Origin of the sequence: Kribbella sp. NPDC058245 (assembly GCF_042882005.1) — a bacterium.
Taxonomy (GTDB): Bacteria; Actinomycetota; Actinomycetes; order Propionibacteriales; family Kribbellaceae; genus Kribbella.
On the sequence record NZ_JBHVWY010000027.1, the window covers coordinates 1 to 57458 of the forward strand.

General features: G+C 67.7%; 51 protein-coding genes (1 of these 51 running past the window's edge). 22 read left to right on the forward strand and 29 right to left on the reverse strand.

Annotation, left to right across the window (positions count from 1 at the left end; genetic code table 11):
• Positions 1-1261 precede the first annotated feature (1261 nt).
• Positions 1262-2026: a sulfite exporter TauE/SafE family protein gene (locus ACFVWG_RS39745; RefSeq protein WP_391548696.1), complete on the reverse strand. Its 765-nt coding sequence runs from the start codon at positions 2024-2026 to the stop codon at positions 1262-1264.
• Entirely contained in the window at positions 2023-2724 is a 702-nt protein-coding gene (locus tag ACFVWG_RS39750) for a FadR/GntR family transcriptional regulator (protein WP_391548697.1), read from the reverse strand. Before ACFVWG_RS39750 ends, ACFVWG_RS39745 begins: the two co-directional genes overlap by 4 nt.
• Before the next feature lie 76 nt (positions 2725-2800).
• On the opposite strand from ACFVWG_RS39750, the gene ACFVWG_RS39755 reads away from it, so the two are divergent.
• The 3 genes from ACFVWG_RS39755 (at position 2801) to ACFVWG_RS39765 (ending at position 8527) form a co-directional block, all read left to right on the forward strand.
• The gene (locus tag ACFVWG_RS39755) at positions 2801-4051 is read left to right on the forward strand and encodes an SLC13 family permease (protein WP_391548698.1); all 1251 of its coding nucleotides are present in this window, start codon (positions 2801-2803) and stop codon (positions 4049-4051) included.
• 5 nt (positions 4052-4056) lie between these two features.
• Positions 4057-5442 (forward strand): carboxyl transferase domain-containing protein, encoded by a 1386-nt coding sequence (locus ACFVWG_RS39760; RefSeq protein WP_391548699.1) that lies wholly within the window; start codon positions 4057-4059, stop codon positions 5440-5442.
• A 106-nt stretch (positions 5443-5548) separates the two neighbouring features.
• Positions 5549-8527 (forward strand): BTAD domain-containing putative transcriptional regulator, encoded by a 2979-nt coding sequence (locus ACFVWG_RS39765; protein WP_391548700.1) that lies wholly within the window; start codon positions 5549-5551, stop codon positions 8525-8527.
• Here the strand turns inward: ACFVWG_RS39765 and ACFVWG_RS39770 are convergent.
• From ACFVWG_RS39770 to ACFVWG_RS39785, 4 genes are all read right to left on the reverse strand, one after another.
• Entirely contained in the window at positions 8517-9083 is a 567-nt protein-coding gene (locus tag ACFVWG_RS39770) for a DUF3105 domain-containing protein (protein WP_391548701.1), read from the reverse strand. The genes ACFVWG_RS39765 and ACFVWG_RS39770 overlap by 11 nt on opposite strands.
• A complete protein-coding gene (locus ACFVWG_RS39775; RefSeq protein WP_391548702.1) occupies positions 9080-10237 on the reverse strand; it encodes a hypothetical protein in 1158 nt (385 codons plus the stop codon). The genes ACFVWG_RS39770 and ACFVWG_RS39775 overlap by 4 nt, the downstream gene beginning before the upstream one ends.
• A complete protein-coding gene (locus ACFVWG_RS39780; protein ID WP_391548703.1) occupies positions 10234-11325 on the reverse strand; it encodes a HesA/MoeB/ThiF family protein in 1092 nt (363 codons plus the stop codon). The genes ACFVWG_RS39775 and ACFVWG_RS39780 overlap by 4 nt, the downstream gene beginning before the upstream one ends.
• Positions 11326-11631: 306 nt before the next feature.
• Positions 11632-12720, reverse strand: coding sequence for an aldo/keto reductase (locus tag ACFVWG_RS39785; protein WP_391548704.1), 1089 nt, complete (start codon positions 12718-12720; stop codon positions 11632-11634).
• Positions 12721-12831: 111 nt separating this feature from the next.
• Between ACFVWG_RS39785 and ACFVWG_RS39790 the strand changes: the two genes are divergently transcribed.
• The 8 genes from ACFVWG_RS39790 to ACFVWG_RS39825 all read left to right on the forward strand — a co-directional run bounded on the left by ACFVWG_RS39790 (position 12832) and on the right by ACFVWG_RS39825 (position 20567).
• Positions 12832-13716: an AraC family transcriptional regulator N-terminal domain-containing protein gene (locus ACFVWG_RS39790; protein WP_391548705.1), complete on the forward strand. Its 885-nt coding sequence runs from the start codon at positions 12832-12834 to the stop codon at positions 13714-13716.
• Between the two features lie 116 nt (positions 13717-13832).
• Positions 13833-14957 carry an inositol-3-phosphate synthase gene (locus ACFVWG_RS39795; RefSeq protein WP_391548706.1) on the forward strand — a complete coding sequence of 375 codons (1125 nt, stop codon included), beginning with the start codon at positions 13833-13835 and terminating at the stop codon, positions 14955-14957.
• On the forward strand, positions 14939-15832 hold the full coding sequence (locus ACFVWG_RS39800; RefSeq protein WP_391548707.1) for an SCO3242 family prenyltransferase: 894 nt from the start codon (positions 14939-14941) through the stop codon (positions 15830-15832). Before ACFVWG_RS39795 ends, ACFVWG_RS39800 begins: the two co-directional genes overlap by 19 nt.
• The gene (locus ACFVWG_RS39805; RefSeq protein ID WP_391548708.1) at positions 15829-16653 is read left to right on the forward strand and encodes a sugar phosphate isomerase/epimerase family protein; all 825 of its coding nucleotides are present in this window, start codon (positions 15829-15831) and stop codon (positions 16651-16653) included. The genes ACFVWG_RS39800 and ACFVWG_RS39805 overlap by 4 nt, the downstream gene beginning before the upstream one ends.
• Positions 16650-17201 (forward strand): EboA domain-containing protein, encoded by a 552-nt coding sequence (locus ACFVWG_RS39810; protein WP_391548709.1) that lies wholly within the window; start codon positions 16650-16652, stop codon positions 17199-17201. The genes ACFVWG_RS39805 and ACFVWG_RS39810 overlap by 4 nt, the downstream gene beginning before the upstream one ends.
• Before the next feature lie 8 nt (positions 17202-17209).
• Positions 17210-18061: a TatD family hydrolase gene (locus ACFVWG_RS39815; protein ID WP_391548710.1), complete on the forward strand. Its 852-nt coding sequence runs from the start codon at positions 17210-17212 to the stop codon at positions 18059-18061.
• Entirely contained in the window at positions 18058-19203 is a 1146-nt protein-coding gene (gene eboE / locus ACFVWG_RS39820) for a metabolite traffic protein EboE (protein WP_391548711.1), read from the forward strand. The genes ACFVWG_RS39815 and eboE overlap by 4 nt, the downstream gene beginning before the upstream one ends.
• Positions 19200-20567 (forward strand): alkaline phosphatase family protein, encoded by a 1368-nt coding sequence (locus ACFVWG_RS39825; RefSeq protein WP_391548712.1) that lies wholly within the window; start codon positions 19200-19202, stop codon positions 20565-20567. The genes eboE and ACFVWG_RS39825 overlap by 4 nt, the downstream gene beginning before the upstream one ends.
• 333 nt (positions 20568-20900) lie before the next feature.
• Here ACFVWG_RS39825 and ACFVWG_RS39830 read toward each other — a convergent pair whose 3' ends face one another.
• Together ACFVWG_RS39830 and ACFVWG_RS39835 are read right to left on the reverse strand one after the other, a co-directional pair.
• Positions 20901-21968: a hypothetical protein gene (locus ACFVWG_RS39830; RefSeq protein ID WP_391548713.1), complete on the reverse strand. Its 1068-nt coding sequence runs from the start codon at positions 21966-21968 to the stop codon at positions 20901-20903.
• Between the two features lie 194 nt (positions 21969-22162).
• On the reverse strand, positions 22163-23413 hold the full coding sequence (locus ACFVWG_RS39835; protein WP_391548714.1) for an FAD-binding oxidoreductase: 1251 nt from the start codon (positions 23411-23413) through the stop codon (positions 22163-22165).
• 102 nt (positions 23414-23515) lie between these two features.
• Here ACFVWG_RS39835 and ACFVWG_RS39840 point away from each other — a divergent pair, with 102 nt between their 5' ends.
• A complete protein-coding gene (locus ACFVWG_RS39840; RefSeq protein WP_391548715.1) occupies positions 23516-25639 on the forward strand; it encodes a GH92 family glycosyl hydrolase in 2124 nt (707 codons plus the stop codon).
• Here the strand turns inward: ACFVWG_RS39840 and ACFVWG_RS39845 are convergent.
• From ACFVWG_RS39845 to ACFVWG_RS39855, 3 genes are all read right to left on the reverse strand, one after another.
• A complete protein-coding gene (locus tag ACFVWG_RS39845) occupies positions 25590-26081 on the reverse strand; it encodes a HutD family protein (protein WP_391548716.1) in 492 nt (163 codons plus the stop codon). The two genes, ACFVWG_RS39840 and ACFVWG_RS39845, sit on opposite strands and share 50 nt — an antisense overlap.
• A gap of 29 nt (positions 26082-26110) precedes the next feature.
• Positions 26111-26422 carry a hypothetical protein gene (locus ACFVWG_RS39850; protein WP_391548717.1) on the reverse strand — a complete coding sequence of 104 codons (312 nt, stop codon included), beginning with the start codon at positions 26420-26422 and terminating at the stop codon, positions 26111-26113.
• A 132-nt stretch (positions 26423-26554) separates the two neighbouring features.
• Positions 26555-26998 carry a winged helix-turn-helix transcriptional regulator gene (locus ACFVWG_RS39855; RefSeq protein ID WP_391548718.1) on the reverse strand — a complete coding sequence of 148 codons (444 nt, stop codon included), beginning with the start codon at positions 26996-26998 and terminating at the stop codon, positions 26555-26557.
• A gap of 53 nt (positions 26999-27051) precedes the next feature.
• Here ACFVWG_RS39855 and ACFVWG_RS39860 point away from each other — a divergent pair, with 53 nt between their 5' ends.
• The 4 genes from ACFVWG_RS39860 to ACFVWG_RS39875 all read left to right on the forward strand — a co-directional run bounded on the left by ACFVWG_RS39860 (position 27052) and on the right by ACFVWG_RS39875 (position 30680).
• Positions 27052-27786: an alpha/beta hydrolase gene (locus ACFVWG_RS39860; RefSeq protein WP_391548719.1), complete on the forward strand. Its 735-nt coding sequence runs from the start codon at positions 27052-27054 to the stop codon at positions 27784-27786.
• An 8-nt stretch (positions 27787-27794) separates the two neighbouring features.
• Positions 27795-29180: an FAD-binding oxidoreductase gene (locus ACFVWG_RS39865; RefSeq protein WP_391548720.1), complete on the forward strand. Its 1386-nt coding sequence runs from the start codon at positions 27795-27797 to the stop codon at positions 29178-29180.
• 114 nt (positions 29181-29294) lie between these two features.
• Positions 29295-30074 (forward strand): SDR family NAD(P)-dependent oxidoreductase, encoded by a 780-nt coding sequence (locus tag ACFVWG_RS39870; protein WP_391548721.1) that lies wholly within the window; start codon positions 29295-29297, stop codon positions 30072-30074.
• A gap of 27 nt (positions 30075-30101) precedes the next feature.
• Entirely contained in the window at positions 30102-30680 is a 579-nt protein-coding gene (locus ACFVWG_RS39875) for a nicotinamidase (protein ID WP_391548722.1), read from the forward strand.
• Here ACFVWG_RS39875 and ACFVWG_RS39880 read toward each other — a convergent pair.
• From ACFVWG_RS39880 to ACFVWG_RS39905, 6 genes are all read right to left on the reverse strand, one after another.
• Entirely contained in the window at positions 30673-32205 is a 1533-nt protein-coding gene (locus tag ACFVWG_RS39880; RefSeq protein ID WP_391548723.1) for an AbgT family transporter, read from the reverse strand. The two genes, ACFVWG_RS39875 and ACFVWG_RS39880, sit on opposite strands and share 8 nt — an antisense overlap.
• On the reverse strand, positions 32202-33116 hold the full coding sequence (locus tag ACFVWG_RS39885; RefSeq protein ID WP_391548724.1) for an alpha/beta hydrolase family esterase: 915 nt from the start codon (positions 33114-33116) through the stop codon (positions 32202-32204). Before ACFVWG_RS39885 ends, ACFVWG_RS39880 begins: the two co-directional genes overlap by 4 nt.
• A 181-nt stretch (positions 33117-33297) precedes the next feature.
• Complete coding sequence (locus ACFVWG_RS39890; RefSeq protein WP_391548725.1) at positions 33298-34026, reverse strand: creatininase family protein; 729 nt, start codon at positions 34024-34026, stop codon at positions 33298-33300.
• 11 nt (positions 34027-34037) lie between these two features.
• Positions 34038-34733, reverse strand: a complete 696-nt coding sequence (locus ACFVWG_RS39895; protein ID WP_391548726.1) for a FadR/GntR family transcriptional regulator — start codon at positions 34731-34733, stop codon at positions 34038-34040.
• Positions 34734-34765: 32 nt separating this feature from the next.
• A complete protein-coding gene (locus tag ACFVWG_RS39900) occupies positions 34766-36271 on the reverse strand; it encodes a glycoside hydrolase family 20 protein (RefSeq protein WP_391548727.1) in 1506 nt (501 codons plus the stop codon).
• A gap of 10 nt (positions 36272-36281) precedes the next feature.
• Entirely contained in the window at positions 36282-37109 is an 828-nt protein-coding gene (locus ACFVWG_RS39905; protein WP_391548728.1) for an alpha/beta hydrolase family esterase, read from the reverse strand.
• Positions 37110-37196: 87 nt separating this feature from the next.
• On the opposite strand from ACFVWG_RS39905, the gene ACFVWG_RS39910 reads away from it, so the two are divergent.
• Positions 37197-37778, forward strand: coding sequence for a TetR/AcrR family transcriptional regulator (locus ACFVWG_RS39910; RefSeq protein ID WP_391548729.1), 582 nt, complete (start codon positions 37197-37199; stop codon positions 37776-37778).
• 683 nt (positions 37779-38461) lie between these two features.
• Here ACFVWG_RS39910 and ACFVWG_RS39915 read toward each other — a convergent pair.
• The 4 genes from ACFVWG_RS39915 to ACFVWG_RS39930 form a co-directional block, all read right to left on the reverse strand.
• The gene (locus ACFVWG_RS39915; RefSeq protein ID WP_391548730.1) at positions 38462-39877 is read right to left on the reverse strand and encodes a DUF222 domain-containing protein; all 1416 of its coding nucleotides are present in this window, start codon (positions 39875-39877) and stop codon (positions 38462-38464) included.
• Positions 39878-39995: 118 nt separating this feature from the next.
• On the reverse strand, positions 39996-41468 hold the full coding sequence (locus tag ACFVWG_RS39920) for a M1 family metallopeptidase (RefSeq protein ID WP_391548731.1): 1473 nt from the start codon (positions 41466-41468) through the stop codon (positions 39996-39998).
• A gap of 70 nt (positions 41469-41538) precedes the next feature.
• Entirely contained in the window at positions 41539-42189 is a 651-nt protein-coding gene (locus ACFVWG_RS39925; RefSeq protein ID WP_391548732.1) for a response regulator, read from the reverse strand.
• On the reverse strand, positions 42186-43295 hold the full coding sequence (locus tag ACFVWG_RS39930) for a sensor histidine kinase (RefSeq protein ID WP_391548733.1): 1110 nt from the start codon (positions 43293-43295) through the stop codon (positions 42186-42188). The genes ACFVWG_RS39925 and ACFVWG_RS39930 overlap by 4 nt, the downstream gene beginning before the upstream one ends.
• Positions 43296-43408: 113 nt before the next feature.
• Here ACFVWG_RS39930 and ACFVWG_RS39935 point away from each other — a divergent pair, with 113 nt between their 5' ends.
• A complete protein-coding gene (locus ACFVWG_RS39935) occupies positions 43409-43669 on the forward strand; it encodes a PLD nuclease N-terminal domain-containing protein (protein ID WP_391548734.1) in 261 nt (86 codons plus the stop codon).
• Positions 43670-43671: 2 nt separating this feature from the next.
• On the opposite strand, the gene ACFVWG_RS39940 is transcribed toward ACFVWG_RS39935, so the two are convergent.
• The 3 genes from ACFVWG_RS39940 to ACFVWG_RS39950 all read right to left on the reverse strand — a co-directional run bounded on the left by ACFVWG_RS39940 (position 43672) and on the right by ACFVWG_RS39950 (position 46931).
• A complete protein-coding gene (locus tag ACFVWG_RS39940) occupies positions 43672-44490 on the reverse strand; it encodes a hypothetical protein (RefSeq protein WP_391548735.1) in 819 nt (272 codons plus the stop codon).
• On the reverse strand, positions 44487-45002 hold the full coding sequence (locus ACFVWG_RS39945) for an RNA polymerase sigma factor (protein WP_391548736.1): 516 nt from the start codon (positions 45000-45002) through the stop codon (positions 44487-44489). The genes ACFVWG_RS39940 and ACFVWG_RS39945 overlap by 4 nt, the downstream gene beginning before the upstream one ends.
• A gap of 69 nt (positions 45003-45071) precedes the next feature.
• The gene (locus tag ACFVWG_RS39950) at positions 45072-46931 is read right to left on the reverse strand and encodes a bifunctional metallophosphatase/5'-nucleotidase (RefSeq protein WP_391548737.1); all 1860 of its coding nucleotides are present in this window, start codon (positions 46929-46931) and stop codon (positions 45072-45074) included.
• 197 nt (positions 46932-47128) lie between these two features.
• Between ACFVWG_RS39950 and ACFVWG_RS39955 the strand changes: the two genes are divergently transcribed.
• Positions 47129-47902, forward strand: coding sequence for a polysaccharide deacetylase family protein (locus ACFVWG_RS39955; RefSeq protein ID WP_391548738.1), 774 nt, complete (start codon positions 47129-47131; stop codon positions 47900-47902).
• A gap of 94 nt (positions 47903-47996) precedes the next feature.
• On the opposite strand, the gene ACFVWG_RS39960 is transcribed toward ACFVWG_RS39955, so the two are convergent.
• On the reverse strand, positions 47997-48614 hold the full coding sequence (locus ACFVWG_RS39960) for a hypothetical protein (RefSeq protein WP_391548739.1): 618 nt from the start codon (positions 48612-48614) through the stop codon (positions 47997-47999).
• Between the two features lie 37 nt (positions 48615-48651).
• Positions 48652-49848: a homogentisate 1,2-dioxygenase gene (locus ACFVWG_RS39965; RefSeq protein WP_391548740.1), complete on the reverse strand. Its 1197-nt coding sequence runs from the start codon at positions 49846-49848 to the stop codon at positions 48652-48654.
• Between the two features lie 72 nt (positions 49849-49920).
• Here ACFVWG_RS39965 and ACFVWG_RS39970 point away from each other — a divergent pair, with 72 nt between their 5' ends.
• On the forward strand, positions 49921-50766 hold the full coding sequence (locus ACFVWG_RS39970) for a hypothetical protein (RefSeq protein ID WP_391548741.1): 846 nt from the start codon (positions 49921-49923) through the stop codon (positions 50764-50766).
• Positions 50763-51899, forward strand: a complete 1137-nt coding sequence (fahA, locus tag ACFVWG_RS39975) for a fumarylacetoacetase (protein WP_391548742.1) — start codon at positions 50763-50765, stop codon at positions 51897-51899. Before ACFVWG_RS39970 ends, fahA begins: the two co-directional genes overlap by 4 nt.
• Here fahA and ACFVWG_RS39980 read toward each other — a convergent pair.
• The 3 genes from ACFVWG_RS39980 to ACFVWG_RS39990 are packed head-to-tail and all read right to left on the reverse strand — an operon-like array spanning position 51892 to position 56138.
• Positions 51892-53175, reverse strand: a complete 1284-nt coding sequence (locus ACFVWG_RS39980; protein WP_391548743.1) for a lanthionine synthetase C family protein — start codon at positions 53173-53175, stop codon at positions 51892-51894. The genes fahA and ACFVWG_RS39980 overlap by 8 nt on opposite strands.
• Entirely contained in the window at positions 53172-55946 is a 2775-nt protein-coding gene (locus ACFVWG_RS39985) for a lantibiotic dehydratase (protein ID WP_391548744.1), read from the reverse strand. Before ACFVWG_RS39985 ends, ACFVWG_RS39980 begins: the two co-directional genes overlap by 4 nt.
• Positions 55947-55964: 18 nt before the next feature.
• The gene (locus ACFVWG_RS39990; protein ID WP_391548745.1) at positions 55965-56138 is read right to left on the reverse strand and encodes a hypothetical protein; all 174 of its coding nucleotides are present in this window, start codon (positions 56136-56138) and stop codon (positions 55965-55967) included.
• A 194-nt stretch (positions 56139-56332) separates the two neighbouring features.
• On the opposite strand from ACFVWG_RS39990, the gene ACFVWG_RS39995 reads away from it, so the two are divergent.
• Positions 56333-57458 carry the start of an endo-alpha-N-acetylgalactosaminidase family protein gene (locus ACFVWG_RS39995; protein WP_391548746.1) on the forward strand. 2627 nt of this gene lie beyond the right edge of the window, so the window shows 1126 of its 3753 coding nt (coding positions 1-1126); its start codon is at positions 56333-56335; its stop codon lies beyond the right edge, outside the window.

Sequence of the window (57458 nt, forward strand, 5' to 3'; positions counted from 1 at the left end):
ACACTCCAACTGAAAACCCCAGCCCAAGCGCTGGCCGACCTGCTCGCCAACCCGGCAGCAGCATGAACCCGTTGCTTCCACCGATGGATTCCGCCACGGTTCTCCCCTGAAATTTTGAGGGGAGAACCGTCAACGTCAGGGGAGATCCCCTCATTTTCGGCTCTCCTGCTCGATGGGTGGTGACCCGGGGCTGCGGCCGCTCCGGCGCGGTTGCGTACACACCGACTGTTACTACGCTTACCAGCCGCCCTTTTCGGCACCTCCGTCACGCTGCAGCACGCCCGCTCCGTCCGCCTACCAACAGTCGGTCTGTACAGCCCGATCACCGAAGCGCCCTACTTTCGCCGCACCCAAAGCCCGTCACCCCCAGCAACTGCGAACCCGCCAGCGTCGTTCCCGGACCGCGACCACAACCCGCCGGCCAGCCAGCCAGCCAGCCAGCCAGCCAGCATCGGTTACCCGCGAGGCTTCTTTCCGACCGCAACCAAAGCCCGTCAGCCCTAGGCAACGTGTACCGCGGTCGCCGACCGGACCATCCCCCTCAGCCACCGCATTGCCCAGCCACCCCGTCTTTTGATCGGCCGCAACCAACCTCAGCCACAGCGCGACGTACCCGGCCGAGTCGCTCACCTGGCCCGCCGCGCCACCTCGACCGCCTCCGGCGGTCGACTGAAAGCTTCGCGTGCGCCCAGCAGATGGCTGAGGGGGATGGCGAGGTCGGCGACCGCGTTCTCCGTTGCCTGGGGCTGACGGGCTGTGGCTGAGGTACGTGATGCCCGGAGCTTGCGCTATCGGTGAGTTTTTCGGGTCCAGGCGACGAAAAACTCACCGACAACCGCACGCACCCCCCCACCCCGCGAACCCACGATCACCGGACCGCCACCCCAACCCCGTAAGCCACCTTGTGCACCCCTCAACCACACGACACCCGCCGAAATGGCTGAACCGTGCTCAAGGTCCGATGGCGGGGTCACTTTGTGCACCCCTCAACCACGCGAGGCCGGTCAAAGCGGTTGAGCCGTGCTCAAGGTCCGATGGCCGGGTCACCTTGTGCACCCCTCGACCACGCGAGGCCGGTCGGAGTGGTTGGGGCGTGCTCAAGGTCCGATGGCCGGGTCACCTTGTGCACCCTCGACCACGCGAGGCCGGTCGGAGTGGTTGGGGCGTGCCCAAGGTCGGGTGGCGGGGGCACTCAATGAGGGGAGAACCAGCAACTTGAGGGGAGATCCCCTCATTTTGCCGTCGCGCAATCACGGGTCGTCTAGGTCAGCATCAGTACGGCGGCGGTGATGCCGGCGAGGACGATGAGGGCGCGGAGGAGGCCGCCGGGGATGCGGCGGCCGATGTGGGAACCGACGTAGCCGCCGACGAGGGAGCCGGCGGCCAAGAGGGCAGCGGCGGTCCAGTTGATGTCGGTGATCACGACGAAGATGGCGCTGGCGACGACGTTTGCCGCGAGCAACGACAGGGTTTTGAGGCCGTTGACGACGCGGAGTTCGAGGTCCAGGCCGAGGGCGAGCACCGCCATCATCATCACTCCGGCACCAGCTCCGAAGTATCCGCCGTACACGCCGGTCAGAGCGGTGAAGACATAGGTTGCCGGGGACATCGACGTACGGAGACCGTGGGGGTGGTCGCTGCGGGCGCGCAGCCAGCGGGAGATTCGCGGCTGGACGCCGACGATCAGGCAGGTGAACAGGATCAGCCACGGTGCCGCGGTGGCGAACACGCCTGGCGGCAGGGCGAGCAGCAGTACGACGCCGCCGATCGAACCGACCGCGCAGATCGCCACGACCGCGATCGTGATCGGGCGTGGTACGTCGCGGATCTCGCGGCGGTAGCCGAACGAGCCGGACAACGCACCGGGCAGCAAGCCGATCGTGTTCGACACGTTCGCGACGACCGGCGGGATGCCCAGGGCAATCAAAACGGGGAAGCTCAGCAACGAAGCAACGCCGACGGTCGACGTGAGGATGCCCGCGCCGAACCCGGCACCGATCACCGCCAGGTGCTCGGCCCCACTCACTTGGTCTCCCTCAGGAGTGCGACATCGGAGACGAGCATGACGTGCTCGTGCATGGCGGCTGCCGCAGCTAGTGCGTCGCCGGCCTCGATGGCGTCGGCGATCTTGCGATGGCCGGCCAGCGAGTCCTTCGGACGGCCGGGCTGGGACAGAGACTCCAGGCGGGTCTCGCGAATCAAGCCCTGAATCGTCGCCATCATCTGCGCCAGCAACGACGACCGCGCCGCCGCGGTGACCGCGCCGTGGAACGCTTCATCCGCGTCCACTCCCCGACCGCCCGCCGCGATGTCCCGCTCCATCGCGGTCAACGCGGCCCTGATCGCGACCAGGTCGTCCTCGGTACGACGGCTTGCGGCGAGCGCGGCGAGTTTCGACTCGAGCGCATCGCGGGCGTCGATGATCTCGGGCAGCCGATCGGCGTGGGCCCGGATCGCCTCGATCACCGGTCCGGTCCGCGCGCGCTCGGTCAGCACCGTCCCGTCCCCGTGCCGGACCACGACCGCGCCGATCACCTCCAGCGCCACCAGCGCCTGACTCAGCGTCGCCCGGCTCACCCCCAGCCGCTGCGCCAGTTCGCGCTCCGGCGGCAGCCGATCTCCCGGCTGCAACTCGTTCTCACGGATCCACAGACTGATCTGATCGGCCACCTGTTCGTACAGGCGGGAGCGCGGCACCGGACGGGGAGGTGGCGGCAAGTCCATGGACCCCACTGTATTGACAGACGGCGCATTGGACTATTGGCTAGGCCACTCAGCCAATACTACTGTGAGGTAGCTCATGGGACCTGAGTGGATTGCGATCCTGGCGCTGATTGCGCTGTTCGTCGTGGGCACCATCTTGCCGATCAACATGGGCGCGCTCGCGTACGTCGCGGCGTGGCTGGTCGGCATGTACTCGCTGCACCTGAGCGAGAAGGAGATCCTGGCCGGCCTCAGCGGTGATCTCGTCCTCACCTTGATCGGCGTCACCTTCCTGTTCGCGATAGCGCGGAACAACGGCACCGTCGACTTGATAGTCGCGGGGGCTGTCCGAGCCGTCGGAGGTCGGGTCGCGCTGATCCCGTGGGTGATGTTCACAGTGACCGCCGTACTGACCGCGATCGGGGCCGTCAGTCCGGCGGCGTGCGCGATCATCGGGCCGATCGCGCTCGGCTTCGCGCAGAAGTACAAGATCAGCCCGCTGATGATGGGCATGCTCGTCGTCCACGGCGCGCAGGCCGGCGGCTTCTCGCCGATCAGCATCTACGGCACGATCACCAACTCGGTGATGGCCGACAACGGCCTCCCGAACAGCGAGCTGACCGTCTTCCTGTCCAGCCTGGCCGTCAACCTGGTGCTGGCCGCGATCCTGTTCGTGGTCCTCGGCGGACGCAGGCTGATGTCCCAGCGTGCCGATCAGATCGAGCCAAACGACTCCGACGAGAAGCACGGGGCGACCCGTGACCAGATCCTGACGCTCGTCGCGTTCCTCGGGGTCGCGGTCGTCGCGCTGGCCTTCGACAAGAACATCGGGTTCGTCGCGATCACCGCCGCGGTCATCCTGGCGATCCTCTCTCCGATCAAGAACAAGGACGCCGCCAAGCAGGTCGCCTGGCCGACCGTCCTGCTCGTCGCCGGTGTCAGCACGTACGCCGCGATCCTCACCGAAGCGGGTTCCCCGCAGTTCGTCGGCAAGTGGGCCGCCGGGCTCGGTGCGGCCGTCATCGGCGCACTAGTCCTCTGCTATGTCGGCGGCGTGGTCTCGGCGTTCGCCTCGTCGGCCGCGCTGCTGCCGGTGATCATCCCGATTGCGCTCCCGCTGATCGCCCACGGCCACCTGAGCGCCGGTCTGTTCGTCGCCGCCCTCGCCGTCTCGTCGACCATCGTCGACGTCAGTCCGTTCTCCACGAACGGCGCCCTGATGCTCGCGAACCGGCCGGACACGATCGCGGAACCCGTGTACTACAAGCAGATTCTGACCTACAGCGTGATCGTCGTGCTGGCCGGACCGCTGCTGGTCTGGGCCGCGTTGGTGGCTCCGGGATGGTGACGACGATGAGCACCGCACGGGGACTGATCGACACCTTCCTGGATGCCGGCTCCTTCGAGTCGTGGGACCAACCCGCCGTACAGGTGGCTGATCCGGAGTATCAGGAACAGTTGCGTAGGGCAACAGAAAGAGCCGGTACGGACGAAGCCGTACTGACCGGTCGTGGCAGCGTGCACGGACGGCCGGTCGTCGTCCTGGTGAGCGAGTTCGCGTTCCTGGCCGGGTCGATCGGGCGGGTCGCCGCGGATCGGATCACGGCCGCGATCCGCCGGGCGACCGCGGAGCGGCTGCCGATCGTGGCGTCGACCGCGTCCGGCGGGACCCGCGTGCAGGAAGGCGCGCCGGCGTTCGTCGAGATGATCTCGATCTCGACCGCGTTGATGGCGCACAAGGGTGCTGGGCTGCCGTATCTCGTGCATCTGCGGCATCCGACGACTGGCGGCGTGTTCGCCTCGTGGGGTTCACTCGGACATGTCACGGTGGCCGAACCTGGTGCCCTGACTGGGTTTCTCGGGCCAAAGGTGTTCGAGGCGCTGAACGGCCGCCCCTTCCCGGAAGGCGTTCAGACCGCGGAGAACTTGGCTGCGCACGGGGTGATCGATGGCGTGGTGGCGACGGCTGATTTGCCGGTGCTGCTCGACCGCGCACTCGCCGTACTGGTCGATCCGCCGGTTGCGCCGCGACTGGCCCGCCGTACTGGGTCGATCGATCCTGGTGATGCCTGGACGTCGGTGCTGCGCACGCGACGGCCGGAGCGCGCTGGCGTGCGCGACCTCCTCCGGTACGGCGCTACCGGTACCGTGCGGCTCACCGAACCGGACGCGAGTGTGCTGGTCGCGTTGACGCGGCTCGACGGGCAGCCGTGCGTCGTGGTCGGGCAAGATCGTTCGCAGTCCAAGCCGATGGGCCCGGCCGCCCTCCGGCAGGCGCGTCGCGGGATGAACCTCGCCGAGTCACTCGGTCTGCCGTTGGTGACGGTCATCGACACCCCCGGCGCGGAGCTCTCGCCCGCTGCCGAAGAAGGCGGACTGGCCGGTGAGATCGCGCAGTGCATCGCCACGTTGGCCACGCTGAAAGTTCCGACGCTCGCCATCCTGCTCGGCCAAGGCACCGGCGGTGGCGCCCTCGCGCTGCTGCCGGCCAAGACCGTCATCGCTCCCGAACACGCCTGGCTCGCGCCCCTTCCACCAGAAGGCGCCAGCCAGATCGTCCACCACGACCTCGATCACGCCGAGGCTTTGGCCAAGCAGCAGCGCATCACCGCGCTCGAGCTGCACCTGAGCCGGACGATTCACCAACTCATTCCGGAGAACGACGACGACACCGCCGCGGATCTGGCGATCGCCGTCGCCGCGGAGGCCGCCGTACAGCTCAGTCGATCGACGTCGTAGATCTCCGCAGCCAATTCCGATGGGCGTGCCTTCCACAGAGCGGATGCGCCTTGCAGCATCCTGCAGCCGCGTTGATGCTGCTCCCACCGCAAGGCAGACTGCTCTAGTGACCGGGCAGCTACGCATCGAGATCCTCGGACCGCTGCGCGTCCTCTGGCGGGACGAACCGATCGCAGTCGGCGCCCACCGCCTGCAGACCCTGCTGGCCGTTCTCGCCCTGCGCGCCAACCAGGTCTGTACGGCGGAAGACCTCCTCGACCTGGTCTGGGACGACAAGCCACCAGGCACCGGCCTGAAGGTCCTCCCGCCGTACATCTATCGCCTCCGCAAGGCCCTCCCCGCCGATGTCCTGCAGCACACCGCCAACGGCTACGTCCTCCGCCTCCCGCCCGGCGCCCTCGACATCGCCGACTTCGAGGCCGCCGCCGACCACGCGGTCAAGCTGCGCGACAGCGGCGACCTGGACGGAGCCGCCGCGGCCTACGCCCAAGCCCTCGACCTCTTCCGCGGCGAGCCGCTCCCTGGGCTCCCCGGCCAGTTCCTGGCCGCCCAACGCCGCCGCCTCACCGAACGCCGCAACAAGGTCTTCGCCGACCGCGTCGACGCCGACCTGGCCCGCGGCCACACCACCGACCTGATCGCCGAACTCGTCCCGGCCGTCGCCGCCCATTCCTTCGACGAACGCCTCGCCGGCCAACTCATGCAAGCCCTCACCGCCGACGGCCGCCAAGCCGAAGCGCTCGACCTCTACACCCGAACCCGCCAAACCCTCATCGACCAGCTAGGCATCGAACCCGGCCCCGCCCTCCGCGACCTGCACCAATCCATCCTCCGCAACGAGTCGGCGGCGACCAGCACCCGCGACGAACTCCCCTACGCCGGCGCCGCCTTCGTCGGCCGTGCCGCCGAGCTCGACCGGCTCACCAGCGCGCTCCAAAGCCCCAGTACGTCGGCGCCACCGGTCGTCGCCATCGACGGCATGGCCGGCGTCGGCAAGACCGCCCTCGCCGTCCGCACCGCTCGTCGGCTGGCCGCCCAGTATTCCGACGGAGTGTTGTTCGTCGACTTGCACGGCCACAGCTCCGACCACCCGCCACGCAACCCGAAGGCCGCTCTCGACCACTTGCTCGTCGGCGCCGGGGTCGGCAATCTGGCCATCCCGGCCGGCCTCGAGGAAGCACGCTCCCTGTGGCGTACGACGGTGGCCGGCCGGCGACTGCTGATCATCCTGGACAACGCTTCGAGCAGCAGCGCGGTCGAACCGCTGCTTCCGGGCTCACCGACCTGCGGAGTGCTGATCACCAGCAGGCAGCAGCTCACCGGTCTGGACGTTCGGGAACGACTGCACCTGGAGCTGCTCACGCCCGACGATGCAGCCGCCCTGCTGGCGGACCTGGTCGGCTCGGAGCGCGCCGGTCAGGATGTTGCGGCCAGCAACGGCCTGATCGAGCGGTGCGGCAGCCTCCCGCTGGCGCTTCGCATCGCCGGGGCCCGGATGCGGCATCGTCCGTCCTGGACCGTTGCCCACCTCAACGACCGCCTCGACCAGGTCGGCCGCAGATTGTCCGAGCTCGCCGTCGAAGGAATCGGCGTCAGCGCCGCCTTCGAGCTCTCCTACGGCCAGCTGGGCGCGGACCAGCAACTGTTGTTCCGCGTGCTCAGCCGGGTGCCGGGCCGCGACTTCGACCAGTACGGCACTGCTGCCCTCGTCGATCGGACGCCCGACGAAGCCTCCGATCTCGCCGAGTCACTCGTCGATGCCAACCTGCTGCTCCAGCCGACGCCCGGTCGCTACGAGTTCCACGACCTGATCCGCGAGTACGCCGGCCACCTCGCCCGCACCACGGACTCACCGGCGACGCTGACCGCAGCCTCCGACCGGTTGCTGGACTACTACCAACAGGCCTGTTTTCACCCCTTCTCGTGGCAGGAAGGTACGCACTACTTCGAGCCGGAGGCGCGATCGTCCCGCGCGCTGCCGGAGTTCGACAGCTGGGAGCAGGCGAAGGCCTGGGCCGATGGCGAGGTGGACAACTTCGCCGCAGCGGTCGAGTACTCGGCCGCGAGCGGCACCCACCGGCGTACCTGGCAGCTGGCGCTCGCAACCGTCTCCTACCTCGAACGTCGCGGCCGGATTCAGCACCAGGATCGCGTCCTCGAGCTGGCTCTCTCGGCCGCGGCCACGCTGTCCGACCACGAGGCCGAGGCGCGGGTCCTGCATGCGCACGGCCGCCTGATCCGTGCCCAGCGTGGCGGACGCCCTGCCGCGGAGCTTCTGCGCCGCGCGTTGGATCGGCTGCCGCCCGACGGCGACTTGCTGTTGCGCGCCGAGATCCTGAACGCTCTGGGAAAGGCGCTGCGGACCCTCGACCCTTATGGCGAGGGCTTGGCTGTGCTGGAGGAATCGACCCGGCTGGCCCGAGAGCTGAAGGAAGACCGCCTCCTGGCGTGGAATCTCTCCTCCCTCGGCATGCTGCACGGCAACGCATACAACTACGAGCCGGCAGTGGCTGCCTTCGAGGAATCCGTCGTCGCTTTCCGCCGCATCCCGGCCGGTGGCCTCTTCGCCGACACGCTCGCTGCCCTGAGCGTGATGTACCTCGCCGTCGACCGGGTCGACGAGGCCATCGCGACCGCCACAGCGGCGCACGAGCTCGCGCTCGAACTGAACAACATCTTCAGCCTCCCGTGGGCCTTGGGAGCGCTCGGCGCGGCCTACCGCGACAGCGGCCGTGACGTGGAACGCGCCGTCGAGCTGCATCGGCAGGCGCTGGTCGCGGCGGAGGCGACCGGCTCCATCATCACCGGCTGGACCATGCAGATGCACCTGGGCAACAGTTTGCTGGCGGCCGGTGACCTGGCCGGCGCACTGTCCTGGTTCGAGCCTGTTCTGGAGAGCGCGACAACAGCCGGGGACTACGTGTACATGATGGCCGGGCACGAAGGCGTCGCCGACCATGCCGTCGCGGCCGGTGATCCCCTCACCGCTATCGATCACCTCACGCAGGCGCTCGCCATGGCCGAGGAGCACATCCCGCCCCGCGTCCCCGGCCTCCGCGAAAAGCTGACCAAGCTCACGGAGTGAGGCAGTCGGTGGCGTTGTTGCGCCATTGGTGGTTGTAGCGGCCGGCGACTTTGGTGACGAAGTCTTCGATGCGGTTGTTGTCGACGGCATCCATCTTCTCCAGGCGTTGCCAGGCGGTGACGGCGATGCCGGTGGGGAGGTCGGGATAGGGGGCGACGATGACGTCGCGGGGGTGGCGGCGGCCGATGCGTTCCAGGCGGTCGATGTCGGCGGGCGGCGTACTGGCGGCGTACTGGAGGAGGACGTGGCCGTGTTCGAGGATGTGGACCTGGAGTTCGGGTGGAATGGGGGCTCGGTAGATGCCGGGGATGACGACTCGGGGTGAGTGCGGGCCGGAGGTTGGGGGCACGGTCTTGTACGGCCCGTGCGGGGCGTTCTGGTAGGCGAGGTGGCGGTTGCCTTCGAAGGGTTGGGGGGTGCCGGGGACTTCGTTGCAGGGAAGGGCTTTGCGGTCGTTGAACTGGCCCAGCAAGACACCGAAGGCGAAGCTGGACATGGTGAGGACGCTGAGGGTGGTGACGAGGATGCCGACGATCAGGCCGGTGCGCTTCTTCATGCTGCGGCCCTTCGGCGGTTGCGGATCCAGACGCCCAGCGGCAGGAAGACGTTGAGAGAGGTGAAGGCGAGCAGGACCAGGCCTTCGCACCAGTAGAGGCTGAAGGGCGGGGCCTGCAGCAGTACGCCGAACGCCCAGCCGAAGGTGACCTTTGCGCTGGGCAACAGGAAGTGAACGGCGAACCAGACCATCCAGATCAGCCCGGTGAGGTACAGCAGGCAATACCAGCGGGCTACGCGCAGATCGCGGTCGTGGGCCGTGGCCATCACCTGCTGCTCGGCCGGGGTGAGACGTCGTACCAGGCGCTTCAGAGAGAGGCGGGTGACCTTGTGCAGGTTGCCGCAGCCGGTGGCGGTGGCCATCACGAGGTACATGTCGGTGCGGAGGTAGGCCAGGGTTTGGAAGGCGAGTTTGGCGACCTGGCTGAGGACGACCATGGCGAGAATGCGGATGAGTGTCGGCGACAGGTCGATCCAGCCGCGGGACCACGCGTAGCGCGGTGCGACAGCGAAGAACAGGACCACGCTGTCGATCGCCATCCCGGCCAAGAACGGGCCGTAGCGTTTGGCCGGCGGGAGCGCCCACAGGCCGGACAGGTCGGTTTCGAGGACAGGGAAGATGCCGCGCCGCTCGAGGCGAAGCCGCGACGGTACGCCGACGGCCGCGCCCGCGAACGCGTGCCAGGTCTCGTGCAGGAAGGTCAGCGCGATGACGACCACGTTGGTGACCAGGAGGCTCGCCACGATGTCCGGGAAGACGAACGTGTCCTCGTACGTCGGCCGCAGCGACGGCTCGATCACGAACATCACCAGGGTCACGGCCAGGCAAGCGCCGTACAGGGTCCAGGCGATCGGACCGAAGAACGGGCGGACGAGCCTTGCCGGGATACGTGAGATCGACCAGTGCTCGGCGGTTTCAGTGGTGCGGGTGATTCCGGCCTCATGGAGGACCTCCAGGAAGTCGGCGGCGTCGATGGTCTCGCCGGTTTCGGCTTCGAGCTGCGCGGCCGCCTCCTCGGTGGTGCGGCCGGCGATGAAGAGCTCGACCAGGCGGGCGCCTAGCTCGGGTACGACGACGAAGTTGCCGCTGGCCGGATCGCCGACGACGTACTCGTCCTCGCCTTCTTTCCGTACGACGACATGGGCGAGGCTCATGTCCACCCGCAGGTCGCGCAGGTGGTGCCGGGGGTCGGGCGGACCGTGTAGTGGTAGGTCAGGTCGGTCAGGCTGAGGTGAAACATCAGGCCGCGTGTCGTCGTCGGGATGCCGCCGAGGTGGTAGACCGCGTCGAGCGCCGCGAGGTGGCCGGTCAGGTTGGCGGTCGGCGCGATCACCGCGTGGCCGGTGAACGGGAACAGATCTTCAGGCTCTTGGCCGTATTGGTCGCGCAGCCGATCGCGGACACTCGGCAGGCAGTCCGGGCAGCACGTCTCGCCCGGGACGAAGAGGCCGACGACGGCCATCGGACCGGCGTACTGGGCAAGCATCCAAGGGGTTCTGGTGCGGAGCGCCGCCTCATTGGTCCACTCGCGGATCGTGTGCATCGGCTGATCGGCGCAGAGGATCATCAGGTCGGCCTGGTCCATCAGGTACGCGACCGCATCGGCCGAATCGACCTTGAGCTCCTCGCCGGTGACGACGGCATGCTTGTTGATCTTGCTCAAACGCTCGAGTGCGACCGGGATCTTCGGCTTGCCGAGATCGTCCTCGGTGTAGAGCAGTTGGCGGGTGAGGTTGCCGGCCTCGATCACGTCGAAGTCGGCGCAGTGCACGGCTCCGACCCCGGCGGCGACGAGCGAGGCGGCGACTGCAGAACCAGTACCACCAAGACCCAGTACGACGACTTTGCTCGCCTTCAGCCGGGCCTGTACGTCGTACCGGGAGGGGCGCGGGGTGAGGTCGACCCAGGCGTAGTAGGTGAGCGCGCGGTCGTAGCGGTCGATCTCCTCCGCGCTCAGACTGTCGGGTGGCGGAGCGGCGGCGTCCTCGACGTACCCGGCATCGATGATCGCCTGCATCGCGTCCGCGATCTCTGGCGATGTGAGGTCGTTGCGTGCGGCAACTAAGGTCCCGATGATCTCAGAACGCGTACGGCTTCCGTCCATCAGGCCCAGCAGCTGCCAGACCATGCCGTCCTCGTCGTCGATCTCGGCGCCGATCCCCTGCTGCCGGCCGCCGACCGTCACCAGCGTGGGCGTCAGTCGCGTCGGTTTGTGAATGGGTTTCACCCGCGGCCTGTTCATGAGCCCCTCCCCAGATGCGCGAACCGGGACGTGGTTGGCCCACGCCCCGGTCCTGATCAGCTGACTAGCCGCAGAGTTCGTTGCGGCAGCCGGGGTCGGTCACGATGACCGCGGTGGTCTCCAGCTTCTCGAGCCGGCGCACCATGATCTTGCGCGGTTCCGGCTTGGTCTCGATCTTCTCCATGACGGTTTCCCCTCTTCGTCGGGCGGCAACTGCAAGGAAACGGCGGGCCCACCGCGAGCTCAGTAGACCATCGATTTCCGGCGCGACGGGATGGGGGGAATCCCCATGATTTCGGGCCCTTTTCAAACCCTCGAATGAGAATCGGTACCGGTCAGCGACGGCCAGACCGAATGCGCGACTCCGTCCACGGTGGCGCCGGCGAATTGCAGCATCGGGGCCAGTTCGGCATTGTTCTGGGCCGGGAAATTCAGCTGGGGTGTCGACACCTCGTCCAGCCGGGCGCGGGCGTCGGCCGGGAGTTCCAGCGTGACCGACTGCAGATTCGCGCGAAGCTGTTCGAGGTGGCGGGCGCCGAGGATCGTCGACGTCACTCCCGGTGTCCCGCGCACCCATGCGAGCGCCACCTCGGCGGGCGTCGTACCGAGCTCTTCTGCAATTGCGCGGACTGCGTCCAGGACCGGGTACGCCGACGTCGGCGGCCGGTTGCCTTGGCTCCGAATCGTGTCCTCGGGCTCGGCCGCCCCAGTGTGGAACTTGCCGGAGAGCCAGCCGCCCTTGAGCGGCGACCACGGCAGGACGCCGGCGCCGAGCGACCGCGCCATTGGCAGGAGCTCGCCTTCCGCGGTCCGCTCGAGCAGCGAGTACTCGGCCTGGATCGCGATCACCGGCGCCCAGCCGTGCGACCGGGCCAGCACGATCGCTTCAGCCGTGGCCCACGCCGGTACGTCGGAGAATCCGACGTATCGGATCTTGCCGGCGCTCACCAGGTCGTCGAGGGCGCGCAAGGTCTCCTCACGCGGAGTGGCCGGGTCGAAGTTGTGCAGCCAGTAGAGGTCCAGGTAGTCGGTGCGGAGGCGGCGCAGCGAGTCCTCGACCTGGTGCAGGATCGCCTTCCGGCCGGCGCCGCCGCCGTTCGGGTCGCCGGGGTGCAGGTTGACGAAGAACTTCGAGCCGAGGACCAGGCGGTCGCGCAGACCGGGGTGCGCGGTCAGCCAGTCGCCGATGATGACTTCGGAGTGGCCGTTGGTGTAGATGTTCGCGGTGTCGATCGAGTTGCCGCCGGCGTCGACGTACTCGTCGAGCATCCGCTCCGAGTCCGCGACCGAGGCACCCCAGCCGTGGTCCTCACCGAACGTCATGGTGCCCAGCGTGGCCGGGCTGATCCGCAGTCCCGAGCCCGGGACGGTGCGATAGGAATCCAAGGTGGTCATGTCTTCGAGTCTTCGTCCGGGACCCCGGTATCCGTAGCCGGATCCGCCCGATCTCTTGCCTGATCCGCTCCACTGCGGTCTTGATCGGGCAAGGCGAGGTTTACTGGAAGCGTGGACCCCTTGACCCTCTTGCGCGACCTCGTGCTGACGATGACCGGCGCTCCCGATCGGCGGATCGACGTCGACGGGATGACGCTCGTGCAGAACTCGCGGCCGACGATGTCGATGGGTTCGACCACGACGCCGACGGTCGCGTTCGTGCTGCAGGGAGCGAAGCAATCGACTGTCGGTGACCAGATCTACGAGTACCGGGCCGGTCAGTTCCTGATCGTGACGGTCGATCTGCCGATGATCGGTCGGGTCCTCGAGGCCTCGGACGAGACGCCGTTCGTCGGCTTCGGGATGCCCTTGCGGCCGGCGTTGATCGCGGAGCTGCTGCTCGAGGGTCCGGCCGAACTCCGCCGGTTGCCGGGGCGCGCCATACCGGGTCTGGCTGTCAGTACGGCGGATGAGCACTTGCTCGATGCGATCACCCGGTTGCTGCGACTGCATCGTCGGCCGGCGGACTATCAGGTGCTGGCGCCCGGGATCATCCGCGAGATTCATTGGTGGTTGCTGACGGGATCGCAGCAGTCGCTGGTTCGGCCGCTTGGTGACACAGAGTCCGGTACGACGCTCGTCGCGGCGGCCGTGCGGTGGATCCAGCAGAACGTGGATCAGCCGCTGCGGGTTGATGAGCTGGCGGCTGGAGTCGGGGCTGGCGTGTCCACGCTCAATCGGCACTTCCGGGCGGTGACTCGGCTGAGCCCGCTGCAGTACCAGAAGGCGCTCCGGCTGCAGCGTGCGCGGCTCGCGTTGCTGTCGACCCGGACCGAGATCGCACGGATCGGGCACGACGTCGGGTACCAGTCGCTGTCCCAGTTCAGCCGCGAGTACCGCCGCATGTTCGGCGTACCGCCGTCGGCCGACCGTTTGGGCGCAGGCCCCTCGAATTAGGCGGTTGGCCCAACAAAGTCGGGACAAACGCTTCCCAGGAAGCATTCGCAAACCTTAGAGTCGCGCTGCCACGGATAGTCCGCCATCCATCACCATCTGTGGCGTGAGGAGCTTCCATGCGTCCACGCGTTGGTGTCTGGTTGTTCGGAGCCCGAGGATCGGTCGCGACCACGACCGTGGCCGGCGCGGCCGCGCTCGCGCACGGCGCGCCACCGGCCGGGGTCGTCACCGCCCAACCGGCCTTCGAGAGTGCCGGACTGGTGCCGATCGAGAGCCTGGTCTTCGGCGGTCACGACGTGACCGACACTCCGCTCACCAAACAAGTCGAGCGGCTCGTCGCCGGTGGAGTCCTGCCTGCTGGGCTCGATGGGCTGATCGCCGCGGAACTGGCCGCGGCCGAGGGGAACCTGGTGGTCCTCCCGGTCGCTGGGTGTCAGTCCGAGGTGATTGCGCGAATGGCATCGGACATCCGCGACTTCCGGGAACGGCATGGGCTGGAACGGGTGGTCGCGATCAACGTCGCGTCGACCGAGCCGCCGTACCAGATCCTGTACGACGACATCGCCGTACTGCGGTCAGCCCTTGCCGAAGGCAGTCCGTTGCCGGGGAGCTGTGCGGCGGCACTGGCGGCGTTCGAGGCGGGGGCGTCGTTCATCGACTTCACGCCGTCCACGTCGATCCGGCCGCAGGTGATCCGCGACTGGGCGGTCGAACGCGGCCTGCCGTTCGGCGGGCAGGACGCGAAGACGGGCGAGACGCTGGTGAAGAGCGTGCTCGCGCCGATGTTCACCGCCCGGGCGCTGCCGGTGCACGCGTGGTCCGGTACCAACCTGCTCGGCGGTGGTGACGGCGCGACACTCGCCGATCCGCGAGCGGCCGAGTCGAAGAACGTCTCCAAGGAACGCGGCCTCGCCGACATGCTCGGCCCCGACGTCGCCGGCCAGGTCCACATCGACTACGTCGATCCCCTGGGCGACTGGAAGACCGCGTGGGACCACGTCCTGTTCTCCGGCTTCCTCGGCGTCCGCATGACCCTCCAATTCACCTGGCAAGGCTGCGACTCCGCCCTAGCCGCACCCCTCGTGTTGGACCTGGCCCGCCTCTCCGCCCTAGCCCTGGACCGCGGTCACGTAGGCCCCATGCCCTTCCTAGGCTTCTACTTCAAAGACCCCATAGCCTCCACCGAGCATTCGTTGAGCACCCAGTACGACGCCCTAGTCGCATGGGCCCAGTCGTGTTGAGGGCGTTGGTGGAGTTGGTTCGGGCGCCGGCTGGGTTGACGGTGCCGGGGGATGTGCTGGCGGGGGCTGCGGCGGCTGGGGATTTGCGGGTGGGGCGGCTGGTGGGGTTGTCGGCGTCGTCGATGTGCATTTACTGGGCTGGGATGGCGTTGAACGACTGGGCCGACCGGGAGCTGGATGCGGTGGAGCGGCCGGAGCGGCCGATTCCTTCGGGGCGGGTGTCGGCGCAGACGGCGTTCAATCTTGCGGCTGGGCTGACTGCGAGCGGGCTGGTGTTGTCCGCGGTGGCTGGTGGGCGGTCTGCGTTGGCGACGTCCACGGCACTGGCGGCTACTGCGTGGACGTATGACGTGGTGGCCAAGAACACGATTGCTGGGCCGGCCGTGATGGCGTCCGCGCGAGCGCTCGACGTACTGGTGGGGGCTGGTGATCAGCGGCGGCGGGCGTTGGCGCCGGCGTTGTCTGTTGGTGCGCACATTCTTGGCGTGACCACGCTGTCCCGGGGCGAGGTGCACGGGAGTACGCCAACGCCGGCGCGGGCGAGCTTGGCGGTGAGTGCGGCCCTGGCCGCGGCAACCGCACAGCGTGCCTCGAGCTGGAAGCAGTTGGTGTGGCGACGGCGAAGCACGGTTGCCGAGGTGACCACGGCTGCGCTCGCGGGGTGGTTCGCGCGGTCCGTCGTACCGGCGCAGGCTGCAGCCGCTCGGGAGCCTGACGCGCAGCACATCCGGAGTGCTGTGGGTGCGGGCATTCATGGGTTGGTGCCGTTGCAGGCGGCGTGGGTTGCGCGGGCGGGAGCGCCACGGCTGGGCGCCGGGTTGGCGTTGGCGTTTCCGTTGGTGAAGGCGTTGGCGAAGAAGGTGTCGTCGACATGAGGCTCGGTTACGGGACCAACGGGTTCGCCAACCATCGGCTGGCCGATGCGCTCGCCGTGATCGCCGACCTCGGGTACGACGGGGTCGCGCTGACCCTCGATCACAATCACCTGGACCCGTTCGAACCCGGCCTGCGTGAACGAACCGCCGAGGTCGGGCGACTGCTGGAACGCCACCAACTCGGCGTCGTGATCGAGACCGGCGCGCGCTATGTGCTCGATCCGTTCCGCAAGCACGCACCGACCCTGCTCCACACCGACGGCGCCGACCAGCGGATCGATCTGCTCAAACGCGCGATCGAGATCTCGGCCGACCTCGGCGCTGAGGCGGTCTCGTTCTGGTCCGGCATCCTCCCGCCCGACGTGGAACCGACAGTCGGCTGGCAACGCCTCGTCGCCGGGTGCGAACAACTCGCCGGGTACGCCGCCGACCGTGGCGTGCGGCTCGGGTTCGAACCGGAACCAGGGATGCTCGTCGACGACCTGGCCGGCTATCTCAACCTGCAGGCCGAGGTAGGCAGCGACGCCCTCGGGCTGACGCTCGACATCGGCCACCTGGTCTGCAACGAGTCGCAATCACCACCCGACTGCATCCGCACCGGAGCGCCGTACCTGGTGAATGTGCAGATCGACGACATGGTGCGCGGCGTCCACGAACACCTCGAGTTCGGGACTGGCGAGGTCGACTTCCCGCCGGTCTTCGAAGCCCTCCGCCAGATCCAGTACACCGGTCTTGTCGCCGTCGAACTCCCCCGCCACTCACACGCCGCGCCGACCATCGCGCACGACTCCATCGCCTTCCTGCGAGAGGCACAACGATGAAGGCCGCCGACCTTCCCGTCGATGTTTCCGCCCTCCGCGACCGGCCGCTGGCCGAGGTGTTTCCGGCCGTCGGCCGGATCGTCGGTCGCGAACTGCTCGGCAACGGCTGGACCACCGACGAGGCCGCCCGCGCCGTCCTGCTCGGTACGGCGAGCGCCGCCGCGATCACCGAGATCTATCGGTACGGCGATGCTGCCGAGAAACGTGCTGTTCTCAAGGCACTCGCCTTGGACGAGGTCGCCGCCACCATGAGCGCACACGGTGTCGACCTGCTCGACGATGCTCTGCGCACCAATGATCCGCGGCTGATCACCGCCGCGCTCGGATCGCCGTACGCCACCGAGAAGTTGCCGACGGCAAGTTTTCGGCAGGCCGTGCTCAAGTGCGTCTTCTCCGGGATCCCGCTGGCCGAGGTCGACGGCCTGCCGGACCGGGTGGACGCCGAACTGCTCCGGATGATGACCGACTTCGCGGCCGAGAGGAGGGCCGCCGGCCGCGCCGTCCCCGCCGATCTCACGCCGTACCTCAGCATTTCAGACGAGAGGTGACTCGACCGATGCGCATCTTCGACCCGCACATCCACATGACGTCCCGGACCACCGACGACTACGCGGCGATGGCCGCGCACGGCGTCCAGGCCGTCGTCGAACCGGCCTTCTGGCTCGGTCAGCCGCGGACCAGCGCCGCGTCGTTCGTCGACTACTTCGACGGGCTGATCGGCTGGGAACCGTTCCGCGCCTCGCAGTACGGGATCAAGCACCACTGCACGATCGCCCTGAACCCGAAGGAGGCGAACGATCCGCGCTGCCGCGAGATCCTCGACGTCCTGCCGCGGTACCTGGCCAAGGACGGGGTGGTCGCCGTCGGCGAGGTCGGGTACGACTCGATGACGCCGGCCGAGGATTCCGTGTTCGCGTCGCAGTTAGAGCTCGCTGTGCGCTTCGGGCTGCCTGCGCTCGTGCACACGCCGCATCGCGACAAGGCGACCGGTACGGCGCGCACGCTCGACGTGGTCCGGGAGTCGGGGATCTCGCCTTCGTTTGTTGTTGTCGACCATCTGAACGAGGTCACGGTCGAGGAGGTCGCGAACTCGGGGTGCTGGATGGGTTTCTCGATCTACCCGGACACGAAGATGGACCCGGACCGGATGGTCGCGATCCTGCAGCGGTTCGGTCTTGAGCGGGTGCTGGTGAATTCGGCCGCCGACTGGGGTCGCTCCGATCCGTTGCGGACATATGCGACCGGTCAGGCGATGCTCGCCGCGGGGTTCAGCCCGGCCGACGTCGACAAGGTGCTGTGGCAAAACCCGGTGGAGTTCTACGGTCAGTCCGGGCGGCTTGACCTTTCGGACATCGAGCCCGCCGACAACTACGCCGGGAACTCGATCCTGCGGGGGGCTCGGGCATGAGGTTCCGGCATCCCGACGGGTCACTCGTCCATCTCGCGTACTGCACGAACGTTCATCCGGCTGAGGATCTCGACGGGGTGATCGCGCAGCTCGACGGCTGTTCCGCGTTGGTGCGGAAGGAGCTCGACGTACCGGTTCTTGGGGTTGGTTTGTGGCTTGCACATCAACTCGCTGATCAGCTGGCGAACTCACCCGACGCGCTGCATCGACTGCGAGTCGCGCTGTCGCGGAACGGGCTGGAGGTCGTGACGTTGAACGGCTTCCCGTACGCCGGGTTCCACGACGAGGTGGTCGGGAAGAAGGTCTATCTCCCGGACTGGACTCAGCCGGAACGACTCCATTACACCCGCAACCTGGTCGACGTACTGGCTCAGTTGCTGCCGCCGGACGCGTCGTACGGGTCGATCTCGACGCTGCCACTGGCCTGGCGAGACCCGTGGACTGTTGAGCAGGACACGCGGGCGCGGGCCGCGGTGAGTCGGCTCGAGGTGCATCTCGCGCGGACCGAGGAGTCGACCGGACGGCAGATCCGGGTGGCGTTCGAGCCTGAACCCGGTTGTGTGATTGAGCTGGTGCCGCAGGGTGCGGAGTGGCTTGCTCCGTACGGCGAGGGTGGGCGGATCGGGTTGTGTCTCGACACGTGTCATCTGGCGGTGCAGTTCGAGGAGCCGGCCGAAGCATTCGCTGTGTTGGATGCAGCGGGGGTTCCGGTCGTGAAGAGTCAGGTGTCGGCGGCTTTGCATGTGGCTGATCCGGGTGATCCGGAAGCGCAGCGGTTGCTGGCGGAGTTCGCCGAGCCGAAGTTCTTGCATCAGACGCGGGAACGCGGTGGGCTCGGGATCGACAATCTGGATGCTCGCGATCAGCTGGCCGGGCGGGATGCTTGGCGGGTGCACTTTCACGTGCCGGTGCATGCGGCGCCGCGACCGCCGTTGAGCAGCACGACCGACGTACTGGAGGATTCGCTCGCTCACCTCGTCGGGGGTGCGCATCCGCGGACTCAGCATCTGGAGTCCGAGACCTACACGTGGTCTGTGCTCCCGTCGTCGCCTCGCGATACGGCGGAGCTTGCCGAGGGGATCGCCGGTGAGCTCGCCTGGTTGCGGTCGCGGATCACTGCGCTTGGTTTGGAGGCCTTGTGAGTCGGCAAGTGGTGGTCATCGATGTGGTCGGGCTGACGCCGCGGTTGCTGCGGAAGATGCCGCGGCTTCGGTCGTTGCCGTTGACAAGGAATCTGGGGACGGTGTTGCCCGCGGTGACGTGTTCGGCGCAGGCGACGTTCCTGACCGGTTCGCTGCCAACTGAGCATGGGATCGTGGGGAACGGCTGGTACTTCCGGGACCTCGGTGAGGTGTTCCTGTGGCGGCAGCACAACCGGCTCATCCAGGGCGAGAAGGTATGGGACATCGCCCGTCGCGCCGAACCGTCGTACAAGGTGGCGAACGTCTGCTGGTGGTACGCGATGGGCGCGGAGACCGACCTGCTGGTGACGCCGCGGCCGATCTACTACGCCGACGGGCGCAAGTCGCCCGACTGCTACACGCGGCCGGTGTCGCTGCATGATCGGTTGACGTCGCGGTTGGGCGACTTCCCGCTGTTCAACTATTGGGGGCCGACGGCAAGCATGAAGTCGAGCCAGTGGATCATCGACGCGGCCCGGGACATCCTCGCCACGGATTCGCCTGATTTGTTGCTGACTTATGTGCCGCATCTGGACTACGACCTCCAGCGGTACGGCGCTTCGTCGGTCGAGGCGACGCGGGCTGCGATCGAGCTGGACGCCGTACTGGCTCCATTGCTCGATGATGCGGAGGCTCGGGGTGCGACGGTCGTCGTACTGTCGGAGTACGGGATCACGGATGTCAGTCGTCCGGTCGATGTGAACCGGCTGCTGCGTCGTGAGGGCCTGCTCGAGGTGCACACGCAGGACGGGATGGAGTACCTCGACCCGTGGGCGTCGCGCGCGTTTGCGGTCGCCGATCACCAGATCGCGCATGTGTATGTGCGTGAACCGGCTGACGTCGACCACGTGTCGAAGCTTCTGGCCGGTCTGCCCGGAGTGGCCGACGTACTGGATGCCGAAGGCAAGAAACAGTACGGTCTCGACCACGACCGGGCCGGTGAACTGGTGGTGGTCGCCGAGCCTGACGCCTGGTTCACCTACTACTACTGGCTGGACGACGAGCGGGCTCCCGACTTCGCTCGCGCCGTCGAGATCCACCGCAAACCCGGCTACGACCCCGCGGAACTCTTCTTCGATCCTCAGGATCCCTTGGTCAAACCCCGCGCGGCCTCCTACCTCCTACGCAAGAAGCTCGGCTTCCGCTACACCATGCAGGTAGTCCCCCTCGACCCATCCCCCGTCCGAGGCTCCCACGGCCGCCTCCCCGACAACCCCGAAGACGGCCCCGTCTTCCTCAGCTCGGACCCCGCTCTGGCCGGCGAAGGCCCGATCCCGGCAACCGCCGTACGGGATCTGATCCTCAAGGCCGCGGGTCTCGCCTGAACCCGGACCTGCCCCACTCACCAAGTCCCCTCAGAAGCGTTTCCCGGCCGCCGTTTGAGCGTGGCGGCCGGATCGCCGCGGAGGTTGGTGAGTGGGGGCGGTCCGCCCCCGCCGTTCACCACCCGTCCTCACCGACTGCCCACCACCCGCGCACATTTGACGGGATATCCCTTCGAACTGTCGGTTCTCCCCTCAAATATCGAGGGGAGAACCGACAACCTCAGGGGTTATCCGTTGAAATTGCCGGACTCCACCGTCTACCGGATCACAGGTGTGACCAGCCTCTGAGCAACACCACAGGGCCCACACCTGTACGGCGTGGGCCCCGTGTGCTCACATGATCGAGTTGGCGCTGATGGTGAAGCCGGTGTTCACCGGGGCACCGGCGTTCGTGAAGCAGTTGACGTCGCGGACGACCAGGTCGGGGCCGGACGACATGTTGAACCAGAAGGTGTTCATTCCGCAGAAGTTCGAGTTCGAACCGTAGGCCGTGACCTGGACGGTGTTCTGCGGGAAGGCGATCTTCGGGAAGGTCACCAGGGAGAGGCCGGTACCGGCGGCCAGGATGGTGTTGGCGCCGAGGCCGAGGACCGAGTTCAGGTTGGTCGACGGTGGGCCGGCCGGCGGCTGGTTGAGGAAGTAGCCGTAGTACTTCGGCGGAATCGCCGCGCCATAGAGGGAGACCTTGTACTGGTAGGTCAGCGTGAAGCGCGTGTTCAGCAAGGCGCCGGCGGCGTTGAAGCAGAGCACGTTGACGTCTTGGCCGCTACCGCTGGAGACCCAGTTGCGAACCTTGCAGCGGGCCCCCTGCTGCGGGTTGACCGCGGTTGCCTGCAGGCTGCCGTCGAGGATTCCGCCGGCGACCAGGCTCGGGAACTTCACCTGGTACTGCCCAACACCAAGGTTCGTCGAGGTGTTGGGAGCGCCGGCCGAGTTGTACTGGCTGATGATCCCACCGCCGGCAGGTGAGTCGACGTACCCATAGGGACCGGGCGCCGGCCCGCCGGAAGCCCGGACGAAGAAGACGCTGAAGCTCGACACGTCCAGCGCGCCACCGACTCGGTAGCAGGCGATGTTGATGATCTCGTCGGCGCCGGACACACCCCAGCTCTCCGCCTGGCACCAGTGCGGCGCGTTGTTGATCGCCGTCACATGGACGACGCCCTGCGGTGCGCCCTGGCCGACCAGCTTGACCTGGTAGCGACCAAAAGCGACCGGTACGACGGTGCTGCCGCCCGGCCACGTGCCGGTCGGCACCACGGCGCCGGCGGTCTGGTCCCACAAGGCCCAGCCCTTCCGGTCCGGAACGGCGGCGTCGGCGGCGGGTGCGGCAACGGTGAGGAAACCCGCCAGGATCAACAGACTTGCTGCGAAGCGGGCGGGCAAAGACAGTCGTGGCATCGGATTCCCCCCTCAGGAAATAGGTGACCGATTACTGGGGGAATGCAAGCATGCACACTCGGCGATTAGCAAGAGCCTAATGTCAGGAATTGTTTCCGTAGAACGTTTGTTTGGGCATTAAAGAATGCAGCACAAATTAGCCGACCCAGCCACCGGCTCACTGGTCGGAGTACCGGACCGGCCGCGCTGATACATCAGCGACCGGGCAACGGCGTCGCACTGAACACGCTGTGCGGATCCAGGTACTCCTTGAGTGCCAGGAGCCGTACGGCGTTCGGTCCGTACGCGACCGCGGTCTGCGTCGCGTCGTCGGGGCCGAGGAGGTTGGGATAACCGCCGGGCAGCGAGTACGGCGCGAGCTCGGCACTCGCCGTACGGGGCCAAACGCCATCGCCACCGACCTCGATGAGCTCGACCATGAAGTGGAACTGGCGCTCTCCGAAGGCGGCACTCTCGACGGGGGTCCGGGTGGCCGCGCCGTGGAAGTGGTGGATGTTGATGAAGGTACCGGGGGTCGCACGCGCGGCGTATGTCTCGAGCAGCGTCGACACCACTTCCGGCGTGAAGCCGGTGACGTTGCGGGTCCGGATCGCGTAGTGAACCCCGTCCGGGAAGGCGCCGTCGAATTCGCGGAGCTTGGCCAGCGGCGACTTCACGTCGACCGAGGCGTTCAGAGGGGTACCGAGTCGCCCGAAGGCGTCCAGGACGAGCTTTCCCTGGGCGGTGTCGCCGGACCACGTCGGCGACACGACGACCGCCGGACCGTCGACGATGGCGATCACCGACGTGAGCTCGTCCGGACCACCGTCGAGGAGTTCGCCGTACCCGCGCAACACCTGCTCGGCCTCCACCCACGCATAGGTGAAGGAGCCCGCGAGCACCTCCGTCAGCGGGTGGAGGGCAACCGAAGCAGACGTGACCACGCCGAAGTTGCCGCCACCACCACGCAGCGCCCACAGGAGTTCGGCATCAGCCTGTACGACGTTGCCGTCGGCAAGAACGACCTCCGCACCGAGCAGGTTGTCGGCCGCCAGACCGAATCGACCGCTGAGCGGGCCGTATCCCCCACCGAGCGTCAGCCCGAGCAACCCGACCGTACCGACCGTGCCGGTCGCGACCGCGAGTCCCTGCCGGTCCGCAGCCTCGGCGGCGTCCGCAGCAGTCGCTCCACCACCGACGGTCGCGACCTCGCCGTCGATCGAGACCTGCCGCATCCGGGTCAGGTCGATGACCAGACCACCGGCGCGCAGCGCGCGACCGGCCCAGTCGTGGCCGCCGCCGCGGACCGACAGCGGCAGGCGGCGTTCGCGCGCCTCCGCGATCGCTTCCTGGACGTCGGCGGTCGACGTGCACAACGCGACCAGTGCCGGGCGTTGGGTGACGGCGCCGTTCCAGATCGCGACAGCGGCGTCGTACGACGGTCCTTCGGTGACGAGTTCAACCATATGACCCAAACTAATGACGTCGAGGTGTGACCACCCGGCCTCCGGGGAAAGGCTGCCCGGAGACCCCGCACTGTCTGCCCGAAACCACTAAGGACTTGCTCGATGAACCAGCGTGAGGCCGTCGACGACATCGACCCACTGATCGGAGCACTCACCACGCTCCCCGACACCGCCTGCGGGAAGACCTTCCCCGGGCCGGTGACGCCGTTCGGGCTGGTGCAGCTCAGCCCGGACACGATCAGCGGCGGCGATCACGGCAGCGGCTACTCGGCCGACATGGACACCATCGAGGGGTTCAGCTTCACCCACCTCGGCGGGATCGGTTGCTACGGCGACCTCGGCAACCTCCAACTGATGCCCCAGACAGGATCATTGGTGACCGGTCGGGTGGCGGCCAACAGCCCGTACAGCAACCAGGTGGTCAGCGCCGGCTACTACGCGGTCGACCTGGACCGGTACGACGTCCGCGTCGAACTCACCGCCGCACCACGCGCGGGGATGCTCCGATTCACGTTCGCCGACGACCACCCGCGGATCAAGGTCGACCTGGCCCGCCGGATCGGCTTCGACGGCTCCCATTCGGTCGAGCAGTCCTTCACCAAGCTGGACGCGTACACCGTCGAGGGCTGGATGCGCTGCGACCGCACCGGCGGCGGCTGGATCTGCGGCAAGGGACCCGAGTACACGGTCTATTTCACGCTCACCTTCAATCGCCGGATCATTGCCTTCGGCAACTGGGAAGGCGACGAAGTCCGAGCAGACACAGCCTGTACGACGATCGCGGCGGAGGCGGGTTTCGTTGCCGAGTTCACCGGATCCGGGGAACTGCTGGCGAAGGCGGGCATCTCCTACACCAGCCCCGAAGGCGCCCGCCGGAACCTCGCCCACGACCTCCCGGACTGGGGCTTCGACGCCGCCGTCGCCACGACCCGGCGACTGTGGTCGGACGTACTGGAGAAGGTCGAGATCGACGGCGGCACCGCGGATCAGCGGCAGATCTTCCGGACCGCGCTCTACCACTCGATGATCGAACCCCGCCGCTTCTGCGACATCGGCGCTGACGACTCGTACGAACGCCGTACGGTCTTCAGCGGCTGGGATGTCTTCCGGGCGCAGATGCCTTTGATGACCATCATCGACGAGAAGGTCGTGACCGATCAGATCCGCACGCTGATCGACCTCACCGACTCCGGACGCGTCCGAGGCCTCGCACGCTGGGAACTCCTCGGCACCGAGACCGGCACCATGCTCGGTGACCCCGCGATCAACATCATCGCCGAGGCCGTCCTCAAGGGGATCGTCGACTTCGACGTCGAGAAGGCTTATCGCTTCAGCCGCGAGGTAGCCCTCGGTCCGGCCGGGCGCTCGAACCGCGGCGACCTGGAGAACTGGCTGAAGCTCGGCTACTCCACCGGCACGGAAGCGCTGTCCACCACTCTCGAGAACGCTTACAGCGATCACGCGCTGGCCCGGCTGGCCGAACACCTCGGCGACGACCCGCAACCCCTGGATGCGAGCGCGCAGAACTACCGCAACGTCTTCAACCCGGACGTCGGCTGGTTCCGCGGCCGTCATTCCGACGGCTCCTGGATGGGTCCGGACGAGGGTTGCGCCGAGAGCAACCCGGAACAGCAAGGCTGGTTCGTACCGCACGATGTGGCCGGGCTGATCGAGCTCGTCGGCGGACCGGACCTCTTCATCGAAAGACTGAATGCGATCTTCGAGAACACCCCACCGGCCGACCTGATGAAGTGGAACGACTTCTACAACCACTCCAACGAGCCCGTGCACCAGATGGCGTTCATGTTCACGTACGCCGGTGCGCCGTGGCTCACGCAGAAGTGGTCCCGCTACATCTGCGACCACGGCTACGGCACCGGCCCGGAAGGCCTTGGTGGCAACGAAGACTGCGGCCAGATGTCCGCCTGGTACATCTTCGCCGCAGCCGGCTTCTACCCCGTCTCACCGGTCGACAAGGTCTACATCCTCGGCAGCCCGATCTTCGACGCCACCACGTTCCGCACCACGCGCGGCACGGAGTTCGCCGTACGACGAACTGGCGCCGGCATCCACGTGGAGAGCGCGACCCTGAACGGCGTACCGCTGGATCGGGCCTGGATCACGCACGACGAGGTGATCGCCGGCGGTGAACTCCACCTCCGGATGACCGAGTCAGCTACGGATTGGGGCTCAAAGCAACCACCGCCACCACTCCGTCACCGCTGACCTCAAGAGCCGGGTCGCGGACGACATCGAGCGGACCAAGCACCTCGCCGTCGACCGTCAGCGACCCCGCCAGCACCACGAGAAATCCGTTGAAGCCAAAGGACTGCTCCCCGTTGATCCGCTGACAGACCACCTCAGCCGATGCCTGTCCACGCCGCGTCATCACGTTGAAGTTGACCGTGGCAACTGATGTGTCGGCCCAGACCTCAGCCTCACCAGGGAACGCGAACGGCTCGAACGGCCGAAGCACCTGAACCACACCACCCGGCATCGTCAACGCCAGCTGCTCACCGGCCACCAACGTGATGATCCGGTCGACCTCCGGGAACGTCGAGAACGCTCCCGGACGGTCGACCTCAGCGAAGCTCAGCCGCCAGGCGAAGTCGGGCGAACCCGACTGCGCCACGTCGTACGTGACGCCCTGACCGTTCTTCCACGGCACCCGGCGATGGCCGGCCCGCCGGAGCAGGATCAGTGCTGGTCCTGGTTCACCTGCGGGGCCTCCGACCGGCGGGCCAGGGCGCCGCGGACGAAGTTGACCACCAGGAGCACCGGCAGGATGAACGCCTGGAAGAACATCATGTAGCTGCCGCCCTGGAAGATGAACGCCAGGTAGACGCCGTAGCCGAGGAACGCCGCGCCCACGACGCCGCTGAAGATCCTCGCCCCGTTCGACTGCCCGCCGACGTTCGCGAGCGCCATACCCACCATGATCGCGCCGCTGAGGCACAGCAGCACGACGTACCACGAGAACGTCGGGTCAAGCCCGAAGTCGATGTTCACAAGTCCCCACCAAAAGATCGCTGTCGAATGAAATCCCCCGGCGGGACCGTACCCGATCAGACGGGGCAACCGACACCGAATTGCAGCAACGTGCAACAGAAACACCTGCCGAGCGGGGCCGGCCCGGCGATCTCAGGAACCCACCAGGTCGATGTTCTCCCTGGATACCGCCTCACCACAGTGCCTGCACCGGTAGTCGATCTCGACCCCGTGACCACACGAGTGGGTGGCAGCACTTTCGCCATCATGGAAGACCCACTTGTCGCCCCACAGCGCCAAGCCGAGCAACACTGGCCGGAGCTCCTCACCCGCGGCCGTCAGGTGATACTCGAAGCGCGGCGGACGCTCGCTGTACTGCCGACGCTCGATCACGCCCGCAGCGGCGAGCTTGCGGAGCCGATCGGCCAGCTTGTCCCTGGACGCGCCGGTATTCCGCACGATCTGGTCGAACCTGTGCACGCCGTAGGACAGCTCACGAATAGCCAGCAGAGTCCACCGCTCCCCCAGCACCTCCAGGGATGCGGCCACTGGACATGCTCGCGGAGCAACGGCGGGATGATCCACAGAATCCGTCACCGCCTCAGCGTAGTCGATTGCGTTTCGCAACGCACTCCGCATAGGCTCGCCGAGTGCATTGCGATTCGCAACTAACTCAGCCCACCCTGGTCCTGGTCCACGGCGCCTTTCATCGCGTCTCGATGTGGGACCTGCTCATCGCCGAACTGCCCGACGTCGCCGTCCAGACGGTGCAACTGCCCTCCAGCGCACCCGTTCCCGTCCAACGGCTGGGGAGCATGTACGACGACGCGCTCCGGATCCGCGATGTCGTGACCGCCATCGCGGGGCCCGTGGTCGTCTGCGCGCACTCCTACGGCGGAACGCCGACCTCGCAGGCCCTCACCGGAGTTCACAACGTCAGCCGGCTGGTCTACCTCAACGCGTTCGTACTGGACGTCGGCGAGTCGATGCTCGGCAACCGCGGCAACACCTATCCCCCGCACTGGCAGGTCCACGAGCCCGAGGGGTATCTCGTGATGCGCGATGCCGAACAGGTCTTCTACAACGACCTGGACCAGCAGGCCGCCACCCAGGCCGCCGCCGCGCTCGGGCCGCAGTCCCTGTCATCGATGGTGCAACCTCTGACCCAGGCGGCCTGGCGGTCGATCCCAGCCACCTACATCCTGGCGGATCAAGACGCCGGCGTCCCGCGCGCGATGGGCGAGCGATTCGCTCAACGCATCGGCACCGTACGCCGAATGGACACAGGCCATTCGCCCTTCCTGTCGCAACCGGCGCAGACAGCGGAGTTGCTGCGCGAAGAGCTACTGCTTGCCACCGGCAACCGACCAACCGCTGATCGGTAGGACAACTCATGACAATGACTTGGAAGAACGAGGACCGGACTGTGAATGGCTTGATCGAGCAGTTGCGTCACCACGTCGGCGGCCGGGTGCTCGAAGCCTCCGACGCGGAGTATGACGCGGAGCGGCGGGCCTGGCATCTGCTGGTCGATCAGCAGCCGGTAGCGATCGTGCAGGTGGCCGATCTGGCGGATATCCAGGCGACGGTGCGGGTGGCCGCGGAGTACGGCGTACCGGTGATCACACAGCCGGGTGGTCACGGCGCCTCGAAAGCCACTGCCGGTCCGGGCATCCTGCTGCGTACCGGCGACCTGACCGGGATCGACATCGGCGCGGAGACCGTCCGGGTCGAGGCCGGGGTGAAATGGCGTGACCTGAACGCAGCTCTCGACGGGACCGGGCTGAGTTCGCTGCCGGGCAGCAGCGGAGACGTCTCGGTCATCGGTTATCTCCTCGGAGGCGGCTATAGCTGGTTCGGACGCAAGTACGGGTTGGCTGCGAATCAGGTCCGGTCCTTCGGCCTGGTGGATGCCGACGGCAACTTCCAGCACGTCGCGGCCGATACCGACCCTGATCTGTTCTGGGCGCTGCGGGGCGGCGGCGGCGAGTTTGGGGTGGTCACGTCGGTGGAGCTCGAGTTGACTCCCTGCGACACGATTCACGGCGGCCGGATGCTGTGGCACTACGAACACGCCCGCCCAGTACTACGGGCCTTTGCCAGCGTCACGTCGTCAGCACCTGACGAGCTGACCGTGTGGGCATGGCTGCTGAATGTCCCGGATGCACCGTTCGTCCCCGCGCCGATGCGCGGTCGCTGGATGGTGGCGATCGATGTTGCGTTCCTTGGCGACATGTCCGGGATGGACGAGTTGATCGCACCGATCCGAGCCGCCGGTACGCCGTTCGCCGATGCGCTCGGCGAGCTCCCGCTCGCCGAGGTGGGCCGAATCTCCCAAGAGCCCGAAGATCCCATGCCGGCTGTCGGACGGGCCGGGCTGCTGACCGCGTTCGGCGACCAGGCCATCGACGCGTTGCTCGATGCGGTCGACGCGGGACTTCCGCTCGTCGGCGCCATTGAGGTACGCCACCTCGGCGGCGCCTTCGCGCAGTCCGGCAAAGCCGACGGAGCTGGCGGCCCGGTCAGCGAGCCCTACTTCCTACTGACCGGCGGCGCCGCCTTGGCGCCGGAGCTGGAACAGGCTGTGGACACGGCACTGCTCGGGCTGCTGGACGCGGTGAAGCCATCGCTGAGTGATCGCGTCCCGGTGAACTTCGCCATCGAGGAACCGATCGAGCGCCTGTACCCGGCTGAGACGTTGTCCCGGCTCCGCGAGATCAAGAAGCGGGTCGACCCGGCCGCCCTGATTCGTGGCAATCACCCGCTGGACCAGCAGTAGTGAAAGTCGCGGAGCGGCTCCGCTAGATCCAGGCGGAGCGTCGACAGTTGCCAGGAAGTAGTTAGTCGGCTAAATTCTTCATGTAGTCGGCTAACTATCTCATGGGAGCGGTTCATGGAGCTGGGACTGAACAACGCGGCGGTACTCGTGACGGGTGGGTCGTCCGGGATCGGGCGGGCAGCGGCGATCGCCTACGGGCGGGAGGGCGCTCGGGTCGCGATCACCTACGGGTCGCGGAAGGAGGCGGCCGCGGAGGTGGTGGCCGAGATCGAGGCGGCCGGCGGGCAGGGGTTCGCCGTACCGATGGATCTGAACGACGCCGGGTCGATCGAGGCCGCGGTGGCTGCTGTTGTCGAGCGGTGGGGTGGGCTGGATGTCGCGGTTGGGAACGCGGTCAACTGGGGAAGTCTGGGGTTCCACGGGCGGCCGGAGAAGATCGAGGACGCGCCTGAGGACTGGTGGACCGAGGTGTTGCGGGCCAACCTCGAAGGCAACTTCCGGTTCGTGCAGCAGGTCGCGCCTTCGTTGCGGCGGTCGGAGGCCGGGCGGCTGGTGCTGGTGTCGACCGATGTCACCGCTCGCCCGCTGCCGGGTTCGTGGCCGTACGGCGCCGCCAAGGCGGGGCTGCACGGGCTGGTGATGGCACTGAGTCACGACCTCGGTGCGGACGGCGTTCTCGTGAACATCGTGATGCCCGGAATCACGCTGGAGGACGGCAAGCACCGGGTGCTGCCGAAGGAGGCAACCGACCAGATCGCGCAGCAGTTCAGCGCGCGCCGGCTGCCGGAGGCGACCGAGGTGGCCGACACGATCCTGTTCCTGACCTCACCCCGGACCCCGGCGATCCAGGGTGAGATTATCCGAGTGACCGGGGGCGCCCTTTTGCACCAGTAATCGCATCGTGCCTTGTACCGTGGGGACATGACTCGGGCACTGATCGTGGTGGACGTGCAGAACGACTTCTGCGAGGGCGGGAGCCTGGCCGTGAGTGGGGGCGCCGATGTGGCGTTCCGGATCGGCGAGCTGGTGCACAAGTGGCACGAGGCCGAGCCCGACGAGCGCGAGTACTCGCACGTCGTGGCCACCCGGGATCATCACATCGACCCGGGTGACCACTTCTCCGACGAGCCCGATTTCGTCAACTCCTGGCCGCGACACTGCGTGGCCGGGACCGACGGCGTCAGCTTCCACCCGAACCTGGACCCGCAGCCGTTCGACGCGATCTTCGACAAGGGTGAGTACGAAGCGGCGTACTCGGGCTTCGAGGGCAAGTCCCATGAGGGCGGGCGCGGCCTTGCCGAGTGGCTCCGCGAGCACGGCATCACCAAGGTCGACGTCTGCGGGATCGCCACCGACTACTGCGTGCGGGCGACCGCCCTGGACGCCCGCGTCGAAGGCTTCGGTACGACGGTCCTCACGGGCCTGACCGCCGGTGTGGCCCCCGGCAGCACGGAGCAGGCCCTGAGCGACCTGCGTGCTGCCGGGGTCAACCTCACCTGACCGGAGCTCCCGGCCCGAGCGGGATCCCGAGCGCCCACCAGATCAGGAACAACGCCGTCCAGGCGATGGTCATCGCGATCGCCAACGGCACCGTGTACGACGCGAGCGTGCCGACGCCGGCGTCCTTGCGGTACCGCTGCAGGAACCCGAGCGCCATCACGAAGTACGGGCTCATCGGCGTGATCGCGGTCGAGCCCGAGTCGGCGATCCGGAAGAGCGCCTGGGTGGTCTCGGCCGGCACGTTCAGCAGCAGCATCATCGGGACCAGGATCGGCGCGGTCAGCGACCACATCGCCGAACCACTGGTGACGAGGATGTTGATCAGCGTCAGCAGCACCAGGATGCCGAGGAAGATCACGATCGTCGGCGCCCCGAGATCGCCCAGCCAGCGGGCCGATTCGGCCGACAGCAGGTCGCCGATCTTGCTCCAGCTGAAGTAGGCCAGGAACTGCGCGATCGCGAAGAACAGCACCAGGACCGGTGCCATCTGCTTGATCCCCTCACCCATCAGCTTCGGTACGTCGCCGGCCCGCTCGATCGCCTTCACGGTCACGCCGTACGTGATGCCGACCAGTCCGAACAGCACCGCGACAACCATCGCGATCCCGTCCAGGAACGGCGACTCGACGATGCTGCCGTTCTCGCCACGCAACGGTGAGTTGTGCGGAACCAGTACGGCGATGATCGCGACCGCCGCGATCCCGAACACGATCGCGGCCCGCCGCAGGCCGGTCCGCTCCACGGCGGACAGCGTCAGCGCGTCCGGATCGTCACCGGGAGCATCCGGATCGGCCTCCAGGTCGTCCCGCTTGCTCAGCACCAACCGCGTGACGAGCGTGATCACGAGCGCGAGCAGTACCGACGAGGCGATGTTGAAGAACCAGTTCGACAGCGGCGAGATCGACGCGTTCGGATCGATGGTCTTGGCCGCGGCCTCGGTGATACCGGCGAAGATCGCATCATTCGGCGTCGGGATCGGACTGGCGTCGTACCCGGAAGCGATCGCGGTGTAGGCGACCACGATGCCGAGGATCGGCGATCGGCCGACCGCCCGAAACGCCAACCCACCAAGGGGAACCAGGATGATGTACGCCGCCGCTGACGCGACGTGGGCCATCGTCCCGGCGAAGGCGACCGCGAAGACCACCATCGACGTCGGGACCCGGGAGACGCTGACCTTCATCAGCGACTGCAGGAATCCCGTCCGCTCGGCGAGCGCGACACCCATGATGACAACCACGATCGTGGCCATCGGCGGGAACTCGGCGAAGTTCGAGATCGCTGTGGACACAGCCATCTGTAAGCCGTCACCGGACAACAGATTCTGTACGGCGACTTCCTTGCCGTCCTTCGGCGAGATGACCGAGACGTCCAGCGCGGCCAGGATCGCGCTCACCACGGCGAGGATCGCGGACAGGATCCAGAACAGCCAGAACGGATGCGGTAACGCGTTACCGGCCCGCTCGATGACCGCCATCGCCCGGACCAGGCGTGGCAGCTCCTTCGTATCGGTTGCGGTGCTCATCGCCTGTGCTCCTTGAAGAACTTGCCCATCAGCTCATGTGCTTCGAAGGTCTGAGTCACATAGCCCGGACCCGAGGTTGCGTCCGAACCCGGCCAGGTGTGGCCGCCGTCCGTCACGGCGACGTGCACCACGTCAGCGTCGCACCCCTTGTAGGTGTACGTCAGAACGTCATCGCCTTGCTGAGACACCCTCGGGTCCTGATCGCAATGGTTGCGCACCGACCAGTCCCGAACCCACGTCTGTACGTCGGGGAGGTCGCGCTGACCGTCGCCGCCGTACGGGATCGTCGTGTCACCGGTGCCGTGGATGTCGAGGACAGGGATTGGCCGACTCGGCGCGCAGCGACCGCCCTCGATGTAGAACGCCCCGGAGTCCGGTGCGATCGCCGCGAAGGTATCCGCCATCTTGCAGGCGAGGATGCCGACGAAGCCTGCGCCGTTGGACTTACCCGTCGCGTAGACCGCGCGAGTGTCGACGCAGTAGTTGGCTTCCAGCTGGGCCAGCAGGTCGGCGGTGAACTTCACGTCGTCGACGCCCTTGGCCGCGTACGGCGCGCCCTGCCACGCCTGCTTGCCCTCGTCCCCGATCACACCGTTGGGGTAGGCAACGACCGCATCCAACTTCGACAGGTCGGAGAAGGCCTCGGTCTGGGCGCCGGTCTTGCCGCGGCCGTGGAAAACGAGGATGAGTGGGTAGGTCTTGGACGGCTTGTAGTTGTCCGGCACATGCAGCCGGTACGTGCGCGTCAGACCGCCACTCGCGACGGTGTAGTCACCGGTGGCCGCGGCCTTGCCACAGCCCGCCGTACGGGATGCAGTGGATGCAGTTGCTGTGGGCAACATGGTGGCGGCAGTCACCAGGCCGGCCGCCGCCACAATCGCAGCAACAGTCTTAGGGCGTGCGAATCTCATCAGGGGTGCCTCCTCAGGCGAGCTCCCTCCCGCACCATCTGATGGGTTAACCCATCAGGTTGTGGGTTCCCCACCCGCATGCGGGTCTATAACCCACAACCTCGTGGGTGAACCCATGAGATGCGGTCGGGTGGGGGGTGCGGCGGGACGGGGTGAGCGGGGGTGCGAGGTACGGGTGAGGTCAGGCCGAGAGGAGCTCGTCGGCGAAGGCGGCTATCCGGTCGGCGGCGGTCTCGACGAGGAGTCGGCCGGCCTCGGCAGTGGCGGTCCGGGGATCACCCAGCACGCCACGCTTGTGGTACTCGTCGAACCCGACCGAGATCCGCGGCCCCCGACCGCGACGGGCCAGCCGGGCCGGGACGGAGAGCTCGTCGAGCGTGGTGGCGCCCGGCTCCAGGCGGTCGGCCTGAACCAGGTCCGGCGCCAGATACAGCATCTGCGCGGTCTCGGCCTCCCCAGCGTGGCCGTGCACCTCGCTGACATCGGTGATCAGGTCGGACACCACTTCGGTGACGGGTGTCCAGACGAAGGTGAGGTCCTCGCGCAGGTACTCCTGCGAGAGCACCGACAGCGCGGCGTTGTTCCCGCCGTGCCCGGTGACCACGAGGAACTGCTTCCAGCCATGGAGATTCAGGCTGGTGATCAGATCCCGGAGCACCTGCATGAAGGTTGCCGGTGACAACGACATGGTGCCGGCGAAGGCGAGGTGGTGCGGCGAAACGCCGTACGGGACGACGGGGGCGATGACGGCTCGGCCGGCCAGTCGCTCGGCGACCCGCTCGGCGACGCCGACCGCGCGCACGGTGTCGGTGGACATCGCCATCCCGCCGCCGTGCTGCTCCTGCGCACCGACGGGGATGATCACGAGCGGCGACCGGCGAACCGCCTCGGCGGCCTCGTCGGTGGTCATCTCGGCGAGTTTCACGACTGCCCCCAGGCGTCAGCGGACTCCACGGCAGCCCGGATGTTGTCCAGATGTTCCCGGGTGAGGCGCTCGGCGCGCTCGGCGTCCTGCGCCCGTACGGCGTCCACGATCGCCTGGTGCTCCTCGTGATCGCGCGTGCGGTTGTCATACAGCGCGCGGATCTGCTGCTGCTCGCGGAGCCGCACCTTGAGCAGCGAGGCCAGCACCTCCTGCAGCAGCGGGTTGCCCGAGGCGCCAGCGAGCTCGATGTGGAAGTTCAGCGCGAACGACGGTCCGCCCGGCGGGACGAGTGCGTTGGTGACCGCGGCCTCGAGCCGCTCCAGGTTCTCCGGCTGACGCGCGGCGGCCGACTGAGCGGCGATGGCCGGCTCGATCACCAGGCGGGCGCTGATCAGCTGCAGCACCGACTCCTTGGTGATCGGCGGCCGGTGCGGGTTGGCCAGGACCACGTTGTTGATGGTGGGGCCGACGTACGTCCCGGAGCCGTGCCGGAACTCGACCGCGCCGGTCGCCTCCAGCTTCCGCAGCGCCTCCCGAATGGTCGGCGTGGTGATCTCGAAGCGTTTCGCGAGCTCACGCGCCGACGGGATGGCGTCACCAGGGCCCAGCCCGCCGTCCCGGATGATGCCGAGAATCGACTCGGTCAACCGGTCGGACAGGCTGGGGGGCGCTTCGGACGCTGAGTAAGTCACAAAGTGACTAAATCACTTAGCCTCTCTGGTGGTCAAGGGCTCGGGGCCGAGCCGACCGCGGCGATCAGCCCCGCGAACTGGGTGTAGAACGGCGGCGCGGGACTTCGCCACGTGTGCTGAGCCATCACCCGCAGCCGCGGATACACCTCCGCGGCCAGCTGTTGCTCGTTCTGCCGATCAGGCTGATCGCACCACAGGTGCAGCTCGGCGCCGAGATTGTCTGTCGCGGGCAGCCTGCTGCCATCGACGAACAGGCCTGGGTCCCAGGCGTCGTACATGACCGCCGGCGCAGTGTTGAGCAGTGCGCCGAACCCGCCCACGGTGTAGTACGTCGGCGTGATCGAGGCATTCATCACCTTGTGGCCCGCGGCAACCAGTTCGGCCGGGCGCCAGGCCGGTCCGACCCACGGCGTCAGGCCGCTCATCGACCAGTGCTCGACGACGACAGCCGGGTTCACCGTGAGCGTGCCGCCGGTCCGGGTGAGGCCGTCGTTCCACATCCGCGTGGTCTTGCCGGCCGCCCGGACGATCCCGTCGGCCCAGTTCACGAAGCCGAGATAGGCGTCCTGACCGGTGGCCGCCGGTCCGTAGCGCTGCTTGGCGTACCGCTCGAGCTGTGGGTACTCGGCGAAGTTCTGCACGTACTCGTCCGCACCGATATGCCAGTAACGGCTGGGGAAGAGTGGCAGGAACTCGGTGATCAAGTCACGCATCAGGTCGTACGCCGCCGGTTGCGACAGGTCGATGTTTCCGTGCTGGACCTGACCGTTGGCGTTGACCAGCTTCAGTTCGGGATGAGCGGCGAGGCTCGTCTGCATGTGCCCGGGGAAGTCGAGCTCGGGGACCACCTGGATGCCGTAGCGGCCCGCGTACGCGATCAGCTCCCGGATCTCCTGCTTGCTGTAGTGCTGCTCGGCGGTGATCTCCGGATGGGTTGCGCTCTCCAGCCGGAAACCGTGCTCGTCGGACAGATGGAGGTGCAGGTAGTTGAGCTTGAGATAGGCCATCTCGCGAACCTGAGCTCGTAGCCAGCCGGGACTCAGGTACTTCCGGCCGAGGTCGACCATGAATCCCCGCTCCTGGTACGTCGGCCAGTCGCGCACCCGGCCACCGGGCAGGCGGGTCTGTTGGCGGAGCAACTGGAGAACCGAGCGGGTGCCGAGCCGAACCCCAGCCATCGCACCCTCGACGCCAAGCACCTGCCCTATCTGCAGCACATAGCCCTCGGGACCGCCGGACGCCGTACCCAACCGCAGCTCGATGTCGCCCGGCAGCACCGGGCCGCCGACGACGTAGCTGACCGGCCGGTTCATCACCGTGGCAAGATCCTCGGCCAGCAGCCGGGCCGGGCCGGCCAGCACGGAGCCGGCCGCGACAACCTTGCTGCTGCTCGTGAAGGTGTAGCCGACGCCTCCGGGAGCCCACTCACGCACAGCCGGGATCGTCGGTGGCAGGACATCCGTTCCACCCCGTGCGGGAACGGATGTCGTGGTGATGCCGACCAGTAGCGCCACGAGGGCAAGCAGTACTCGCTTCATGCGGGCGAGATCACGGCAGCCTGTGGGCGGACAGGAAACTCCATGCGCGCTCGCGGAAGTCCTCACCGGCTGCACCGGTCGGGTACGCATGCCCGAGGCCCTGGTACGAGCGCCAACTGACCGCGACGCCGGCAGCGCAACCTCCGTAGGTCTGGGCGGTACCGTCGGCGACCGGCTCAGTCACGGGCACCGGAGAACATTTGTTCCGTGCGACCCACTCGTCCCGGGTACGGCGACCCTCCGCGATCGGGATCAGCGGGTCACTCTCGCCGTGGAAGAGTGCGACCGCGATCGGCCGGCTGGGTCCGCAACCGCCGAAGGTGTTCGGCGACCCGCCCATGAATCCCGCGGCCGCGGCGAAGGTGCCTGCGGCGTCGCACGCCGCCCGCTGACTCATCCACGAGCCGAGGGAGCCACCCTCGACGTACACGCGCGAGCGGTCGACACAATGCTCGGCGGCGATCTGGTCGACGACGTCGCGGAGGAACCCGACGTCGGGCGACCCCACCGCCAGATTCCAGTTCAGGTCACCGGCTGGGTAGGCCACGATGAACTTCTTCGCGTCGGCGGTCTGGCTCCAGCCGGTCGCCTGCTCCTGGAAGAACGGCGCCGAGCCGAGTCCGTGCAGGCTGAGCAGGAGCGGGGCGCTGCCGGTCAGGCCGGCCGGGACCCGGAGATTGTAGGAGCGGGTGGAGGTGGGGAAGAAGCTGCGGGTGACGGTGCCGCCGGTAGGCGCGAGGGAGCAAGCCGTGGCGGCGACGGCTTGCGCGGTGGCGGTCGCCGGCGTTGCCGCGAGGGCACCGGTGACCAGGGCGAGGCTGAGGAGCAGACGACGCATGACATTTCTCCTGGGGGTCGGGGCGGGACATACCCGACGGTAATGTAAGAGCGTTCTTACGTCTACGCCTGGCACTAGGGTTGGGTTGTGGCTACTGGCACCCGCGACCGAATCATTGACGCGGCTCTCGCGCTGTTCGCCGAGCGAGGTGTCGCCGCGGTCCCGGTCACCGCGATCGAGGCTGCCGCCGGCCTCGCCGCCGGCAGCGGAGCCTTCTACCGGCATTTCCGGAACAAGACCGAGCTGGTCGACGCCCTCGTCGACCGGGAGCTCGCCCGAGCGCGCGACAGGGTGCCGCCGGCCCGCGGCGAGGCCGACGGCGAAGCCACCGAGCAGCTCGCCACGCGGCTCCGGGCCGACTTGGACTTTCTGCGCGACCTCGGTCCACTCATCCACATCCTGGTGTGGGAGCGCGGGCGGAACCCAGACCTGGTCGAGCGGCTGCGCTCAACGGCGTTCGAGGCCAGCATCGAGTCCGGGATGGCCGAGATACTGTCCCTCGCGCCGCCCCAGGCCGTGCGGGACGACCCCGAGGCGGCGGCCCAGGTGATGCTGTCCGCAATGGTCGGCTTCTTCCTGGCCGAGGAGTACTACGGACGCCCGGCCGGTCCCGTCTCCGCAGAGCGGTTCGCTCGCGCTCTCGCCTCGCTCCTCACCAGCGGGCCGTAGGCCGGAACATCTCTGCTGTGGCTTGGGCTGGGGTCGCTTCCAGTGGCGAGGTGCTGTGTGCGGTGGGTGGCTCGGGTCCGGTGCGGGGTCTTCTCGCCCAGCGGGGTTTTGGGTACCCGGTGAGGGAATTCTTTCCGTTGGCGGTGGGCTGGGGAGGCTCGGCCGGAGACGTCTGGGGATGGTTGCTCGCCGCTTCGGCCGATTAGAGGCGGGTGGCTGGCCGCCGCAGGGGCTAAGGGGGCTGGCGAGGTCGGCGACCGAGGCTCAGGTTGTTTGAGGTTACGTGCTGTGGTTGCGGCCAGCAGCGAGGAGGCCTGTGAGGTGACTCGCCGCGGTGGTTTTAGAGCGGGACAGGCGGCTTGAGGTCCCGTCCGTCTCCGGTTGCCCCGTCCGGGTGGTTTGGGTGGAACGCTTTGTGCAAATGGCGACCAGAAGTTTCCGCGCTACCGCACCTCACGCACCCCAGCCGCAACCATCTCCTCACCAGCCCACAACGCACATCCAGAACTCGTTAACAGACCCCGCCGGTGGGGTCGGGGCGCCGCGGCGGGACGTGCCAGTGCCCCCGGAACCCCGAGTGGTGATTGGGGTGCGGGGGTGACTGGACATCTGTGGGGTGGCCGGGGCCGCGCAGGGGATCTGCGGGTGTCGTTGCCGCCCAGGGCCACGTGGGCAGCAACGGCTTACGGGCCGGAGGTTGGGGTGGCGTTGATTCCCCAGGGATCGAAGTCGCTGGGCACCCCTGACCTCAGCCTGGCGCTGAAGGCCTCACGGCGGGCGGCCAGGTCCGGATCGGGAAGAGCCCTGCCGGTCGGGAGCCTGTCGGGCTGTTCATGGACCGGGTTACTCACGACACCGGCGCGGGCGCGGGTGGTGTGGGCAGGGGTGGCCCAGCTGATGGCAGCAGCCAAGACAGCAGGATCGGTGACCGCTGCCGGGTCGGCCCAGGGCGGGCGGGTGACCTGGACGATGCCGTCGGTGATGGAGATCGTCCACTGGCGTGCGTGGACGGCCCGGTGGTGTGAAGCACACAGCAACGCCAGGTTCTGCAGGCTGGTGGGACCGCCGTCGGCCCAATGCTGCACGTGGTGGGCGTGACACATCCACGGGGGTGCCTTGCACACCACACAACCCTTGTCGCGTTTGTTCAGCGCGCGGCGGATGTAGCGGTTCACGAAGCGTTGCTCGGTGCCGACATCGAGCGGCTGCGAGTCGCCGCCGAGGACGATCGGCAGGACGGCGGCGTCACAGGCGAGCAGCCGGACAGCCGAGGCGGACAGGTTGCCCCCGAAGAACAGTTCGCCGACCGCACCCGTCGTACCGGCCTTGAGATCGTCGAAATCGATCGTCACCGTCAGATGCGGGATCCCTGGGTAGTCGGGGTTTCCTGCTGCCGCATCCAGGATCACGGCCAACGCGTCGGCGCGGCGCTCGTCCAGGGACCGCGGATCACGATCCCCGTCAACGGTCTTGTGCGGCTTGGACAGGGCGTGGATCTGCGTGGTGAGCTGTTCACCGCTCGCACCGGGCAGGAACCCCGAAAACGTCACACCGCCGTCGACCTGCCGCAGCCGCAGCGACCGCTTCGCGTGGGCGTCGTCCTCGGCCGGTTCGGCACCATCGGTGTCGAGCCGCGCGAGGACATCGCGGCCAACGGCGGCCAGTTCGCGCGGATCGCGGTCGCGGGCCAGGCCGACCAACTGCTCCTCGGCGACCTCCAGCACGTCCACCGGCACACTCGAAGGAGCCTTCTCCAACGTCTCGACAATCACCCGCCCCTGCGCAGGGCGCACCGTCGCCGGACGGGCTGGGTCCGTCGGATCAGGCAAGGCATCAGCCACCGCCGGATACTTGGGCAGAGCAGCGATGTACGCGAGGTCTTTGCGGACCTCGGTCGGGATCAGTCGATAGCGCGTCGACAAGAAATCGACGGTGTCACGGGCCCCAAGCTCTTCGGCGGCACCCATCTCGTCCAGCCGCCCGCTCGCCTGCAGGATGAAGGTCTCAAGCATCGCCTTGGCGGCATGCGCGGCGTCCAGACCAGCCACCAGCCCGCTGACATTCAGCGAGTACACCGGGGGCAAGGCCAAGATCTCCATACCTCAAAGCATAGCCACGCCCACCGACAGTTTTCGACCAAAAGCCCTTATATACAAGGGAAAGTGTGGGCAATTTTGGGGGCTGATTGCCTACTCAACTTGCCCACACCCAGTTGCCCTAGGCCGGACCGACCTTCCAGTCCGGGTGCCCCGGCATCGCGGGGAGCGTCTTGCTGTAGAGCCAGGACCGGAGCAGCGGCCCGAGGTCGCGACCGGCCACTGTCGACGCGAGCCGAATGAAGTCCTCGGTCCCGGCGTTCGAGTTCGCGTAGCGGTGTACCCAGGCGCGCTCGATCGCTTCGAACGTCTTCGCCCCGACCGTCTGCTGCAGCGCGTAGAGCGTCAGCGCACCACCCTGGTACGCCGCGCTGCTGTACGGCCGAATGGGCGCTGCATCCCCCTTCCAGGTGCTCGGATCCGGGTTCGCGATCGGTCCGTTCACGAGCAGGTCGTTCCCGGCCTCCTCGTACGTATGCCGCATCGACTTCTCGACCGACCAGCCATGCTGCGCGGCCGACCACTGGTTCGTGTAGAAAACCGCGTGTCCCTCGTTGAGCCACAGATCGGCCCACCGCCGCGGCGAGACCGAGTTCCCGAACCATTCGTGGGAGACCTCGTGCAGGACGACGCCCGCCGTACCGTTGTTCTCGAACCCCTCCTTGGTCATCGCGTCGGCCGCCATCAGCGTCAGCCCCTGCGTCTCGAGTTCACCACCGAGCGCCGAGACATAGGCGCCCGCCTCCGTCCCGGGGAACCGGCCGAGCCGCTGCTCCATGAATCTGATCGACCGGTCGAACGACGCCAACTGCGGCTCGATCTCCTTCAGCTGTGCGGTCGGTACGGCGTATCGCAGCGGCAGGCCGTGCGGACCGGTCCGATGCAGGACGGTGAACGGGCCGACGCCGATCTGGATCAGCTCGGTGGCGATCTTGCGCCCCTCCCGGAAGACGCGGGTGGTCGCGTCGCCGTGCTTGCGGACGCTGATGAGCTTGCCGTTGGCAATCGAGTTCAGCGTGGCCGGCGCGGTGACCGAGAAGGTGGTCGGTGCCTTCTGAGCCGGGTGATCGCTGACGGCCATGATCCGGCGCGCACCGGACGGCTGGTTCACGGTCTGCACCCAGCCCCCGTAGCGTTGCAGACCAGGCGGAAACGGATCCTTCTCCGTGGCCTGCGGAAGATTGTTGCGGACGTCGACGCGGACGACGAAGCGCAGGTGCTTCCGAAGCGACTTGGCCGGGGTGATCACCAGTTCGCCTTGTGGGGTGGTCTTCCAGGTCGTCGGTACGCCGTTCACCCGGACGCCGGTCACCTTCGGACCGAGCAGGTCGAGGTCGAACGAGCTCAGGTTCTGCGTCGCCCGCGCGGTCAGCGTCGTGCTCGCCGTGTACGACGCGAGCCCCTTGGCGAACCGTAGGTCGAGTCGCTGGTCCAGGACGTCGTACCCGCCATTGCCGAGCTCCGGCCAGACCTTGTCACCGACCCCGATCGAGCCCGCCGTACCGGATGAAGGTGCCGCCGAGGACGGTACGGCGAGGCCGACGGCGGCCAAGGTGGTCAGGGCAACGGTTGCTACGACAGGTCTTGTGAACATGCCTCGAATCTAGGCACTCCGGCACCCGCATTCGTCGGACCTCAGGTGGGACCGCTGTCATCCCGAGGTCTTAGGCGAGACCGATGTCGTGCACCAGGAGGGCCAACTTCGTCCGATTGGACAGGCCGAGTTTCGCCATGATGTGGGTGATGTGGACCTTCACGGTCGACTCGCTGAGCTGGAGCTTGCCCGCGATCTCCGCGTTGCTCAGTCCCTCGGCGACCTCGATCGCCACCTCGCGCTCGCGCGGGGTGAGCTCCTGAAGCGGGTCGTCGCCGGCGTCGGCCGGGCCCGGTGCGGGGTGGGCGGTGTAGGAGCTGATCAGCCGCTTGGTGATCTTCGGCGAGAGCATCGAGTCGCCGCGGACCGCCTGCTCGACCGCCTCGACCAACGCCCGCGGCGCGATGTCCTTGAGCAGGAACCCGGTCGCCCCGGCCTGCAATGCTTCATACACGTACTCGTCCAGATCGAACGTGGTCAGTACGACGACCGGCGGCGGATCCGGCAGCGCGTTCACCCGCCGAGTCACCTCGATCCCGTTCACCTGCGGCATCTGAATATCGGTGAGTACGACGTCCGGGTGGTGCTGCTCGATCAGCTCGACGACGTTCGCACCATTGGTGTCCTCGGCAACCACTTCGGCGGTTCCGCCGGCCTGCAGGATCAGCCGGATCCCGTTGCGGACCAGCCCCTCGTCGTCGAGCAGGAGCACCTTGATCATTCCGCCGCCTTCACCGGGAGGTTTGCCTTCACCTTGAACACACCGTCATCCCACCCGGTCTGCAGTGTGCCACCCGCCAACGTGACCCGCTCCTGCATCCCCAACAGCCCATACCCGGACCCGGGAACCTCCGACGGCACGACAGCGCGCGGGTTGCTCACCTCGACGGCCAGATTCTTCTTGTCAGCCTTGATATTCACGGTCACCACGACACCCGGCGCGTGCTTGGTCGCATTCGTCAACGCCTCCTGCACCACCCGGTACGCCGCCCGCCCGGCCGCCGCCGAGACCTCGGGAATCGGGTCGGGCAGCTCGAGATTCACCTTTAGCCCGGTCGCCACCGCATCAGCGACCAGCACCGGTACGGCGTCCAGCGCGGGCGCGACGTGTCCCGGCTCACCGGGCAGCTCGTCCCGCAATACCTGGAGAATCTCGCGCAGCTCCGTGAGCGCCGCCGTACTGGTCTTGCGGATGACCTCCGCGACCTCTTCGGTCTGCTTGTCCGGAGCGGTCATCGTCAGCGCGCCGGACTGCAGCGCGATTGCACTGACCCGATGGGCTACCACGTCGTGCATCTCGCGCGCGATCCGCCGCCGCTCGGCGACGACCACGCGCTCCGAGCGCAGGTCCCGCTCGCGCTCGGCCTGCTCGGCGCGGTCCCTGAGTGCGACGAGCAGTGCGCGCCGCTGGTAGACCCAGAGCCCCAGGAGCGTCGGCACCAGAACGAAGAACACGATGTACCCGATGTCCGCACCGACCCCGGACTCACCCCGCTTGCCGGGCCAGAACACGATCACGGCGCTGCCGTAGACGAAGGAGACCGCGGTCTGCCAGTGCAAACCCTTGCGGCTGGCAACGGTGTACGCCGCGATCGTCACCTGCACGCTCGGCCACCACTGCGCGATCGGCGTGATCGCCATGAACAGCAGGGGGAACCGCCGCCGGACCAGCATTCCCACAAACGGCACCACGAGCAGCGGGAACGTGTACCAGTGATCCGCTCGGTTGTTCACGAGCTCCAGCGCCAGACCGCCCGCGACCGCCAACGCGAACAGGATGTCGAACGCCAGGATCCGGCGCTTCCCGTCCCACCAGGCCAATCGCATACCCCAAACCGTAGCGGCACCGACGAACGGGCCGGCATCTAACACCTTCGTACTACCGCGGTTTGAGCTACTCGACCGATGCCTCCAGCACCCGTTCCCGAGATGCTGGAGGCATGTTGACCCTCATCGCACACACCGCTTCGTCCACCGAGCCCGACCAGTTCTGGGCCTTCGTCGGCACCACGGGAGTCCTCGCCGTTGTCGCGGCGTACTTCCTGTTCGTGATCACCGCGTTCTTCAGCGCGCTGTTCTCGCCGGCCTCCGCCGGGATGAAGCTGGTCTGGATCATCTTCATCGTGATCGCGCCGTTCATCGGCAGCCTGCTCTGGTTCTTCGTCGGCAAGCGCAACGCCCACGAGCTGGCCTACCGCTGACCTCAGCCCTGCGGGTTCGGTCCGACGAACAGGATGACGTGATGATCCGACGCGGCCGCGCCATCGTGCACGAACCACGATGCCGGCACCGTGTCCGGAGCGTCGCTCCGCTCCCCGGACTGCACCCGGTACTCCGCCGTGAAGCCACGCTGCTCCAGAACCTTCAGGACGTCACCGACGGTCTGGTTGACGAACTTGACACCCGCCAGCGGCTCGCCGCGGCCGTCGACGGAGCCGACGGACGAGTACTCCTCACCCGGCTCGGCTGCGCGGCCGATCACCAGATCCACCTGCCCCTGGAGGTCGAGGGGGATCGTGAACTCCGGAACGCAAGGACGGGTTCGCTGCTCTTCACACCCTGCGGGGTACATGGTCGTGGTGATTCGTGCCGCGGCCGCACCGGAGGAGGCTCCCATGGCCACGTTGTCGCCGACGATGGACGGCGATGCCGGGACCAGTACCAGCTTGACGTCGAGGCCGTGCTCCTTGAACTCCTTGTTGAAGCGCTTGCTGTCCGCCAACGGGTCGACCACGCGGACCTTCATCACCTCTCCGTGGGGGGTGAAGGACAAGGCTTGCGGCCGGTCGTTGTCGCCCGGCACGTGGACCACGAAGACCGTGATCGCGGCTACCGCGGCTGCGGCGGCCAGCACCGGCACCAAGCGGCGTCGTACCGACCGGGCACTTTTGAGGGGGATCGGCGGCGTCTCGGCTGTGAGGTTGCGGAGAAGCTCGGCTCGGGTCTCGGGGGTGACCTGCTCGGCGGGGTCGTTGGCGGCGACTGGGTCGAGGGAGCGGAGGAGGTCCAGGGAATCGGTCATGACTTTGCTCCAGCCGGGGTGTTGTCCAGGAGGCGCTCGAGGCGGCGGCGGGCGCGGTGCAGGCGGACCATGGCGGCGTTCCGCGAGCAGTCCAGCGCTGCGGCGAGCTGCGTGGTGTCCAGACCTTCCCAGGCGACCAGGGAGAGGACTTCGCGATCGGTGTCCGACAGCTGCTTGAAGGCTTCGGCGGCCTCGAAGGCGGCCGGTTGCGGATCCGGTACGGCGGTTCGCAGGTCGCCGCGGAGGCGGTCAGCCAGACCGTGCCGGCGGGTCTCGCCGCGGCGGTGATTACTCAGCACACGGCGAGCGACGCCGTACAGCCAGGGCAGGATCTGCCTGTCCGGCACCTCGTCCAGCCGGCGCCAGGCAATCAGCAGCGTCTCCGCCACCAGATCGGCCGCGTCCGCGCGGATATCGAGCCGCCGGACGAAGTACCGCAGTACATCGTCGTGGTGGCAGGTGAATAGCTCTTCGAAACGGGCCAACCGGGCGTCTGGAGGGGACTCGGTCACGCGGGCGGCCTCCCTCGCCAGTAAGTGCGTCATACCCGGTAGATGTCCGGGTATGACGCGTACTTACAGCTAAGGGTTGATGACGATGGGGGCACCGTTGGAAACGAGGGCCCAGTCGCCGGTGTGGAAGGAGGCCGGGTCGACCTCGCCGGTGGCGGTGACGTAGTCGATCATCAACTGCCGGATCTCGACCTGGCGGTTGTAGACGACCGGCGCCTTGGAGACGTGCGGGAAGTTGCCGCCGCCGGACTGGCGGTAGTTGTTCACCGCGACCACGAACTGCTGGTCGTCGGTCACCGGAACACCGTCGTACGCGAGATCGAGGATCCGGGAACCGGTCGCCTTGGCGATGTCGATCTTGTAGGTGAGCGGCTTGGTCAGGCCGCCCATCACGTCGTAGTTGTAGTCCGGCGTCCCGGTCGGCGCGGTCGGCGTCGGTGCGTTGGTGACGTCGGCCGACGCGAACGGGCCGGGGCCGCTGACCTGCTTGTAGTACTGCGCGGAGAACTCCAGGTACGCCTTGACCTGGACGCCCGTCATCGTGACCGCGAGCAGCGTGTTGTCGAAGATGTAGAGCCCGGCCACGTCGCGCACCGAGACATCACCGGCCGGGATCGCGGCCGCCCGGTTGAACGGCGCGGCGATCGCGAGGACCGGCAGCGCGGCTTGCGGCGTACCGACAAGGGCCTTGGAGACCGCGTCTGCCTGGACGAAGTTGATGAAGTCGAGCGCAGCGGTGTCCTCCCAAGGCGCGGTCGCCGCGGACATCGCCGCCTTGCTGGTGCCGATCTTGGAGTTCACGTAGCCGACGACCTTGTCGTGGTCCTGCTGCAGGACGTCGACGACCTTCGGGTCGGCTGCGACCGTGTTCGCGTTCAGCACCTGGCTGTGCCGGCTGACGACCTTCCAGCACCCGCGGACCTGCTGCAGGTCGAGGTCGATCACGGACAGCCGCATCCCCCACTTGAGCGGCTCGGTCAGCACGACCTGCTCACCGGTGACCTTGTTCGTCACCAGCCGCTCGGGAATCTCCTGGTGCGCGTGCCCGACCAGTACGGCGTCGATACCGGGCACCGTCTCGGCCATCAGCACGGATGCGTTCTCCGGGACCGGCAGGGCATCGCCGTACGACGAGGAGAGGTCCATGCCGGAGTGCGCGGAGACGATCACGATGTCGGCGCCGGCCTTGCGAACCCGCGGTACCCAGAGCTTGGCGAGCTCGACGATCCCGCCGAACTTGATCTTGTTCTCGACGTTGGCCCTGTCCCAGATCGCGATGCCGGGGTTGGTCAGGCCGAGGATGCCGACCGTGATCGGCGCCCTGCCCGGCACGTGCACGCGCTTCAGCACGTACGGCGGGAAGACCGGCAGCCCCGTCGACCAGTCCTGCGCGTTCGCACCGAGCAGCGGGAACCGCAGCTGGCGCTGGAACCGGCGCAGGATGTCGAGGCCGTAGTTGAACTCGTGGTTGCCGAGCGCGGCGGCGTCGTACCCGATCTCGTTCATCGCGGCGGCCATCGGGTGGATGTGCCCGCCGGTGATGGGTTCGATCTTCGCGAAGTAGTACGCGAGCGGAGTGCCCTGGATGGTGTCGCCGGCGTCGACCAGCAGCGGTCGCGGCGCGTGCCGGTCCTCGGCCACGCGCTCGCGGAAGGCGGTGACGAGCGTGGAGATCTTCGCCAGGCCGATGTCGTTGTGCGCGGCATCGTCGTACTCGGCGTTCTTGAAGTAGTCCCAGTTGAAGACGTTGCCGTGCAGGTCCGTGGTGCCGAGCACGCTCAGCCGCACGGTCTTGTCATGGCCGCCACCGCCGCGCCCGGCGTACGCGGGTGCTGCTGTGAAACCGGCCGCAGCGAGCGCCGCCGCACCACCGATCGCCGTCCGCCTGCTCATCGTCGTCCGCCCGTTGTCGTTCATCAGCCGCCTCACGCGTCGTTGGGTAGTGGCAGTCGACACCTTACGTGTGACCCGATTCGGAATTGGCCCCATGCCTGTTAGAGGATGCAGCTCATGACCGTGCACATTCCGCGCCTCCGGCGCGGCGAGTCACGGGGCTACTCCCGCCCTTCCCTCGTCGTTCCAGTCGCTCCGCTCCCCATGCGCTCCAGACCAGGGCGGGAGGCTCCGTGACCGGGCCGCCCGGCAAGCTCCTGCCGTTGGTCGCCGCCTTGCTCTGCGGTGCCGTTCTCGCTCAGGCCGCCCAGCCTTCCGACTCACCGGTCAAGGCGTCGTCGCCTGCTGTCCAGACGGTGGCGCACGCTCCGCTGAGCGGCAACCCGATCCCGCACAAGCCGTCCGGGCCGGGGCCCAAGCATCAAGGGCCGAAGGCCAAGCCGGCCGTCGACGACTGGAACCTGACCAAGCACGGCAAGGTCCTCTACCTCACCTTCGACGACGGCCCGCACGCCGGCTGGACGCCGAAGGTGCTGCAGATCCTGCGCAAGTACAACGCGCACGCGACGTTCTTCGTGCTCGGCTCCGAGGCGGCCAAGCGGCCGGACCTGCTCGACGTGGAGCGCGCCGCCGGGCACCACATCGGCAACCACACCTGGGACCACCCGATGCTGACCAAGCTCCCGGCCGCCAAGATGCGCCAGGAGATCTTCTCCGGCGTGAAGTCGAAGTGCTTCCGGCCGCCGTTCCGCGACACGAACGCGGCCGTCGAGGCGACCGCCAAGGCCAACCACCAGCGTCAGGTCCTCTGGGACGTCGACACCAACGACTGGAAGAAGCCCGGCGCGGCCGCCATCGAGCACGCCATCCTGATCGGCGCCCGCCCCGGCGCCATCATCCTGATGCACGACGGCGGCGGCAACCGCGCCGAAACCGTCGCCGCCCTCGACCGCGCCCTCACCAAACTCCAGCGCCAGGGCTACACCTTCCACTCCCTCCCCTGCTGACCACCTAGCGTCCGAAGGATCGCAGTACGTGGTCGGCGTGTTTTCGGACGTTGTCGCGATTGCCAGTGGCGGCGCGGGGCGCGGGCGATCGGGGTCAGTGCTGTACGGCGGCTGAGCCCTTGGAGTAGTGCTGGAGAGCCTGGTCGATGACGTGGACCGGTTGGTCGAGGGCTTTGACCAGGAACATGCCGATGGGGTGCAGGAGGGGGCTGGGCTTGACGACGGCCCGTACGGCGGGTTGGTCCAGGCCGCGTACTCCGGCGGTGGTGGCGCCTACTCCGGGGGCAATGACGAGCTCGAGCATGTACTGACCGAAGAGCTTCTTCTGACGGAAGCCGGTGACGGTCCCCCAGGGAAGCATGACCGGGTAGCCAGCGCCGTCGCAGGCTAGTTCGAGGCCGCGCTCGGTCATCCGCATCGCGACGTCCTGGAGCGGGAAGGCGGCGTACCAGCGTTGCCGTTCGGAGTCGAGGCGGAGGGCGAGGACGGTACTGACGACGAGCGGCAGCATGGCCACGATCAGCAGTACGGCGAACGGCCAGAGTCCCGAGTAGCGCATCGTGATCAGCACGTAGAGCGCCCCAAGGATGCCGATGGCACCGATCACCAGCGTCGCCCAAGCCCCCCGGCGCAACACCGTGCTGACCACCTCACGCCGCCGCATCACCGCCTGCCGATCGACCCCGACGACGAACCCCGCCTCCTCGCTCATCCGGTAAGAATCCCATCCCACCGGCCCACCCCCGACATCAGGGCTGAAGGCGGCGGCCGGCCCAGGTCCAGGCGTAGACGCCGTCGTCGACCGACTGGCCGCCTTCGCCGAGTTCGAGGGGGCGGAAGGTGTCGACCATGACGGCGAGTTCCTCGAAGCGCTCCGCGCCCAGGGACGCCTCGATCGAGGAGGGTTGCGGGCCGTGGGCGTAGCCGCCGGGGTGCAGGGAGATCGAGCCGAGGCCGATGCCGGATCCCTTGCGCGCCTCGTAGTCGCCGCCGCAGTAGAACATCACCTCGTCGGAGTCGACGTTCGAGTGGTAGTACGGCACCGGCACGGAGAGCGGGTGGTAGTCGACCTTGCGCGGGACGAAGTTGCAGATGACGAAGTTGTAGCCCTCGAACACCTGGTGCACGGGTGGCGGCTGGTGGATCCGGCCGGTGATCGGCTCGTAGTCGCTCACGTTGAACGTGTACGGATAGAGGCAGCCGTCCCAGCCGACCACGTCGAACGGATGCGTCGCGTACGTCATCCGGCTGCCGACGATCCCGCTCGGGCCGTTCCCGCGGTGCTTCACCAGCACCTCGACGTCCGTCCCCTCGACCGTGAACGCCTCGGTCGGCCCATGCAGGTCCCGCTCACAGTACGGCGAGTGCTCCAGGAACTGCCCGTACCGCGACAGGTACCGCTTGGGCGGGGCGATGTGTGAGTTCGCCTCGATGCAGTACGCGAAGACGCCGTCCGGACCGGGCAGCCAGCGGTGCGTGGTCGCCCGCGGAATGATCACGTAGTCGCCTTCAACAGCGCTCAGTACGCCGAAGACCGTCTCAACGGTGGCCGAGCCCTTCTCGATGTACACGCACTCGTCGCCGATCGCGTTCCGGTAGTACGGCGAGGGCTGCTCGGCCACGACGTACGAAATCCGTACGTCGCCGTTCCCGAGCACCAACCGCCGATGCTCAACCACGTTCGTCGCGGACGTGTCCGTGAACAGGTCATGGAGTTTCAGGTGCCGCGGCGTGAGCGGGTGGTTCGGGACGGTGGCGAGATCGGGCAGCTCCCAGATCTGGGAGTCGACGATCGCCGACGGGACCCCGGCGTGGTAGAGCAGCGACGAGTCCGACGAGAACCCCTCCTCGCCCATCAGCTCCTCGTAGTACAACCCGCCGTCGGCGTTCCGGAACTGCGTGTGCCGTTTGGGCGGGATCTGCCCGATCTGCCGGTAGAACGTCATTCTTCAGACTCCCGAGTACGATAATCGAACGCATGCGTCCGCTTACCGAAAGCATCCGTTAGGCTCGGAGCCATGTCAACCGTCCCTGCCCTGTACCGGCACCTGGTCGACGACGCGGCGATGTTCCCCCCGGGCAACCTGCCGCTGACCGAGGCCGTCACTGCTCACCGCGCGCACCGCGCCGCGCCGTACGCCGATCTCGTGGGCACCTTTATCTGTACCGACGAGGACCTGCCGAAGATCGCCGAGGCGGCCGGCGACGGGCCGCTGCGCATCTCGGTCGTGATCACCGGCGGTGCCGGCGGGATCGAGCCCGCCGTCCGCTGGGCCGAACGCTCCCCCGGCCTCGAACTGGCCGGCGTCGAGGTGCGGCTGCGCGACGAAGGCGACCTCGCCCGGAACGCGCTGCGCGTCGTACGGGCCGCTGAGGACTGCCTCGACGACCAGGCCGTGTACGTCGAGACCGGGCTGGATGGCGCTTGGGAGCACGCGCTCGGCGCGATCGCCGACGCCGGGTACGCCGCCAAGCTGCGGACCGGCGGCCTGGACGCTCATCTGTTCCCGTCGGCGGACCAGGTCGCGACGTTCATCACGCGCTGCCTGGACGTCGAGGTGCCGTTCAAGTGCACGGCCGGCCTGCACAACGCGATCCGGCACACCGACCCGGCGACCGGCTTCGAGCACCACGGTTTCCTCAACGTCCTGCTCGCCACCCGCGCCTCACTCGACGGCGCCTCGCACGACGAGCTCGTGCAACTCCTGAGCTGGGACGACACTCTGGAGCTCGCCGAACGGGTTCGCGAACTGACCGAGGACCGAGCCGCGAGCACCCGGCGCTGGTTCACCTCCTTCGGCTCCTGCAGCATCTCCGAGCCGCTTCACGACCTGACTGCACTGAACCTGATGGAGGAGCTGTGAGCGTTTTCGGCCCGGACAACCTGCCGCTGGGAGTCTTCCGGCACGGGGACGAGGAGCCGCGGATCGGTGCGGCGCTCGGTGATCAGGTCATCGACCTCACCCCACTCGGGCTCTCGGACACCTTCGCCGAGCCCACGCTGAACGCGTTCCTCGCGCTCGGCCGACCGGCCTGGACGTCTCTGCGTGCACAGTTGCTGGACCTCGTGCAGACAGGCGCCGTCGAGCCGCACCTGATCCCGCAGTCCGCGGTCACGATGCTGCTGCCGTTCGAGGTCGCCGACTACGTCGACTTCTACGCCTCCGAACACCACGCGACCAATGTCGGCCGGCTCTTCCGTCCCGATGCCGAACCGCTGCTGCCCAACTGGAAGCACCTTCCCGTCGGCTACCACGGCCGCGCCGGCACAGTAGTTGCCAGTGGCACCGATATCGTCCGGCCGTCCGGTCAGCGCAAGGCTCCGGACGCGGCAGCACCGACGTACGGGCCGTCTTTGCGTCTCGACATCGAGGTCGAGCTCGGGTACGTCGTCGGTACGCCGTCCGCGCTCGGCAGCCGGATCTCCGTCGACGACTTCAAGGAGCACGTGTACGGCGTGGTGCTGCTGAACGACTGGTCGGCTCGCGACATCCAGGCCTGGGAGTACGTGCCGCTCGGGCCGTTCCTCGGCAAGTCCTTCGCCACCTCGATCTCGCCGTGGGTGGTATCCCTGGACGCCCTCGAGTCCGCGGAAGTTGCCCTAGGCACCCAAGAGCCGGCCGTCCTGCCCTACCTGGCCGGCAAGCAGTTGACCAACCTCGACATCACCTTCGAGGTCTACTGGAACGGCGAGCTGGTCAGCCGGCCGCCGTACCGGGAGATGTACTGGTCGCCCGCGCAGATGCTCGCTCACCTGTCGGTGAACGGCGCCGAAGTCCGTACCGGCGATCTATTTGCCTCCGGCACCGTCTCAGGAGAGGCCAAGGACCAGCGCGGTTCGTTCCTGGAGTTGTGTTGGGGCGGTCGCGAGCCGATCACCGTGAAGGGTGAGCAGCGCACCTTCCTCGAGGACGGCGACGAGGTCACCATCACCGCCCACGCCGGCACCATCGCCCTCGGCGAGGTCACCGGAAGGATCACCCCGGCGGTCAGCTGAGCAGGAGGGCCGAGTCCCAGCCGGTCCGCGGCGGACTGAGGTAGGCAGCGAGGGCGAGGGCGATACCGGCCGCGCCCTCCATCAGGCCGGGCAGGTCGAGCGAGAGGTTCGCGATCGGCTGGTGATAGCGATAGCCGAACGGCAGCGCCGGATCGAACCGCTCGACCAGGTCGGCAGCGATCTCGTCGGCGACCTGCCCGAAGGCCTCTCCGGGATGTGCGCGGTCGAAGAGCGTGCACAGGTAGAGCATTCCGGCCCAGCCATGGCAGAGTGCGTCGTCGGTGATCCCCCACTGCGCGCGCGGCCGACTCAGCAAGGAGCGGAACGCATCCAGTCCAGCAGCTGACCAGTCCGGCCGATTGAAGGCAGTCGCCGCGAACTCGAGGGCACGCGCGATCGCCGGTGCGCCGTAGCACCAGGATGCACGGGCGGGCTGTGGAGCAGCGGCCGCGTCCCGATCGGCGTAGTACGCCAGCGGCAGATACGCGGTCCAATAGTGGCCCCAGGCATCTTTCTCTCGCCACTCCAGGAGCCAATCCGCCATAGCTGCAACGGCTTCTGCCTGCCCGTCGACCCGAATGCCTGCCATCCAAGCCAGCGACAGCAGCCCCAGCGGGCCCGGTGTGCCGTGCGCGAGGCCGAAGTTCACTTGACCTTGGGCGAATTCCGGTCCGACGACAGTCTTCGTGGTCCCGTCGAACCACCACCCCGGAACCTGGATGCCTTCGACAACGACCGGTTCCCGCAACGAGACCAGACTGGTCAGCACTTCGCGGAGTACGTCGTACTGCTCGCGAGCCAGCAGGTATCGACCGACCCCGCTCAGACCGCTCACCACATCGACGACACCTGCGCAGGTCGGTACGCCGGCCTGTCGCGTCGCAGCCTGGACGCTGACGAGCCATCGTGCATGCTCGATCATCCGTCCGTCGAGGCGCTCCAGCATGCCCGCGTAGTCCCCTGGTTCCCGCGCCGCCAGGCGGGTCGCGGTTGCCAGCGCACCGAGCCCTTCGAGTGGACCTTCGACGGAACTCCCCCGCGTCGCGGCCACCGTCCGCTGCAGGTAGTCATGGGCGACCTCGCGCTCGCCGAGCTCGGAGAACAGCACCGCCAGCGCGCCGGGACCTCGCGAGAGCGTGGATGGATCCCAGGGCGGACAGCGGAGCTCGGCGATGTCGATCACCGCACCGTTGGCCGTCGTCGCCGTGATCACCGCCTCCGGATCACGCAGGCGATCGGCTAGTTCGGCGACGATCGCGGCCGTGGCGTTCTTCATCGGCCGTGCCTCCTTCGGTCGAGCTGACGACGCAGCGCCACCCGGAGCAGACCGTACGCACGGTTCTCGGCGGAGCGGTCCATCCCGAGCAGACGGTTCGAGTGGAGGTGCAGGACACTCATCACGGCCTGCTTGTTCTGCTCAACAGCCGCACCGTACACACGAGCAGCGGCCGTTCGTTGCTGCCAGCAATCGAGCGTCTGAAACTCCTTGTGGAGTTGAAGAAACTCCGTCCGACCGGCTACCGGTACGGCGTTGGACAGGTCGATCGGATAGGTGTCGACGAACCACTGTTCGAGGTCGCCGAGGCCGCTCAGCAGGTCGAGCTGGTTCAGTGCGGTCAGCGACTCGATCGGCATCTGGAGTTGCCCGCGGGCTCGCTGCTGCAACTGGTCGACGACCGCTCGGCTGTCGGCACAGAACAAGTCCTCGGCTGCGGTCAGAACCTCGGGACCGCCGTACCGGACCGTCTCGGGCTCGTACTCGTCCAGGACCATCGTGCGGATCAGGCCGGCGCCGGCCGCCTCCCGGGCCCAGTCGTGCAGGATGGCCACATCACCCTGGTGGAAGCGCAGGCGCAGGTGGGCGTCGGGGTCGGCGTACCGAAGGAAGAACCAGCGGTCGACGTTCATCCGCTCGACGAGCCGGCTGACCGGTCCGGCCAGGAAGGCGTCCTGGAGGTCGGCCATCAGGTAGACCTTGGCGTAGAGCCATTCCCCACCCGGCAGATGCCTGATCCGCGGCGCGGTCGCAGTCGCCCAGGACGGGTTCGGCGCAACGGCTTCCTGGTCGGCGGTCGAGACGATCGGAACCACGAGTTCGTTGGCATGACCGCCGGTGATACCGAGCCCAGCGCCGTACTGTGCGGGCGTCTCGCTGACCACTGTCGACGGCTCCTTGCGGAGCTGGTCGCGAAACAACCTCCGGTGCAACGGAACGCGCAGATCGAGATCCAGGTGATGGTCGATGACCGTGACCCGGACGACGTCCGGCACCTGCCACCGATCCCGCCAGCGGTCGAGCGCCGCATCCCACTCGATGGTGGTTTCAGCCAGCGCGGGATCCGCGCGCCACAAGGCCGGGGCCAAGATCGTGCGACCTGTGCGGACCCTGGGCAGCCGCGGGAGGACCGCCAGCCGGCCCCACTGCCACGGCGTCCAGAAACGGCGGCCGGCCAGTCCGACCGCGGCCAGGAAGCGGGCCGCGTTGGGCGCCGCCGTGACGACATTGATCATGTTCGGGCGGATGACCGACAGCTCGCGACCGAGTTTCGTCGACAACAGATACAGCCGCTCGCCGGTCGTGCCGACCGCAACGTCACGGACGTCGATCACCGCCGGATCATCGGGATCGGCGAAGGTACCGACGGCGAGCACGTGCGGCAGCAGCCGGGGCTCGCGCAGCACGTTCCCGAAGCGCGGCTCGAACGGCTGGAACTGCAGCTGCACGGGCAGTGGGTTCGCCGGCCCCGCGAGCAGCTCGCTCAGCTCGCCCTCGAGCCCGAGCATGGTCGCGAACCGGCCGAGCATCGCGCCCGCGGCGATCGAACCACTAGTTGCCGAGAGCAAGAAGTCGCCCCGGTCCACCGCCGCGGCCGAGTCGGCGAACAGCTGGGCGCACAGATCGAGCGAGTCCGGCGGCCGGTCGTCTGACGTCCCGGCCAGCTGATCGATCAGCGCCTCGTCGAGGACCAGTTCGCCCTGGTTGTCGCCGAGCGCGGCCGCGAGGATCTGGTCGCGCAGCTCCGCATGGGTGGCCGCAGGCGCGGCCCGGCCGGATCGCTCACCGAAGGGGACGCGGTAGTCCGCAGGCGGACCGAGGCCCAGGTGCGGGTCGAGCAGCTCAAGCACCGGGACCACGCGGTCGGTGCCGTAGCGATCAAGGAACTCCAGGTGGTACGCCGCAAGGTCGGGCAGGCCGTCTCCCGGAGGGGACAGCCGCCACAGCACCTCGGCGGCCCGTGCCGCTTCGTCGGCGACATCCTGAGGCAGTTGCAGGTCCACATCCATGCGGAGGTCGACCTGCGCTGTTCCCGTCGCCGCCTTCGGCGCGTGCTCGGGGAGCAGGATCTCGCGGTCAAGGAGCTGGCGAAGGATCTGATCAGCATGGTCGGGCGTCGCCTCCGGATGCGCCACCAGGAGCTGGTCGCGAAGGACGCCGTACTCGATCGGACGGCGGGCCGCGGCGCGGATCAGGCGGACGGCCGGAGAGTTGGCGATCGACAGTTGGCGCCCAGGGCGTTCGTCGGTGAACTTGCGCAGGTAGTGCAGGACGACCCGGTCGCCGCGGACCTCGACGAGATTGTTCGCCACCACGCGCTCAGGAAGCTCGGTACGCCGTCCGTCGTACAGCCAGCCGGAGTCCGGGTGCACCACCCTGGTGTGGTCGGCGCCGATCCGGACCTTCGCCGACGCACCGAATCGCACGGGCGCCACGCCGGCCATGAGCCCGAAGGGGGTCGGCCGACCCGTCATCCGCAAGAGGTACCGCGTCGAGGCGAGGACGGCTCGCTCCAACTTGCCCCGGTCACAGACTCCCGGCCTGACTGCGAGCAGCTTGCCCACCGCCGCGGCCAGCGAAGGGCTGGAGAGCTCGATCGCCTCGCGGAGCGTCTCATCGGCGTACAGACCGGCGAGATAGTCACAGAGCTCGGTGTCGGTGGCTGTGGCCGGGTCGGGAGCGTTCTGCGTAGGTGCTGCGGCGGCAGCTGGTGCACCTGCCAACCGCAGCACCGCGAACGCGCCGGGCCGGAACCTGTCCGTCGGCGGCACGTCGTCAGTCGACGATCGTCAGCAGCAGGGAACGCAGGCGGCGATACCGACCGCGTAGGTGTTCCTGGTGCCCGGTGTCAGGCCGCTCTTCTCATCCACCTCACGCGCATCGCCCGGCCGGGCGGGCCGGATCAGAGTCGGGTCGGAGGCGGGAACGACGTCGATGTCCAGCTCGAATGCGGTGGGGCTCATGATGGTGACCCTTCGCTCGGGAACACGTAGCCGGTCGGCTACGTATCGCGACAGCTAAACACCGACCCGGGAAGCTTTCAACCGTTGCGCAGGTAGACAACGGCAATTTTCTTTCCGGGACCCCTGCGGTCCAGAATGTTCATAACTGTTCGTTTCTCTTGACTAGTTAGCGCTTACGTGCGAACTTCTTGCGCATGAAACGTTCAGTGGGGTGTGGAGTGCTGGTGTCAGCGCTCGTCGCCGGAGTCCTGGCTGCGCCGGCCGGCGCGCAGGCTGCGGGCGACCTGACGCTGCGGTCGCGGGAGTTGACGGTCACCGTGGGAGCCGAGTTCCCCCGGGTGATCAAGTACGTCGAGAACGCGTCCGGCCAGGCTCTCGCTGGGCGGGCCGAGGCGTTGTCAGCCGTCACGATCGACGGGGTTGCGCGGACGGCACACCTGGCCGATCCGCCCACGGTCAGTGGCGGCAAGGCGTCGTACAAGCTGCTCTTCGACGCGCTCCCCGGGGTTGAACTCGACGCGAGTCTGAGCCTGGCCGGTCGGATCACGACGTTCCGTATCGACGATGTTCGGGATACCGAGACGAGCCGGGTGCACACGATCGACATCCCGGACCACGATCTGGTGTCGGTCGCCAGCACGGACGCCGGGGCGACGACCGCCTTCACCACGCTGGACCCGGACTCGACGCGGACCGCGGACAAGATCACGCCGGTCACCGGTACGACGCCTGCCGATGCCGCGGCCGTCGGCGCGACGTACGCGTTCGTGAACACCAGCAGGCTGGCGGCGGGGATCGAGTCGAACTCGACCTACGACAAGCCGTCCGGTCAGTCCGTCGACGACGGCGCCCGGTTCTGGCACCGCGCCCGCAAGTTGACCGACGGGAGCACCCAGGTCGGCGTGTGGAGTGGGCAATGGACCTACCGCGCGGACACTTCGCCGTACCCGGAACCGTTGCCGTGGGCAAAGGTCGTGGTGACGCCGGACGCGAACCAGGACAAGACGGTCGACTGGCAGGACGGCGCGCTCGCGTTCCGCTCGATCATGACCGAGCCGCAGGGCGGCGACCAGGTCAAGGACCGCGTCATCACGCACATCCCGTTCAACTTCGCCAGCCAGGCGACGCATCCGTTCCTGCGCACGCTCGACGACGTCAAGCGGATCTCGCTGGCGACCGACGGGCTCGGGCAGATGGCGATCCTGAAGGGGTACGGCTCCGAGGGGCATGACTCCGCGCACCCGGACTACGGCGGCAACTACAACATCCGCGCGGGTGGGCTCGCCGATCTGAACACGCTGCTCAAGCAGGGCAAGAGCT

Bases quoted from the DNA above. Each gene is read 5' to 3' on its own strand.
- ACFVWG_RS39750 (WP_391548697.1), bottom strand. From the start codon at position 2,724: ATGGACTTGCCGCCACCTCCCCGTCCGGTGCCGCGCTCCCGCCTGTAC.
- ACFVWG_RS39755 (WP_391548698.1), top strand. From the start codon at position 2,801: ATGGGACCTGAGTGGATTGCGATCCTGGCGCTGATTGCGCTGTTCGTC.
- ACFVWG_RS39760 (WP_391548699.1), top strand. From the start codon at position 4,057: ATGAGCACCGCACGGGGACTGATCGACACCTTCCTGGATGCCGGCTCC.
- ACFVWG_RS39770 (WP_391548701.1), bottom strand. From the start codon at position 9,083: ATGAAGAAGCGCACCGGCCTGATCGTCGGCATCCTCGTCACCACCCTC.
- ACFVWG_RS39775 (WP_391548702.1), bottom strand. From the start codon at position 10,237: ATGAGCCTCGCCCATGTCGTCGTACGGAAAGAAGGCGAGGACGAGTAC.
- ACFVWG_RS39780 (WP_391548703.1), bottom strand. From the start codon at position 11,325: ATGAACAGGCCGCGGGTGAAACCCATTCACAAACCGACGCGACTGACG.
- ACFVWG_RS39785 (WP_391548704.1), bottom strand. From the start codon at position 12,720: ATGACCACCTTGGATTCCTATCGCACCGTCCCGGGCTCGGGACTGCGG.
- ACFVWG_RS39795 (WP_391548706.1), top strand. From the start codon at position 13,833: ATGCGTCCACGCGTTGGTGTCTGGTTGTTCGGAGCCCGAGGATCGGTC.
- ACFVWG_RS39800 (WP_391548707.1), top strand. From the start codon at position 14,939: ATGGGCCCAGTCGTGTTGAGGGCGTTGGTGGAGTTGGTTCGGGCGCCG.
- ACFVWG_RS39805 (WP_391548708.1), top strand. From the start codon at position 15,829: ATGAGGCTCGGTTACGGGACCAACGGGTTCGCCAACCATCGGCTGGCC.
- ACFVWG_RS39810 (WP_391548709.1), top strand. From the start codon at position 16,650: ATGAAGGCCGCCGACCTTCCCGTCGATGTTTCCGCCCTCCGCGACCGG.
- ACFVWG_RS39815 (WP_391548710.1), top strand. From the start codon at position 17,210: ATGCGCATCTTCGACCCGCACATCCACATGACGTCCCGGACCACCGAC.
- eboE (WP_391548711.1), top strand. From the start codon at position 18,058: ATGAGGTTCCGGCATCCCGACGGGTCACTCGTCCATCTCGCGTACTGC.
- ACFVWG_RS39830 (WP_391548713.1), bottom strand. From the start codon at position 21,968: ATGCCACGACTGTCTTTGCCCGCCCGCTTCGCAGCAAGTCTGTTGATC.
- ACFVWG_RS39835 (WP_391548714.1), bottom strand. From the start codon at position 23,413: ATGGTTGAACTCGTCACCGAAGGACCGTCGTACGACGCCGCTGTCGCG.
- ACFVWG_RS39840 (WP_391548715.1), top strand. From the start codon at position 23,516: ATGAACCAGCGTGAGGCCGTCGACGACATCGACCCACTGATCGGAGCA.
- ACFVWG_RS39865 (WP_391548720.1), top strand. From the start codon at position 27,795: ATGACAATGACTTGGAAGAACGAGGACCGGACTGTGAATGGCTTGATC.
- ACFVWG_RS39870 (WP_391548721.1), top strand. From the start codon at position 29,295: ATGGAGCTGGGACTGAACAACGCGGCGGTACTCGTGACGGGTGGGTCG.
- ACFVWG_RS39875 (WP_391548722.1), top strand. From the start codon at position 30,102: ATGACTCGGGCACTGATCGTGGTGGACGTGCAGAACGACTTCTGCGAG.
- ACFVWG_RS39880 (WP_391548723.1), bottom strand. From the start codon at position 32,205: ATGAGCACCGCAACCGATACGAAGGAGCTGCCACGCCTGGTCCGGGCG.
- ACFVWG_RS39885 (WP_391548724.1), bottom strand. From the start codon at position 33,116: ATGAGATTCGCACGCCCTAAGACTGTTGCTGCGATTGTGGCGGCGGCC.
- ACFVWG_RS39890 (WP_391548725.1), bottom strand. From the start codon at position 34,026: ATGACCACCGACGAGGCCGCCGAGGCGGTTCGCCGGTCGCCGCTCGTG.
- ACFVWG_RS39900 (WP_391548727.1), bottom strand. From the start codon at position 36,271: ATGAAGCGAGTACTGCTTGCCCTCGTGGCGCTACTGGTCGGCATCACC.
- ACFVWG_RS39905 (WP_391548728.1), bottom strand. From the start codon at position 37,109: ATGCGTCGTCTGCTCCTCAGCCTCGCCCTGGTCACCGGTGCCCTCGCG.
- ACFVWG_RS39915 (WP_391548730.1), bottom strand. From the start codon at position 39,877: ATGGAGATCTTGGCCTTGCCCCCGGTGTACTCGCTGAATGTCAGCGGG.
- ACFVWG_RS39920 (WP_391548731.1), bottom strand. From the start codon at position 41,468: ATGTTCACAAGACCTGTCGTAGCAACCGTTGCCCTGACCACCTTGGCC.
- ACFVWG_RS39925 (WP_391548732.1), bottom strand. From the start codon at position 42,189: ATGATCAAGGTGCTCCTGCTCGACGACGAGGGGCTGGTCCGCAACGGG.
- ACFVWG_RS39930 (WP_391548733.1), bottom strand. From the start codon at position 43,295: ATGCGATTGGCCTGGTGGGACGGGAAGCGCCGGATCCTGGCGTTCGAC.
- ACFVWG_RS39935 (WP_391548734.1), top strand. From the start codon at position 43,409: ATGTTGACCCTCATCGCACACACCGCTTCGTCCACCGAGCCCGACCAG.
- ACFVWG_RS39940 (WP_391548735.1), bottom strand. From the start codon at position 44,490: ATGACCGATTCCCTGGACCTCCTCCGCTCCCTCGACCCAGTCGCCGCC.
- ACFVWG_RS39960 (WP_391548739.1), bottom strand. From the start codon at position 48,614: ATGAGCGAGGAGGCGGGGTTCGTCGTCGGGGTCGATCGGCAGGCGGTG.
- ACFVWG_RS39965 (WP_391548740.1), bottom strand. From the start codon at position 49,848: ATGACGTTCTACCGGCAGATCGGGCAGATCCCGCCCAAACGGCACACG.
- ACFVWG_RS39970 (WP_391548741.1), top strand. From the start codon at position 49,921: ATGTCAACCGTCCCTGCCCTGTACCGGCACCTGGTCGACGACGCGGCG.
- ACFVWG_RS39980 (WP_391548743.1), bottom strand. From the start codon at position 53,175: ATGAAGAACGCCACGGCCGCGATCGTCGCCGAACTAGCCGATCGCCTG.
- ACFVWG_RS39990 (WP_391548745.1), bottom strand. From the start codon at position 56,138: ATGAGCCCCACCGCATTCGAGCTGGACATCGACGTCGTTCCCGCCTCC.